Genomic DNA, 54,814 nt, shown 5'->3' with positions numbered 1-54,814 from the left:
ACCGGAAATACCGTCGCCGAAACGCAACACTTCGTGGCGAAGTACCGGCAACATAAGTTAATGATTTTCTTGACGTTTTATGGAACCCGAGGGTCGATTTCGGGTTCCATCCTGGCTGCACCAAATTTGGGCCACAATGTCACCACGATTACGTCAAGTTGCATGGAACAAAACTGGAACAATGGCGCGGCTGGTGCTATATGTGGATAACCGCGCAATGGACGGGGAATGGCTGCGCCCGACGGTGTCGGCGAGCGTATAGGGTCCGTCAGCAATGTAAGATGTGGTTAGCGAAGACTGAATGTGGCCGCCGTCTAACCGGCCGGCCCAGTGATTGAGTGGAGAGCGGCGATGGCGGGAAGCGTAAATAAGGTCATTCTGGTGGGCAATCTCGGCAAGGACCCGGAAATCCGGCGGACCCAGGACGGCCGTCCGATCGCCAATCTGAGCGTCGCGACCTCCGAGACCTGGCGCGACCGGGCCACCGGCGAGCGCAAGGAAAAGACCGAGTGGCACCGTGTCGTCATCTTCAATGAAGGGCTCGCCAAGGTCGCCGAGCAATATCTGAAGAAGGGCGCCAAGGTTTACGTCGAGGGCCAACTCCAGACCCGGAAATGGACCGATCAGAGCGGGGTCGAGAAATATTCGACCGAAGTGGTGCTGCAGGGCTTCAACTCCAACCTCACGATGCTGGACGGCAGGGGCGGCGGTGGCGGCAGCTTCTCCGACGACATGGGCGGCGGTGGCGGCGATTTCGGCGTCAGCGGCCCCTCGAGTTCCGCGCCACGCCGCGCCGCGCCGGCCGGCGCCCGCAACAACAACGACATGGACGACGATATCCCGTTCTAGGACTCAGGTTCACATATTTTGTAAACTACGGCGGGATTTTCGATAACCCTCAAAGGGTTACTGGAAGTCCCGCCGTTTTATTTTGTAAAGATTCCTGCGCGCAGGAGCTCAGGATTGGCGGTTTGTAAAGTTTCACCGAAAATCACCCGCAAAATCAATTTGTTGCTCTTTACAAAATCCGCATTGATATCAATTGGGTTTGGTTGTTCGAGGAAAGCTGTGGAAACAGCGGGAATAACATTCCTACGCTTTTCAGTAAGGCAAGCTCAGAAGCCCAATTGAAATCGCGGGTTTTCGCAAATTGCATTCTCAGACTCCTGCGTTTCTCGGTTTGTAAAGATTCAATCAAAATCCGACGGCGGATCATCTAGTTAGCCGACGTCGGGCGCCTTTGTTTTTGCAATTAGGGAAATCGGGAGTGCCCATGAGATTCTAGGGCCACGTGATTAGTGGCCTGAGTACATCTCGCATGTGGCAAGAAATTCCACCTTTTCGAACCAAGACCATCCGCCTGCAGGAAGGTGATCTGTTCACCTTCACCGTGGATTCGCAGGAACTCCCCGGTCGATTGGCCGAACCTCTACTGTGTGGTGCATCTGCGCCCGACGTCCATGTCGCTCCGGACCATGGAAACGCACATGGAGGCGGTCTGCAGGCTCCACAATTGGGCAGCGGCGCGCGAGATCGACTTGCGACAACGCATTGAGAGCTTCGACCTCTTCAGCCGTGACGAGATCGCTGCCCTCCGGTTCGAACTGCGGGCTAATCTTCAGTATCGGGCGCGGCAGGCGCAGGGCCTGCGACCGAAGGGAAAGTCGGTCGTCTGTAGCTCAGTTTGGAAGGCGCGATGCCGAGCTGTTCGGGACTACGTCAAATTCCATGCTGAGGATGCTCTCAGTCGGATGTCGAGCCGTGACAGCCGCCTTGCTGAGGCACGGCTCCGACTTGGCGACTTTAAAATTGCCGTTGTCGGTCAGATCAAAATCCATAGACGCGCCACCCGTGAAGGGTTGAGCGAAAGCGTACGCGATGTCTTTCTCCGGGCGATTACACCTGGCGATCCGAGCAACCCCTTTGCGCCCTGGCATCAGGAGCGCAACTATGCGCTCTGGTTGCTCTACTACGATGGCGGGCTACGCAAGTCCGAGGCGCTTGTTCTGAAGGGTCAAGATCTACAACTCCACGGCGATAAGCCGATGCTCATCGTCCATCGCCGGCCAGATGATCGACAAGACAACCGGAAACGGCCGCCAAGGACCAAAACGCTCGCTCATCCCGTGCCGCTCACGCCGCGGCTGTCGCGCGCACTCTACAACTACATAATTGGCTCCCGCAGGAAGACCCCGGGTGCGAAGAAATCCCCGTACGTCTTTTTCTCCCAGGAAAACAAGCCGCTCTCTGTCTCTACGGTTACCTACATGTGCGGACAACTGCGCGAGAAGGTGCCAGGTATCCCCGCGGACTTCGTCACCCACGTTCTCCGCCACACCTGGAATGACCGATTTGGCGATGGTGCTGAAGAACTCGCCCTACCGGAAGGCCTCGAGCAGCATGCTCGCAATCAGAGTCAGGGCTGGACGCGAACGTCGGAACAGGGGACCCATTATCAGCGCGGGCGCATTCGGAAGACGGTTCAGAAGGTCATTCTGAAAATGCAGGATACGAGCACGGGTGAGGTCTCGAAATGACGATCGAGCAAATGCGGTCGGCCACGCCCGAGCAAACATTTCCCAGTCAGGGCACGATCTACGATAGGGCCGGCATCCCGGTTGATGCGACTGGCTGGGTCTGGAAGCTAAATCATCCCGGTAGCGGGAAGCAGTTACTCAACTTTCGTCGGCTTCAGATCGCCTCACACGAGCTTCTGACCAGCGTTGTACTATTTCTCGCGGAACGTATCCAGGTTGTTTCGCCTGATGACGTGCGCAACACTTTTGCGGCGCTCGCTTATTTGCGTCGATCCGAACATTTCCGATCGTGTGCCGCTAATGGCGCAGTCGTCGACGAGCGCCTGATTGGTGATCTCAGGCAAGTGCCACGGTTTCCACGTTGGCGGCTACACTACATTCGGAATTGGTACCGATGGTGCGCGCGACAGCGGCTTCCGCAATTTTCAGCCGAAGTTGCTGCGACCTTCGATGATCTCGTTTTCGGAACGAACGAGCGGGGACGTGCCGTCCGCACGCGGGACCCGCTTCAAGGTGCATTCGATGACCTCGAGTTTGTGGCACTTACGACCGCTCTGCGAGCTTCCGCGTCTTCGTCAGCGCTTGATCTGCGAGAGCGCACCTTGGTCTGGTTGGCTATCGGACTTGGCTGCAATCCGCTCGCATATTCGCTGCTTCGGGAAGAGGATTACAAGCCGATCGTCGAGCATGGCACCGGTCGCATTCATCACATGCTGTATGTGCCGCGGGTCAAGAAGGGGAGCGAAGAATTTCGCGCCGAGTTCCATCCAGAGATCTTGAACGACGAGATCGGGGCTTTGGTCGCCGCGCTCATTGCTCAAAATCGCTCCGAGCGGGAGGTTGGGGAATGGTCCGAGCACCATGCGTACCCCTTGTTCGTTCGATCTCGCCCACGGACTGACCTGTCGACGGAGCTTCGCGAGTACGCGATGCACATCCCGTCGCCGGAGATCAGCGATTTAATGGAGACGGCGGTCGGCAAGCTCGGTGTAAAATCCCATCGAACGGGTGACTATCTCAAGGCGTCTCCCAGACGATTCCGTCGGACGTTTGCGACCCGGGCGGTGGAAGAAGGGATTTTCCCAGTCGCACTGGCGATGGCACTGGACCATTCCGACCTCCAAACGGTTCAGGTCTACTATGAAAGTCGCTTGAGCAGCCAGGTCCAGCGACTGGACGTCGCCATAGCACTGAAGCTTGCTCCGCTGGCCGATGCCTTCATGGGCCGGGTGGTCGACGACGAGAGCGAAGCCATCAATGGTGGCAACCCGTCGAAGCGGATCCCGTGGCATCGCCGGCGCGCCGGCGAGGCGCCAGAGAGAAACGGCAATCTCGGGACGTGTGGGGCTGGTGCGTGCGGGCTCTATGCACCCATCTCCTGTTACACCTGCGAGAAGTTCCAGCCCTGGAAAAACGGTCCCCACCGTGAGGTCCTCGATTGGCTTTGTGCCGAGCGGGACCGGATGGAAAAGGACGGCCGCGACGCCCAGATCGTCAAGCTCAACGACAGCACCATTCTTGCCGTCGCAGAGGTCGTCCAGATTTGCGAGGAGCCAACAGCTTGACGCATTCAATCTCCAATGCTCCACGGACGCAAACCGATCCGTCCAGCGGTCGCCGCCGGGAAACAGGTGCTACGATCCTTGGCCTTCCATCACGCATCGAGATGGATTGTCGAGCGAACATGGTTGCGTTGGTCCAGCGCGCGCGGTCCCTGCAGGTGTTCGGACCCAGCGTAGATTTTGACGCACCGGTTTGGGACATCTCGGCCAGCAAGAAACTGAGGCCTACCGTCGCGCCGGTCCGAAAGCTCTACTTCACGACGCGCGGGCGAGGGCGGGCCAACCAGGACGGCCGGGAAGAAATGGCACGCGGATTTGCGGACCTCATCCGCGCAATCATCGTCATGCGCGAATTTGCGCAGCCGACCGGCTCGCATGCCAAGATCATCGATGCCAGCAGGGCGCTATATGACGCCTGCGACAACCAGGGCCATGACCCCGCCGAGTTGACGTCCCAGGATTTTGAGGGGGCAGCACAGCTTCTCCGCCGGCAGGTGAAGCAGACCACGGCCTATAGTGTGACCAATGCGCTTGTCGAGATCGCAGACTTCCTGAACAAGCACACGCTGACCAAGGTCATCATTGCGTTCCGCAATCCGCTGCCACGCGATGAACTCGGATCCCGGATCGATGACCAGACCAAAACCCGACGGACCGAGAGGATGCCGTCCGAGGATCTGGTGGATGCAATCATCGCGATGTCGTCCGCGGTGACGGCGGATGCGGATATCGTGCGGGCTCGTATCGTCGATCTGCTCTTTTGCGCGCCTTGGCGCATCAATGAGGTGCTCAATCTCGGCGTTGATTGTGTTCGGACGGAAAAGGCGACCAACCGCGGCGAGCCGGTTCTCGATGCCGCCGGCGAGCCGCTCGTGAACTTCGGCCTGGCATACGGCGGATCCAAGGGATTTCCGGACTCCATCAAGCCGGTGCCGTCTGCCATGGTCGAAGTTGCAAAAAAAGCGATTGCGGACATCGTCCGCATCACTCAGCCAACTCGTGACGTCGCAAAGTGGATGGCCGCTCATCCCGGGCGCGCCTGGCTGCCGGAGCCTTGGCGCCTGGCCGATCCAGACACCGAAGTCTTGACCCGTGACCTCGTCCCGCTGTTAGGCGTGTCGGCGCCCGCGGCCGGCATTCTGACGTTGAGCAATTGGAAGGTGAAGCCGATCGATCGACGTCAAATTCCAGGCCAGTCCGGCGTTCCGGCGAGCATCTATCGGCTGGGCGACATTGAAACGGCGATCCTCGCCTTGCAGCCCAAGCTGCCCAGCAACTCGCCATGGCCGCTCGAGGAATACCTGTTCCTGGTGCCGATGCACTTCTTCCACCCGAAGCGGGTCGGATTTCAGTCGATCGTGAGCTTTGTCACCGATCGGAACATGCGGACGTTCCTGGGCGGGGCGAGCAACATCAAATCGATCTTCGAGCGCCTCGATCTCCATGACGAGCACGGAGATCGCTACAATCTGCGGTCCCACGCCGTTCGGCACTACCTCAACACGATGGCCCAGGAAGGCGGCGCCTCACAGCTGGACATCGCACGCTGGTCCGGTCGAAAGAGCCTCCACCAGAACTCCGTCTACGAGCACATGAGCGGGATGGCGCTCGCGGAGAAGGTTCGTGAGGTCCTCAAGACCAACGCCGTGACGGGGTCCGTAGTAGAGACCGCCAAACGCCTGCCGCCGGCGGAACGGGAGGAGTTCCTGAAGGCGCGGTTCGCCACTGCTCACACGACCGACATCGGAATGTGCTTCTTGGACTGGACGATCGCACCTTGTCACAAGCACGGCGCCTGCGCCGACTGCGGCGACCACCTGGTCATCAAGGGGGATGCAAAACAGAAGGCCAGGGCCGAGCTGATGCTGAGCGAGCAAAAAGCCATGCTCGCCGACGCCGAGAAGGAAACCAGCGAGGAAACCTACGGCGCTTCGAACTTTGTCGAGCACAATCGCAAGGTGGTAACCGGGCTCGAGAAGATGCTTGAGATCCACAACGATCCGGCCATCCCGGACGGGACGTTGGTGCATCCGACTGATCAGCCGGCGGCTCTAAAATAGTGCGTTAAGTGACCTTTGATGGTGCGGCGCTCGGTTTGTCGTCGAGCCCGGAGCGGAGGCAGGCTACGAATTTCGGTAGACCACATCCTGTCGCGAGCAGGGTCAAATAGTCCTCCCACGTCGAGTTGGACTTCGTGAGGTTTGCCGCCGCTTCGCGCGTTGCGGCCTCCATCACTTCCGGCTTTGACGTGGCCAACTCCGTTAGAAAATCGTCAGGTGACTGCACCTGCACCCCAAGCGCCTTCAGCGCTTCGATATCAAAGTGTTTCAGGTTGTTCGTCACCAGGACGCAGGGGCCAACTGCCGCGGCCGCCGATGCGACATGACGGTCCTTCACATCCGTCGTCCCAATGACTCGGTCCGGATCGAACCCAGTTACGATCGCGTCCGGAAAGCCCTTCCTTATGAGCGGGAGGGTATGGGCCTCAATGCGCACTCGCGTGCGCGGCTCCATATTGTGCAGCCATTCCTCTTCGATCTGCCCGCTCCACTTGACCTCGAACAAGTCGTTCTGGGCCAGTTGGAGCAGCAGATTACGCAGGTGGTTCGAATACAGGACGTTCGCGTCAAGAAGAGCTTTTACCGGGCTTTGCATAATTCGCTTCGAGATCCTCGGTGTCGGCCGAAAGGGCCGCCGCGAACGCACGTCGCTCGTCCTCGGCCTTCTTCAGTGCCACGACATCGTCTACACGGACCCGGCGATGTGTCCCGACTGCGCGGAACGGCAGCTTGCCCGTATCCATGCGCTGGTAGACGAGAGGCCGCGATATGCCGAGAATCTCAGCGGCGCTTTCCGGTGAGATCTCCTGGTCAGGCGACAGGAGCAGCGCTTCACCGGAGTCGGCCAACGTCTTCAGAAGACTTTTCAGCACGAGCATCAGGGTCGGCGGCATTTCCACCGTCACCTTCTTGCCGTTTGCGCTCGTGAGAAACAGCCCGGCGTGCTCAAGCAAAGCCGCGCGCTCAAGGAAGTTTGCTCCTTTGCGGGCTTCCTCGCGCTCGATCGCCTCGACTTTCAATCGCGTCATTGCTTCGGCCACGGCAGGCCTCCATCTGCAAGATTTGCCATAACTGTAATATGTGTAAATCGTCTCCACAAGTCCAGCCCATCCACGAGGACTGAAACGTGAATTATGCCCGGTATTGCGCAATTTCTACCAATATGCTATAAGGTCGATAATTTGGTGGAAGTGCCGGGCTATGGATATCGAGCTCCTTGAGTTGGATCGTGCCGAGCTTCGCCACATCGAGGACGCCAGGGAGTTTTGGCAGGTCTGGACGCGGGTAACCGCGCGCCGTGACGAACTTGCCGGCGCCATGAGCTGGAAGGCCGTAAAGGGCCGGGAATACCTCACTCGCTACCACTACGACGAAGACACCGGCCTGAAGCGGATGACATCCCTCGGGCCGCGCAATGAAGCGACGGAGGCAAAGAAAGCTGCCTTCGATGCTGATCGTGCCAAGGTGGATTTGGCCATGTCTAAGCTCAAGGATCGCCTGGTATCTTTGGCCAGGGTCGGTAAAGCGCTCCGGATGGGCCGTCTCGACGTGGCGGCCGCGGCTACCTTGCGTGAGTTCTCTCGCGCCGGGTTGCTCGGCGGAAAGCTCGTCGTATGCGGCAGCTCAGCCATCCAGATGTACGAATTGGCCGCTGGCGTATTCATTCCGCAGGTCTTGCTGCCAGAGGGCGATCTCGACCTGATGGCGTCCGCAGACCTTCTTGAAGACATGGAGTACCTACAGACTATCGCTCGCCGCGCCGACCGCTCTTTTCGATTGACGGGCGGCGGGTCTCGACTGGTCAACGACGACGGCTTTCGGATCGAGTTTATTGGAGCCGAGGAGTTGCGGACACGCGTGCTGGCTCTCGATCTGTCGTTGGATCAGCGCCAGTCGCTCATCGACGTCCTCCAGCTTCCCCCGGTGAGCGGAATTGCAATCGCCCGTGACGGTGTGCCGGCGCCCATGAGCGCCATCGATCCGAGAGCGTTCACGCTCATGAAGTTCTCGCGCGCCGAATACGACCTCGATCGTGTCTCGAGCGCCGCCTCAATCGATGCCGACCAGGCCGTTGCGATCGGTAAGTTGGTCCTGCGCCACTGGCGACATCCATTTGATCCCAACTGGCTCGAATCGTTCCCCACGTTGTCCAAGCGGTTGGAAAGTGAAGACCCAAGCAGCGAAGGCTTCATGCCTCGCATGTAGGGAGTTCGCTCGTGCTGAATCCTACGTCGCAAGACCCCTTCGAGACTCGGGCAGAATCAGCTTATCCATTCAATCCTCTTGCGAAGGACTTGATGGCAAAGCGAATCCTTGAAGGCTTGGGCAAGCAGCCCGGCGCCGGCAGAGCGCCCCGGACCGTCGCCCGGCGCGGCGCTCGCGGTCGGCGTGTGCATATCAGCAAGGCTGATGAACAGACTATCCGCACCGTCATCGAGGAATGGCCTGCCGGCAAAGCAATGCGCTGGGAAGACGTCGTCAAGGCAGTTGGAAATCGCTGGACACGCCAGGGATTGGCCTCGCACGACAAGATCAAGCTGGCCTTCCAGCATAGGAAGGAAGAGCTGAGGAGCATCAAACTCGGGAAGAAGCGCAGGCGCCGGCAGGTCAGCGCGGACTACCAGGCCATGGCAAAATACGTCCAGGGCGTTGATGAAGTCCTCGAAAACTTGCAGAAGCGGGTCGAACTGCTCGAGGAACGCTTCGCTCGATGGCGGCACAATGCCTATCTGCACAGGATGTCCGTGGAGCAGCTTGATGCGCCCCTTCAGGAGAATGATCGGGGCCGTAGCGACCGATAGGGGCGTCCGATGCCACTGCCGAAGTCTGGAAGCGAGATCGGCACGGAGAATGTAGAGCGCCTGCGGCGCTACCTGGCTGATCTCGAGAAAGAGGGCCGCAAACTCCCCGAGCGTGGGGGCGGGGTGAACGTCTCCGCGATCGCGCTGGCCTGTGGGTTTGATCGCCAGGTCCTTTACAAGAACCCGGCTGCGAAACGCCTCCTGGATGGCGCTGTCCGGCGGCTCGGCCTGGCGGAGTCCGGGGGCGATGACAAGCCAATCGTGCGATCCGATCGGCGTGACCAGCGCATTCTCACCCTCGAGCAGCAGAATGCGGCCTTGCGCGCCGAAAACGCCGGCCTTCGCGAAAAGCTGCGGCGCCTCGAGCAAGTCGAGGAAATCATGGTCGAGACCGGGCGTCGCGTGTCTCGATGAAGTCCCGTCCCTTGGAGAGACCGAAGTCTGACCGTCCCTCGGAGCCGACCTGCGTTCAGCAGCACCGCCGCGGCGCAGCGGAAGGCAAGAGGCTACACGGGCCCGCGAAGCGGGCGTGGCGCGGGCCGCCTCTTGCCGGAGCGAGCACGGCGGTATGCTGTGGCGCAGTCGGTTCTCACGGGCATGACTAAGCCAGCCGTCAGAACGAGCCCTGTTGCCGCGCCCGCCGGCGCGACCATCGTACGGCACCTTGCAGAGGATCCGGCTTTCGAAGGCATCGGATACGCCACGGCCGCGAAATTGTGGAAGGCGTTCGGTCAGGGACTGTATTCGGTCCTCGGCAACGGCGACGTCAGGCGCCTGACACCGGTGCTCGGCGCCGAGCGCGCGGAGGCGCTCGCACAGGCCTGGAAGGAAAAGCTCGCTGAAGGCGACGTCGTGGTGTGGCTTGACGAGCACGGGTTTGAGGCTCGGCTCGCCAAAAAGATCGTCCGGCTGTGGGGCGAGAGTGCCGCGGCAAAGCTCCGGGCGTCACCGTACATCATGATGGCGCTCGCCGACTGGTCTGTCGTTGACGCAGCGGGTCGCCTGATGGGGGTCAGCGCAGATTCCCCGCAACGGCTCGTGGCGGCGGTCGAGGCCGCTCTCTACGCCCGCCTGGAGCGACACCACACCTGGACGGCGCGCACCGAGCTCGTCCAAGACGTCCGCCGGCGACTGAAATGCACCACCGGTGAGGCGGTGCGAGCGGTCGAACTGGCCGCCGCGGATCGGGCCGCGATCGCTGTCGACGATGGCTTCCAGGCCGCCGGTGCGCACATGATGGAGCGTTACGTCGCCGACCGGATCCGCGCGATGCTCGAGCCGCCGGCCGTGGGCGACCTGATCGCCCGCGACGTTTCAACAGATGAACTGGACGCCTGGCTCGATCGGTCTGGTCATGACCTTGGCGTCCCGCTCGATGCCGAGCAGCGGGAGGCGGTTCGGATCGCTGTTCAGGAACGATGTGGCATCGTGCGCGGTGGCGCCGGCGTCGGGAAGACTACCGTTTTGAGGGCGGTTGCGCGCGCCGCCGCGGCGTTTGGCCGGTCCGTGCACATGATGGCTCTGGCGGGCCGGGCTGCGGTCAGGATACGCGAGGCCACCGGTCGGCCAGCCACCACGATCGCCGCCTTCCTGAAGGCCGTAGAGGCCAGTTCCGTGGCCCTGGGGCCGGAATCGCTGGTTGTGGTTGACGAAGCCTCCATGCTCGACCTTCCGACCGCTTATCGGGTTCTGCGGCGCCTTCCAGACGGATGCCGACTGCTGCTGGTCGGCGACCCAGGCCAGCTCCCCCCAATCGGTTTCGGGCTGGTGCTCCATGCGCTGATTGACCGACGAGAGATTCCGGCGGTGGAGCTGACCAAGGTCTATCGCCAAACCGAGGCGACCGGCATACCGGTCGTCGCCCGGGCGATCCGATCGGGACAATTGCCGTCTCTGCCCGCGATCGCTGGACAATCACGCCACGGGGTTGCACTTGTCCATATCGAGAAGGCTGCCACCGAGGACATCGTCGACATTGTCGCCGGCCTCGGCGGCTTTGCCGAGGACCTCCGGATCCTATGTGCGGTCAAGGCCGGTCCCGTCGGCACCGAAGCCCTCAACAGGCGCTTTCACGACATCTTCGCCGTGGGCAAGCCCCGGCATCCGACCAGACATTTTGCGGAAGGCGAGCCTGTGATGTTCCTCCGGAACGATTACCGGCTGGATCTCCGCAACGGCAGCCTCGGCCGCGTCGTCGGCATCGACGGAGCGGCTCTTCAAGTCGATTTCGACGGGGTTACCCACGAGCTGGGCGGCCGTGCGCTCGAGGACCTCACGCTCGCGTACGCCATCACAGTCCACAAAGCCCAAGGGTCCAGCTTCCGGCGTGTGGTCATTCCGATTCAGGCCTCCCGACTGCTTGACCGGTCGCTGGTCTACACCGCGATTACGCGAGCCACGGATCTCGCCTTTCTGGCTGGCAATCGCGAGATGCTCCGAGACTGTCTCGAACGCAGTGCGCACGCCGAACGGCGGGAAACCGCGCTTTGCCGGCTATTTGACCCGGCATGACCGAATCGCAGTATTGTCCATCGTTCTGAGCCGGCTGAAACTCAGGCCAACTTGACGGTTCGAATCCTTGTCAGCCCAGATTTGATTGTGGACTCAATGCGCTAACACACACAGTTGACGGACGTGCCTGCACTCTTCCGTTCTGATCGAGCGGTACGCTGCCGGAAAGATCGCGCGAGGATGAAAATCTCCCTCGCGCGATACAGCTTGCGTCGAACTTATCCTCTTCAATGACTGCAGGATATCAGCGTCAAGCGATTGATATGACTTGATGTGCCGCGGCCGGGTTGCTTGTGGCTCCGGTTGATGTGAACTGTGAGGAAATCGATCTAACCGACAGGGCGGGACGATGCGGGCGCCGCCAGCGGCCCGCGGGCGGTCTCCTGAGCTCGGAGGGCGCCCTTGCCGCACCCCGCTAGGGTGTTCCCGCGGCGCGCCGGTCGACCCCGTAAGTCTATGAAAAAACGAAGGGAAAAACCGGTCGCCGAGGCCGTTCCGGGGTGGTGGTCGGGCCCCCGATACGCTATATGATTCTGCAGTAGAACCGACCCGGATTCCCCCTTTGTCAGAACCTGAAGACGACAAGCCCGGCGAGCCGTCGGGGCCCTCCGACATTCGTCCCGTTTCCATCCTCGACGAGATGAAGAAGTCCTACCTCGACTACGCCATGAGCGTGATCGTGGCGCGGGCGCTCCCCGATGCGCGTGACGGGCTCAAGCCGGTCCACCGCCGCATCCTGTATTCGATGTACGACCAGGGGCACACGCCGGACAAGAAGTACGTCAAGTCCGCGCGCGTGGTCGGCGACGTCATCGGTAAGTATCATCCGCACGGCGACCAGTCGATTTACGACGCCATGGTACGCATGGCGCAGGATTTCTCGATGCGCGTGCCGCTCATCGACGGCCAGGGCAATTTCGGTTCGGTCGACGGTGATCCGCCGGCAGCCTATCGATACACCGAAGCACGCCTGACGCGGGCGGCAGAGGCTGTGCTGGCGGACATCGAGAAGGACACGGTCGACTTCCAGCCCAACTACGACAACAGCGAGCAAGAGCCGTCGGTATTGCCGACGCGGTTTCCGAACCTTCTGGTCAATGGCGCGGGCGGCATCGCCGTCGGTATGGCCACCAACATCCCGCCGCACAATCTCGGCGAGGTCGTCGACGCCTGTGTGGCGCTGATCGACAACCCGGCGCTCACCATCGACGACCTCATCAACATCATTCCGGGGCCGGATTTCCCCACCGGCGGCATCATCCTCGGTCGAGCGGGCATCCGGGCGTCCTATCATCTCGGCCGCGGCTCGATCGTGATGCGCGGCAAGGTCACGATCGATACCCTGCGAAAGGATCGCGAGGCGATCATCATCACGGAGATCCCGTACCAGGTTAACAAGGCGAACATGGTCGAGCGGATCGGCGAGCTGATCCGCGAGAAGAAGATCGAAGGGATTTCCGACCTGCGCGACGAATCCGACCGCGAAGGCTTCCGCGTCGTGATCGAACTGAAGCGCGAGGCGATGCCGGACGTCGTGCTGAATCAGCTCTACCGCTTCACGCCGCTGCAGACCAACTTCCCGGCCAACATCCTGGCACTCGATTCCGGCCGCCCGCAGCAGATGAACCTGAAGGACCTGCTGACGATCTTCGTCGCCTTCCGCGAACAGGTGGTGACCCGGCGCACCAAATACCTGCTCGGCAAGGCGCGCGATCGCGCGCACCTCCAGGTGGGCCTGGCCATCGCGGTTGCCAATATCGACGAGGTCATCCGCGTGATTCGTTCGTCGCCGAATCCGGCGGCCGCGCGCGAAACCCTGATGTCGCGCGATTGGCCGGCGCGGGACGTCGAAGACATGATCACGCTGATCGACGATCCGCGTCACCGTATCAATCCGGACGGCACTATCCGCCTTTCGCTGGAGCAGGCGAGGGAAATCCTCGACCTCCGGCTGCAGCGCCTGACCGCGCTCGGCCGCGACGAGATCGGCGAGGAGCTCACCAAGCTCGCCGCCGAGATCTCCGACTATCTCGACATCCTGCGCTCGCGCGCCCGGGTGCAGGCGATCGTCAAGACCGAGCTCGCCGAGGTGAAGGCCGAGTTCGCCACCCCGCGCAGAACTGTTATCGTCGAGCAGGAAGGCGAGGTCGAGGACGAGGATCTGATCCAGCGCGAAGACATGGTCGTGACCGTGTCGCACGCCGGTTATGTCAAGCGCGTGCCGCTGTCGACCTATCGCGCCCAGCGCCGCGGCGGTAAGGGCCGGGCCGGCATGCAGACCCGCGACGAGGATTTCGTCAGCCGCGTGTTCGTGGCCTCGACCCATACGCCGGTCCTGTTCTTCTCCTCGCGCGGCCAGGTCTACAAGGAAAAGGTGTGGCGATTGCCGATGGCCGCGCCGAATGCGCGCGGCAAGGCGCTGATCAACATCCTGCCGCTGGAGCAGGGCGAGCGCATCACCACCATCATGCCGCTGCCGGAGGATGAATCCTCCTGGAAGAATCTCGACGTGATGTTCGCCACCACCGGCGGCAACGTCCGTCGCAACAAGCTGTCCGACTTCGTCGACGTCCGCCGTTCCGGCATCATCGCCATGAAGCTGGAGGAGGGCGAGGCGATCGTCGACGTGCAGATCTGCACCGAGCATGACGACGTGCTGCTGACCGCCGCCGGCGGCCAGTGCATCCGTTTCCCCGTCACCGATGTGCGCGTCTTCACCGGCCGCACCTCGATGGGCGTGCGCGGCATTTCCCTCGCCGAAGGCGACAAGCTGATCTCGCTCGCGATCCTGCGCCATGTCGAGACGACCTCGGACGAGCGCTCGGCCTACTTGAAGATGCGCCGCGCGGTCGCAGGCGAAGCGACCACCGAGGAGCCGGTCGAGACCGAGGCCGAGGAGGCCACAGGCGCGATCCAGCTCTCGCAGGAGCGCTATGTCGATATGTCGGCGCAGGAGCAGGTGGTGCTGACCGTGTCCGAAAACGGCTACGGCAAGCGGACCTCGTCCTACGAGTACCGCACCACAGGCCGCGGCGGCAAAGGCATCGTCGCCATGAGCGTCAACAGCCGCAACGGCAAGCTGGTGGCCTCGTTCCCGGTGGAGGAGGCCGACCAGATCATGCTGGTGACCGACAAGGGTCAGCTCATCCGCTGCCCCGTCGGCGACATCCGCATCGCCGGCCGCTCGACCCAGGGCGTCATCGTGTTCGACACCGCCGACGACGAGCATGTCGTCTCGGTCGAGCATATCGGCGACGACAGCGAGAATGGCGAGAACGGCAACGGCGGCTAATTTAGGAGGAGCGAATCGCATCCTCTCCAACGTCGCGATTCACGCAGCGGAGGGGAAACGCATCAGCCGGGTCCCGACTAGACGCCACATCCGAGACGGGCTCGTAGGAACCGTCCAGGCCTGTCCAAACCGAACCGCAAGCTCGCAGATCACACCGTCATCCAGGAGGTGCCCACCAGCGCTTACGAGAGCCTGTTCGCTTGAGCGAAGAATGTTCACTATACAAATCAAAGAATGCGAAGCCCGCAAAAGCACATCATCCAAGTGCGTCAGATAGCCGAGCAACTGGCGATATTGCGCGAGCGTACGCGAGGACGGGCAAAGGAACGGAGATGACGTGAACGGCAACGGACTGGCTTTTTTGCTGACGGAAAGTAGGTTGGGTGGAGGTTGATGACGGCAGACAATTCTACAGCAATTAACTGTACCACTGTAAGAAGGGGCTTATGCGTCGCGTGGCAAAGCGAGGCAACCCGGACACCTTAAAAGCGTCCCCATCCTCTTTGGGAAGGTATATTGGCGCGCGCACTCTGATGAGTTCTGAGGGCCGAGCATGGCGGGACGTCTTTGTTGAGGTCTTTACACAGGATCACGTTCAGCATCCGATCCTGGTCCCCGCGATAAGCGAGCCAGTCCTCTCGTGGACCGTATCTGGCGATGCAATAGTCGAAGAGCGCGAGTTAGATGGTGAATGGATTGCGCATTCGATCCACGCGGGTGACTTCTATCTGACGCATTCCAACACCCCCTATGAAATTCGCTGGCAGGCAGACCACAGTAAGCCGTTTCACGCAATGCATCTTTATCTGTCGATCTCATTGCTGGAGCGGGTTGCCGAGGTGGTGCTCGGCAAGACAAACGTTAGGGTGACCCTACGTGACGTATCAGGAGGCCGAGACGAGACAATCTCACAGCTTCTTGATCTCATTTATCGTGAACTGGCGTCAAAGGCCGCCGCGAGCCCCATGTATGTCGAAGGGCTCCTGCAGAGCCTTGCCATTCATCTTGTCCGTAACTATGCGAGCGACGGTTCGCATGTCCGCATGCGTAACGCCTTACCCGGATTCAAGCTTCGTCACGCCATCGCCTTCATGGCAAGTCGCCTTGAACAACCGTTTGATCTGGGCGCGCTCGCAAAAGAGACCGCCATGAGTAAGTTTCACTTCAGCAGACTATTCAAGAAAGCAACCGGCCTTACGCCGTCTCAGTACTTCATTAGGCAACGGATTCAGAGAGCGCAGCAGCTGTTGCGTGAGACAGATCTCAACGTCACCGAGATCGGTCTGTCCGTCGGATACTCCAATCCAAGCCATTTCTCCCAGGTCTTTCGTCGTGCAGTTGGTGTGTCGCCCGGCGACTACAGGCTCGCCTGAAACAGACGTACAATTGAAACGCAATATCGCGATAGGGTTCGCAAAAGTCCGACTGATTTCAGGGCTCGGGGTATTCATATCATCTTGCATAGGCGGCCTCGCGTTGCGGAACTGTTCGTCCTTCCGACTTCGCAGGCTTAAGGAACTAAAAGGAGGAGCCATGTCCATTCAATCTGGCGGCATTCCCGTAGACGCATCGCGGCGGGACTTTATCGGAGCCACTTCGTCGCTCGTGGTTGGTGCGGCCGTAGCAGGCATTTCAGCCGCAAGGGCGGATGAACGCCCCGCGATCGCACCCCCGCATGTTGGCCCCGTTAAACTGCTGCAACTTGCGCATCCTCGTGCCGGCGTCAGCATGCAGGAGTTCGACGACCATTGGCGGCACCCGCATGCCACGCTTGTCCGTGACATGCGAGGGAATAGAAAATACATCCAGCATCATCGGCTCGCGAGCTCGGTCTTCAAAGACTCTGATTCGACTTACCTGGCCATCGCAGAAGTCTGGCACGACAGTCTTCCAGCCGCGGACCTCAGCTTAGACCCCCAATTCGTGAAGTTTGTGCGTCCGGACGAACCAAATTTCGTGGACCAGTCCAAACACATCATCACACTGACGTCTGAGGACGTTGTACAGGCAAGCAGGGGCACGATTGCGCCGGACGCTCCCTTCGCTGATCTCTATTGGTCGGACAAGGATGCCAATGTCTACGTTACGCTGACGCAGTTCATTCGTGAACGATCCGTCGATTGGACCCGAGATCAATCACTGGAGCTATCCCGTCGGCTCGGTACGTTTCGGCAAGTGATCAATCGTAGTGTCATGCCACACTCCGAGATGGCTGTTATCCGGCAATTCATCTGGCCAACTCAGTTTATATTCGAGGCCGCTGTATCCGCCGATCGAGACGCCTTTGAAGATCTCAGATCAGTGCCTTCGTCGTTTCTTTATCTGGCCCGTTCGGAGCGAGTGTTCTAGGAAAAGCGCATCGCACCCTCTCCAACGTAGCGATTCGCGCACGTGAGATGGGGGACTCTACCCGAGTGACAGTGGGGACCGGCCAACACGGTCCTCCGTGGTTGGATGTCGATGACGCGAAGAAAGCTGCGAGGCGGCGAGCGGGTTAAGGGGGCGGCAGAGCGTTATCGCTTTTCCTTGTTGCTTCGCCTTGGTAATCTGCGCCTAGGCGGCCTTCGCTAAAGTCGCTACGGTTGCGCTGCGGAGCTATCTGGCGCGCGATGAGGTCCACACTCATTCGAGCGCAGCTTTTGATCGTTCAGGCTTGATACAATGTCGCCACAGCAGGAGCGAACTTCTCGAAATAAATGTTTGCAGGCGGTGAGCCACAGTTCGCTGCGTGCTGTCGAGCGCTTTCGACCATTTCGGGCGGTCCACACAAGTAAACGTCAACATCACCATGATTCAGCGCTTCAGCGCTCAGATGGTCTGTAACGCGCCCGGATAGCTGATGTTGGCTTGCAGGATTCGAGCAGGTCGTGACATAGCTGAGGTTTGGAAGGAGCGCTCGAAGCGCCTCGATCCGCTCGAGCTCGACAAGATCAGCGGGGTCGCGCACGCCGTAAATGAGTCGCACTGGCTGATCGCAGTTTCCCGTCCTGGCAAGGTATTCAAGCATTGACAAGAATGGTCCAACGCCGGTCCCAGCAGCGATGAACAACATTGGCCGTGTGGGTACGCGAAGATAGAAATTGCCAAACGGGCCGTCGAGAACGAGCCGTTCTCCTCGTTTGGCCTTTGCTTTAAGATACACGCTCATCCTGCCGTTCGGCAGATTGCGGATCAGAAACGTTGCCACGTCGCTACCCGGCGCGGAGGTGAATGAATACGGCCGACTTATCCCTTCATCCGGAGTGGTAATGTTGACGTACTGTCCCGGCAAGAACATCGGGAGCTCGCCCTCGAGCGATTTGACCGAAAGCCTAATGCGATGGTCCGATAAAGGCTCGAGATTGACGACTTCGCAAATGGTCCTCTTGGGTTTCACTTTGCAGGCGTCGGACGAAGCCAAGATGTCGATTACCATGTCGCTCCTGGCCTTAGTCTGGCAACAGAGGATATAACCTTCGCTTGCCTCTGCGTCGCTCAACACATCCTTGGACGGCGATCCCAGATCACACTGTCCGGATTGCCGGAAGGCCTTACAGGTGCCGCAAACGCCGTTGGTACAGTCGAGCGGCACATTGACGCTCTGCCGATAAGCCGCGTCGGCGATGCTCTCATTTTCGCCTGCATCGATGAACCTTGTGATTCCGTTTTCGAAGTTAAGAGCTATCCTGGGCATGCATCCGCTCTAATGCCGGTCATCGTTAGACGTGATAGACGTCGATCACGTGGTGGATGTAGTCGTTCTTCAGAATTACCTTCTTCGCTTTGATCATTGGACGTTCACCGGCAATCTCGAGCGTGTAGAAGGAAACTCCAAAATATGTGTCGACGATCTTGTACCGATAGCTGAGCGTCAACCAGTTGAACCTAAGGTCAACCTTTCCATCGCCGTGAGAAAGGATCTCGACATTCGAGATGTTGTGCGATGTCCGTGGCTCGGGGGTGCTTGCGCTCGACCGTTCAGTCTTGATGCGAAACACTCGGTCCTCCAAGCCGCTGCGGCGCGCATAGTAGACCAACGAGATCTCGCTTTGAGGATCCTCAACAAGCCCGTCGTTGTCGTCCCAAGCCGGCATCCAAAAGCTCGCATCGGGAGCATAGAAGGCGAGCCACGCGTCCCAGTTCCGATCATCAAGAGCGCGGGCTTCCGCATAAAGGAACGCCTCAACAGCGGATAGGGAAATAGTGCTCATGCTTGCTCTCCCTTAGCTACAGCCGCGCGAAGTGCCGTAGACCAATGCCTGTGCTGAACGAGAAAAAGGCCTTCGTCTTCGATCTTCACGCCGCTTCTCACCGGATGAAGGTCGATGGCCCGCGCTGCCTCGTCGGCACCTTCAATCCAGTGCGTTGCGCCGCGCGATAAGTCATTCCACCGCATCGAAGAGGCCATGTAGGCCTGTTGGCAAGCACGGAACTCCTCAAGGTCGTCGGGCGTCGCCATTCCGCTGGCATTGAAGAAATCTTCGTACTGGCGAATGCGGCGCGCCCGATGCTCGGCCGGTTCATTCTTCGGCGCGATGCAATAGATCGTCACCTCCGTCTTATCCACGGACAGGGGGCGGCTAACGCGCAGTTGGGAACTCATCTGATCCATCAGATAGAGGTTCGGATAGATGCAGAGATTGCGGAGGTTCTCGACCATCCATTCGGCTTTGGCTCTGCCATGCTTAGCGATAAGTTTCTCCCGCTGAGCATAGGCTGGCCTGCTGGTCGGATCGGCCCACCGAGACCAAAGGACCAAGTGGCCGTTGTTGAACGAATAGTATCCTCCTCTCTGCTTGGCAAATTTGCTCACGTCGGCTGCCTTAACGTCATCCGATTCCGCGCTGCGACGGCCTGTCGTCGCAACGTAATTCCAATGCACTGAGGACACATGATAACCGTCGGCACCGTTCTCGGTCTGCAACTTCCAATTGCCGTCGTAGATGTAGCTGGATGAGCCGCGTAGCACCTCCAGTCCGTCAGGCGCCTGGTCGATCATCATGTCGATGATCTTTGTTGCCTCACCGAGAAATTCGGGCAACGGCTGCACATCCGGATTGAGACTCCCAAACAGAAAGCCCCGATAGGATTCGAACCTCGCAACCGTCTTCAAATCGTGGGAGCCGTTGCTGCCGAATTGGTTCGGATAGCCGGCGCCGTCTGGATCCTTCACTCTCAGCAATTTACCGGCATTGCTGAACGTCCAGCCGTGAAACGGGCAGGTAAATGTCGACTTGTTGCCGCGCTTGTAGCGGCAAAGCATCGCACCACGATGACTGCAAGCATTGATGAAAGCGCCAAGTTCGTTGTCTTTGTTGCGTGTTACAAAGACGGGCTGCCGCCCCATCCAGGTCGTGAAATAGTCGTTCCGGTCTGGAATCTGGCTCTCATGCGCGAGATAGACCCAGTTACCCTCAAACAAATGCTCCATTTCCAATTCGAAGAGTTCCTTGTCGGTAAAGATCGTGCGGTCACAACGAAACAACCCGTTCGTGGAATCCTCAATCAATGCCGCGTCAAGACGCTCAATGATGCTCGCTGCCATGGGCCTGACCTCGTCAATTACCTGCGTCGGTTGATGATCGATGATGTATTGCAACTATCGACGATACGGCCCCGACTCTACGGCCGGATTCCCCATCCGTCGTGAGACTCTCGCGCCCGTTCCAGATGGACACACGCGCACAATGCTGATCAGCGGTCGTGAGGCGGCAAGGAGCTTCCATACAAACCGGTCGGCCTCACACCCATTTCTCGGGGAGGTGATCATCTGTGATCCAAAAAATAGTTTGGTCTTGTTATCTTTAGTATGCGGCCTGAAACGTTCTCCGTTTGAGGACGCTTTTGTTGACCTATGTTTAAGAGCGCTTTTCTACCCATCGAGAACGCTTGATAGAGGCGGCGGCGGTGCACTCAAGCAGCGAATTTCTCACAATCCCAAGTATGGACTACGAGGAGTGGCAATGTACTGTCCTATCGATATGCGGGCGGTACACGCCGAGCATGATCGAGCCCAGCGCCTTTTCGGGTCGAGTGCAGGCCCGAAGTATCTACGGCTTGAGGGCCGTTGACCTCAGTTGCAGCGCCCATCGGTTCGAGCGAACGAACCGGGACGTCCGTGCTGACGCGAAGGATCACTACTACGCGGTGTTTCAGATGAGCGGTCGCTCTGGAATAATTCAGAACGATCAAACCATAGAACTCAGCGTCGGTGATGTCGCACTCGTGGATGCAGCCCGACCCATAGCGTATGTGTCTGAGGAAGAAGGTAACCACTGGGCCTCCGTGCAACTGCCGCGCGGTACCCTCTTGTCTTACCTTGGTTTGGAGCCGCGGTGCCCGCTTCAATCCGGCGAAATCGCTGCCGCACGACAACTCCGTCGACTGCTGCAAGATAGCGCTGAAGACGAGCAATCAATGTCCCATTCGACCAAGGATTATATGCGTCTAGCGCTCTTGGACTTATTGGGCGCGTTATTCGCCCCCTCCGAGCCAGGACATAGTTCAGTTCACACGGAGAGGCTGTTTGGACATATCTGCGACATCATTAGGGAGCGTTTTGCCGATCCTGATTTTGGCCCCGGCGACGTCGCCCGCGAGGCCCGAATCTCCCTACGCTATGTTCAGAAGCTCTTTACAACGAGAAATTCGACCTGCAGCCGATACATAAACTCGGTCCGCCTCGAGCGTGCGGCATTTCTGTTGAAACGACGATCGTTTCTGAAAACCGGCCAGCCCATTCGCGAGATCGCGTACGCGAGCGGATTCGGCGACTATGCTTATTTCAATCGATCGTTTCGCAGACAGTTCGGACAACATCCGAGTTCTCTCTTGCGAGATCCCAGTTAGCTCGATCCACACGGCAACAATCTGACAAGCGTCTTCAACACGACATTTGGGAGGCTAAGGCGACTGGTCCGATGGCGTCCAACAAGCGACGTGCGGAAATAGAGTCATTGTTTATCTGTCGCGTGATCGGCCTCCCGCTAACCGTCCGAGCGGTGGCAGACTCGCGCTCAGGTCGCTGTTTTGTGTCCAGTAATCTGGCTACCGATGCTACGAGGTTTCAAGCCACTATCAAACGTCATCAGCGATGAAAGCAAATACCTGCGAAATTGCGATTTAGGCGACCGGCAATGTCGCGGCCGTTAAGTTTATAGTCGTTTGATCTTCCGCCGAATATGCCCGGTCTTGAATCCGGAAACGACTTGATCGTCTTACAGTCGTAACCACACTAGGGCGCGTTTGCAATCATCCACTAACCGCCGCGCCATAGTGTTGCGCACTGTTCAGTCGAACATCGCATAGGATCATGGTCTTGAACCGCCGCAATCATCCTTTCCCCATCGGGCTCGCGCTGGGCGGACCAGCGAGCCTCATCAGGGTCAGTGCCGAAGGCGCAACACAGCCGGCTCGCACACGACTGTCGCTCAATGAAAACCCGTTCGGTCCCTCGCCGCTGGCTCTTGCGGTGGTTCGCGACGAGCTTAGCGAACTCTGCCGCTACGGTCGGGAACTCGGTGACATCCTTACGCAAAGGATCGCCGCGCGCGAAGGTTTATCAATGGACGAGGTTATGATCGGGGATATCCTTGAGCCACTCGGATTTCGTCTCGCTCAGGACGGCCCAAGCGGAGGAGAGTTCATCTACTCTGAGCCGGGTTACACCGCGCTGGTGGATGCAGTGCTCCCCAGCGGCGGCGTCGTGATCGGTGTGCCGCTCAATCATGAGCTCGAGAATGATCTTCCAGCCATCGCCTCCAAGGTGAACGAGCGGACTCGGGCAATCTATCTGGTTAACCCTCATAACCCTTCCGGCACGGTCAGTGATACCGTGAACTTTATCGCTTTTGTTCGCGAGATGTCGAAACGAACGCTTGTCATTGTCGACGAAGCCTATCTGGAATTCGATTCCGATTTCGAAAAGCGAACGGCTATGGGCCTCGTCCGAGACGGCGAGAACGTGGTCGTGTTCCGAACTTTCGACAAGATCTTCGGATTGGCCGGTCTTGGGGTCGGTTATGGCATCGCGGCCAAAGCGCTTGCCACTTCGCTCAAGAACGCCGGGTGGGATCCGCGGACGCGGTAGATCGCCTTTCGCTTGCGGCGGCATTGGCAAGCCTCCAGGATGCCAGCTATGTGACGACAACGCGCGCAAAGGTCGCCGCGGAGCGGGGCAAATGGCATGAGCTGCTGAGCAGCATGAGGCTCCGGCATTCAGATTCGCGGGGAAATTTCGTCTTCTTCGAGACCGGACATCCACACCACGAAATCGCTGCCGCAATGCGCGCTAAAGGCATCGAGGTCGGCCGCGCTTTCCCGCCACTTGACGATTGGGTCCGAATTTCGATCGGCCTGCCGCACGAGAATGCAATGGCACGGGCCGTCATCGCCGAGCTGTTGCGGTAAGGATCCTCGGCGAGCCTCACGGACTCGCGTAGCATGTCACCTCAAAGCTGACATCGGCATTCAGTACGAGTTAATCGATAGCTGTGATTGCAGGCAATGGCTTTGCGATTGCGGCCTGCTGCCCAGCCAGTCAGATCTCGATTTCCGTCCCGAACTCCACCACCTGTCCGGTCGGCACGCCGAAGAACGCCGCGGTGCGTTCGGCGTTGCGTTGCAGGAATGCGAAGATTGATTCCCGCCAAACCCACATGCCCGGAACGTCCTCGCGCGGGATGATGGTCTCGCGGCCGATATAGTAGGTGACGTCGGAAAGATCGATGCCGGGCAGCTTGCCCTGCCGGCAGGCGAGTTGCAGGCCCTCATAGATGGTCGGGTATTGCATGAAGCCGTAGTGCAGGATCACCCGCGTGATGCCCGGGATGATGTCGATGATCTCGGCGCGGTCGTCCTCGGAAATGCGCGGGGATTCCTCGATCTGCACGGTGACCAAAAGAACGCGTTCGTGCAGGACGTGGTTGTGCTTGACGAATTGCGTCAGTGCGAGCGGCACGCCGCTCGGCGCGGCTGCGAGGAACACGGCAGTGCCCGGCAGCCTGGCGCGGCACTTGGTGATCGCGGTCTCGATCAAATCCTCTTCCGGCTGGCGCAGTCTTGCGCGGGCGCGCTCGACCAGTTTTACACCGCCGCGCCAGGTGAGCATCAGGAACGCGATCAAGCCTGCAAGCAGCAGCGGAAACCAGCCGCCTTCGTGCAGCTTGGTCGAGTTGGCCGCGAAGAAGATGAGGTCGATGACAAGGAAGAAACCGTTGACGGCGAGCACGATCAGCGGCGAGTAGCCCCACTGGATCGCAACCAGCGCCGCCAGCAGCGTGGTGATCGCCATCAACAAGGACACCGCGATGCCATAGGCGCCGGCGAGGGCATCCGAAGTGCCAAAGCCCAGTACCGCGCCGAGCGTCGCGGCGGCGAGCAGCCAGTTCACCAGCGGCACATAGATCTGACCGATCGCGTCGCTGGTGGTGTGGAGGATGTGCATCCGCGGCAGGAAGCCGAGCTGGATCGATTGCTGGGTCAGCGAGAACACGCCCGAGATGATCGCCTGGGAAGCGATCACGGTGGCGATCGCGGAGAAAGCGACCAGCGGGTAGTGCAGCCAGTCGGGCGAGAGCTGGAAGAACGGATGGTCCAGCGCGCCCGGATCGGTGATCAACAGCGCGGCCTGCCCGAAATAATTGAGCACCAGCGCGGGCAGGCAGACGGCGAACCAGGCGAGCCGGATCGGAAACCGCCCAAAGTGCCCCATGTCGGCGTACATCGCCTCACCGCCCGTGACCGCGAGAAAAGCTGCGCCGAGCATGGCGAAGCTGATGTGGAAATTCTGGTGGATCAGGAAATTGAAGGCATAGAACGGGCTGAGTGCCGCGAGCACTGCCGGCGCCTGGACGATGCCATGGATGCCGAGCGCCGCGAGAACAAGGAACCAGCCGAGCATGACCGGTCCGAAAATCCGGCCGATGAAGCCGGTGCCCTGCTTCTGCATCGCGAACAGGCCAACCAGAATTACGATGGTGATCGGCACCACCGCCGGCGCCAGCGATGGCGCGTCCACCTTTAATCCCTCGATCGCGCTCAAGACCGAGATCGCCGGGGTGATTGCGCCGTCGCCGTAGAGCAGGGCGGCGCCGATGAGGCCGACGACCAGAAGCTGCGCACGCCAGGTGCCCGGCTGGGCATGGCGCGCGTGCAGCAGCGCCAATATCGCCACGATCCCGCCTTCGCCGCGGTTGTCCGCGCGCAGGATCAGGAGCGCGTATTTGATCGAGATGATCAGGATCAGCGCCCACAGGATCAGCGATACCACGCCCAGGACGGCGTTCGGCGCGATCGTGCCGCCATGGGCGGCCGCCCTGGCAGCCTCCTTCAATGCATACAGGGGACTGGTCCCGATATCGCCATAAACGACGCCAAGCGCGCCGATGGTTGTTGCAAGAGGAAGGGGGCTCGGCGGATGGCCTGAGGCGATGGCGGGCGTGCTTGACATCAGCGAGACCCCCGATTGCACCGCGCCGACCGGATCATCCTCAAGGGCGCGACCAAACGGCAGTCTGCGACGAGACGTCGCAAATTACCACTATGTTCCTACGGAGGGGGGGGCCGGGGTTACGGCGTGCGATCGGCGGTGACGAGGCGGGCTTCGCGAACGCCGCTCTGGGTACCGGCGTTCCGGAGGCAGGAAGCGTCAAAGTTCGGCCAGTTCTGCTGCGCACAGTGATCGTTGCCCGCGGGGCGGATGTCCAGCCGGTCAGCCTTGGCAAGAGCGCGGGGCACGCTGGCCTCGACCTGGGGCGCAAAGCCGGGAAGAACGGTGAGAGCGGCGGCAATGAAGGCGGCAACGGCGACGGCGGAAAGTGCCTTGATCATGACGGTTCCCTGTCAGTGGGCCTTGGTGGCCCGTCGTTTCGTTGGCGGGAGTGATAGAGGCCGCCCGTTTCCCGCTGTCTTCGCGGGGGGCGAAAATGATTTCGTTGCCTCGGGATTTTGTTTCGTCCGCGCCAGATGGATGAAACATTGGGGTTCAGGGCCGCCTTGGAACCCGGCTGGCTTGCCGGCCAGCCCCGGGCAGGCTAGAGGGGGATATGCCTCGCACCGCGCTTTATCCCGGCTCGTTTGACCCGGTCACCAACGGCCATCTCGACGTGGTCAAGCACGCCGTCGTCCTCTGCGACCGCCTGATCGTCGCCATCGGCGTCCATCCGGGGAAGAAGCCGCTGTTTTCGGTCGACGAGCGCCTGGTGATGCTGCAGGAGGTATTCGGCCCCGTCGCCGCCAAAGCCGGCTGCGGCTTCGATTGCATCACATTCGATGACCTGGTCGTCACCGCGGCGCAGCGCGCCGGTGGTACGATTCTGATCCGGGGCCTGCGGGACGGCACCGACCTGGACTACGAGATGCAGATGGCCGGCATGAACGAAGCCATGGCGCCCGAGGTGCATACCGTTTTCCTGCCGGCCTCGCCGGCCGTCCGGCCGATTACGGCGACCCTGGTGCGCCAGATCGCCGGCATGGGCGGCGATGTCTCCAACTTCGTGCCCAAAGCCGTTGCCGCCCGCCTCAAGGCCAAATTCGCCAGCTAGCTCTCGCGCTCTTCTCAGACATCCGTTCCGGAGTTTTCATGATCCGAATCCTCGCTGTTCTCGCCGCGCTCCTTTGTGTGGCTCCCGCGGTCGCGCAGCCCCTGCCGGCCAATCTGGACAAGGCCAATGCGATCGTGATCGACACCAGCAAGGGCCGCATCGTCATCAAGCTCAGGACGGACATCGCGCCGCAGCATGCCGAGCGCATCAAGCAGCTCGCGCGCGAGGGCTATTACAACAACGTGCCGTTCCACCGCGTGATCGACGGCTTCATGGCGCAGACCGGCGACGGCCAGAAATTCGACGGCACCGGCGGCTCGAAATACCCGAACCTGAAGCAGGAATTCTCGAACGTGCCGTTCAAGCGCGGCATCGTCGGCATGGCTCGGCGCGGCGACAGCGTCGACAGCGCCAACTCGCAGTTCTTCATCATGTTCGCGGACGGGTCGAGCCTGAATGGCCAGTACACTGTGATCGGCGAGGTCGTGTCCGGCATGGATGTGGTCGACAAGTTGAAGAAGGCCCCCGCAGGCTCCCCGAGCGGGGCGGTAACCGATCCCGACAAGATGGTGAAGGTGCAAGTCGCATCCGACGTCAAGTGAGGCTTGCCGATGCTGCGCGGCAAACCATTTCTCTGGTTTGCAGCGCCGCTGATGCTGCTTGCCTGCACGGCGCGGGCGCAGCCGGCGCCCGAGAAGCTTGATACGCTCAAGGACCTTTTCATAAAGCTGCACAGTTGCTTCAAGCCGCCGCCGCTGTCGCAGGCCAACCCGATCGACATCACCGTGATCGTCAGCTTCACCCGCCAGGGCGCGATCCTCGGCCGTCCCAGGATCACCTATGAGACGGCGGAGGCCAGCGAGAATGACCGGTTGCAATACCGCATCGCCGTGATGCAGGCCTTGGAACGTTGCACGCCGTTGCCATTTACCGATGCACTGGGCGGCGCGGTTGCCGGCCGGCCGATGGCGATCCCTTTCCGAACCCGCAAACGTCAACCCGAAGCCAAAGAGAGGCGAGCATGGCTGTTACCGAAAATACTTTGATCCTCGAGACCACCCAGGGTCCCGTCACCATCGAGATGCGCCCTGATCTCGCGCCGAACCACGTCGCCCGCATCAAGGAATTGGTGCGCGAGGGCTTTTACGACGGCATCGTGTTCCACCGCGTGATCGAGGGCTTCATGGCCCAGACCGGTTGCCCCCATGGCACCGGCACGGGCGGCTCCGGAAAGAAGCTGAAGGCCGAGTTCAACAAGGAGCCGCATGTCCGCGGCACCGCCTCGATGGCGCGCGCCGCCAACCCGGATTCCGGCGACAGCCAGTTCTTCATCTGCTTCGACGACGCCGCCTTCCTCAACGGCCAGTACACGGTCTGGGGCAAGGTCACCGAGGGCATGGAGAACGTCGACAAGATCAAGCGCGGCGAGCCGGTGCAGAACCCGGACAAGATCGTCAAGGCAAGGATGGCTGCCGACGCGACAGCCTGACACTCAATCGTCATACCCGGGCTTGACCCGGGTATCCATCGCTCTTCAGAAGAGTCTTTCCTAGGAGATGGATTGCCGGGTCAAGCCCGGCAATGACGGCTAGAAGATGCGCACCGACCTCTTTGACTTCGACCTCCCGCCTGAACGGATCGCGCTGCGGCCTGCGAGTCCGCGCGACGCCGCGCGGATGCTGGTGGTGCAGGGGGACGGCGTGCTGCGCGACCGCACCGTGGCCGAGTTGCCGCAATGGCTCGAGCCGGGCGACCAGCTCGTGGTCAACGACACCAAGGTGATCGCGGCGCAATTGAAGGGCCGCCGCATCGGCCGCGAGACCGAACCGAAGATCGAGGCGACGCTGATCAAGCGGCTCGACGGTTCGCGCTGGCAGGCGCTGGTGAAGCCGGCGAAGAAATTGGCGGAAGGCGACACTGTCCGCTTCGGCAATGAGGGCAAGGTCTGCCTGCTTGGACATCTCGATGCGCAGGTCGAAGCCAAGGGGCAGGAAGGCGAGGTGACGCTGTCATTCTCCTTCCACGGGCCCGCGCTCGACCAGGCCATCGCCGATCTCGGTAGCCCGCCGCTACCGCCTTACATCGCCTCGAAGCGCACGCCAGACGATCAGGACGCCGCCGATTACCAGACCATGTTCGCGGCCAATGAGGGCGCCGTCGCAGCCCCGACCGCGGGCCTGCATTTCACGCCGGCGCTGGAAGCTGCACTACGTGGCCACGGCGTCGATATTGTCAGACTGACCCTGCATGTCGGGGCAGGGACATTCCTGCCGGTGAAGGTGGACGACACCTCCGAGCACAGGATGCATTCCGAATGGGGCTGCGTCTCCGTAGAGACCGCCGCCGCGCTGAACGCGGCGCGCGCCAAAGGCGGGCGCATCGTCGCAGTGGGCACCACCTCGCTGCGGCTACTCGAAAGCGCGGCGAGGGAGGATGGCACGATCCAGCCATTCACCGGCGACACCGCGATCTTCATCACGCCCGGCTACCGCTTTCGCGCAGTCGATATCCTGCTGACCAATTTCCATCTGCCGCGCTCGACCCTGTTCATGCTGGTGTCGGCCTTCTCCGGCCTCGAGACGATGAAGCAGGCCTATGCGCATGCCATCGCTGCGGGCTATCGCTTCTATTCGTATGGCGACGCGTGTCTGCTGTTTCGCGCGCACGAGGGACGCGAGTTTCTGTAGGGTGCTACGCGCTCGCGCTGCCAGTTGATGTGCCCTCGCCCCTTGTGGGAGAGGGCTGCTCCGCTGCTGCTATTTGACTCATTCGGGTGAGGGGTTGCCTCCGCGGGCACGGTCGCCCGTGGAGACAACCCCTCATCCGGCGCTTCGCGCCACCTTCTCCCGCAAGGGGAGAAGGGAATGAGCGTCAACGGCTCTTGCGGCGGGGCGGTTCGAGGATCACCTGCTTCAGATCCAGTCCGCTGACGATGATGACCACGAAGCTCAGCTTGCCGCGTTCGCGTGTCAGGCCTCCGCTGATCGCCTTGCCCGAGGCGGCCCGTTCCGCCACGCGCACCGCGTCCGACAACTGCTGGTCAACACCCGACAGCGAAGCAATGTTGGTGCGGTCCTCCGCATTGAGTTCTTTCAGGGACGACACCAGCCGATCCGTCGAGATCTCGCCGGTGGCAGCATCGATGGCATGTTCCCAGAGCTGGCCGTCATGAAACGTCCGGACCCGGTACACCGGCGCACCTGACCCCCCATCGAAGCTGACATCGGAGGTCCTCGCGCCGGCGTGCGCCCGCTCGGCGATCTCGATGGCCCGGCTGAGCGACACCTGGGCGGTCCGGAACAGCTCAATTTGATGGGCGACCGCCTTGTCGTCAGACTCCGTTGCCTGCTCCTGGCCGGAGGAAGCCTCAGGAGCAGAAGGTGCGGCGACAGTGAAGGAGGGTGCGGATGCGAGCAGCGTCAGCAGACCGATCACGAGCAGGTGCCGTGTCGTTCTGGACTCTGTGCCCGTGGCGAGCGTGCGCGGATTCACCATCGATCCTCCTCCGTGGCGCGAAGCATCTGTTTCGCAGCCATGCGTCTCCCATCATTTGGGACTTCGATCCGGCATTTTTGAGTTCCGAACCGAGATCACATCGCGGCATTTTTCGCTCAACCGCCGCTTATTTGCGTGAAGGCACGAAACAATCTCTTCGGTGTTCGGGATGGAACCGGAGCAGAACCGAAAGACATCGGGCGTGCAGGCCTCGCGCTTTTCCGGCGTTCCCCGACCTTCTGCATCGGCTCGCGATGCGCATGACAGCGCCGTGATCGCAAGACCGACGGCCATGAGCTGGACGCTTCTTTGCAATAGGGCGGGGGCCAATGAGAGGATCCTTGCTGGTCCGGACGACTATCGCGCGTCGCGTTCGTGCGCCGAAAGGACACGGCCGACCCGTGTCCGGGTCGGCCGTCCGAACAGCGCAAGCCAGGCTTGGGGGCCAGGAAGACACAGGTTGCGCCGATCGAAGTCTGCGACGGCGTGAGCACTGGGTGACATCAGGTGCGGCTGACATCGCCGGCTCACTTAATTAAACTGTACTGTATCGTTTAGTTGTCGTCAACAGTGCTCCGACGCCGATAGCCGCCCAAATCGCGGGGCAGCCCGCAGCGCCGGGCATGGCTTATCGAGATGTCAGCGGGACGGGCGGGTCCGTGCGCCGGATTTCTGCGGCCGACCGCCAGATCCGCCGATGCCGGTCATCAAAAGCCGCAAGGACGCCCGCAAGCGTTTTTCCTCAGCCTTCCGGTCAATCGGAATGCCGTTGGTCGCCTGCCGGAAGGTGTGGCCGACGGTGATGTTGATATAGACCTCGGCGGCGGTCGTCGTGTCCTCGATCTGGACCGCTCGCTCGGCGACCAGGCGATCAAACAGACGGGTCATCGTCGAAACGGCTTTCAGGTAGCCTTCTTCCTCCGCGAGCCTTGCGAGCTCGGGGAAATTGGTTGCCTGCGCCGCCACGATGCGGCTCAGAGCCCCCGGCTCGGGCCCACTGATCAAATCGAGCATCTGCCGCGCGAGGTCGAGGAGAACTTGCTCGACGGAAACGCCGGAAACATCGCTGCACTGCATTTCCGCCGCTGTCGAGAGCGGAGAGAGCCAGCGCGCAATCTCGCGCCGCAGCACGGCCTCGAACAGGCTGCGCTTGTCGCGATAGCGGGCGTAGACGGTGGGCTTGCTGACCCGCGCCGTTTCAGCGACGGCGTCGATCGACGTCGCCTCGAAGCCGCGCTCCAGAAAAAGCCGGGTGGCAACCTCGATCAGCCGCAGGTCGCGCTGGATGGCGGCCCTTTTTGTCGGGCGGCCGCCGCGGGATTTCGCAGCGCTTTGCCGTGCCGCCCGTGCCATTAACCTCGTCAGTGGTTCCGTCCTCTCGGCGCTACTGTACCTCAGCTCTATATCGCGCCTCCGTGCAGCCGTCATCGCCAATCTGCCGGCGGCACCGGCCTCATGCCATCACGCGCTCGGGCAACAGCTCCGCGATCTGGACCGCGTTCAGCGCTGCGCCCTTCAGGAGCTGGTCGGCCGCCACGAAGATCGAGATCGAATGGCCGCTCGGGTCGCTCAGATCCTTGCGGATGCGGCCAACCAGCACGTCGTCCTGGCCGGAGGCATCGATCGGCATCGGGAAGTAATTTGCGGCGCGATCGTCCACGATCCGCACGCCGGGCGCGGCGGCAAGCAGCGCGCGCACCTGGTCCTCGCTGATCGGCTTCTCGCATTCGAAGGTGATGGCCTCGCAATGCGCGCGCAGCACAGGGACGCGGACGCAGGTGACGCCGACTGCGATGCGGTCGTCCTCGAAGATCTTGCGGGTCTCCTTGATGACCTTGGTTTCCTCGTCGTTGTAGCCGGTTTCGGGATCGACGGCGGTGTTGTGGTTGAACAGGTTGAATGCGTAAGGATGCGGCATCACCTTCGGCGTATAGACCTGACCGTTCAGATTGGCGCGGGTCGATTCCACCAGCTCCTCCATGGCTGCGGCGCCGGCGCCGCTCGCGGCTTGATAGGTCGAGATGATCACGCGCTTGATCCGGTTCTTCTGATGGATCGGCCACAGCGGCACGAGCGCGGTGATCGCCGCGCAGTTCGGGACGGCGATGATGCCCTTGTGCTCGCGGATGCGGGACGCGTTGATCTCCGGGATCACCAGCGGCACGTTCGGGTCCATGCGGAAGGCGGAGGAGTTGTCGACGACAACGGCGCCGGCCTTCACCGCAAGCGGTGCGAACTTCTTCGAGACGCCGCTGCCGGCCGAGAACAGGGCGATGTCGACGCCCTCGAAGGAGCGCTCGTTGAGCTCCTCGATGACGACCTTTTGGCCGCGGAAGTCGATGGCCTTGCCCGCCGAACGGCTGCTCGCCAGCGGCTTCAGCTTGCGCACGGGGAAGCCGCGCCGGTCCATGGTGGCGATGAACTCGGCACCGACGGCGCCGGTCACGCCGGCAATGGCAACTACGGGATCGTTCTTCACGGAAGTCTCCATCAGATTTGGGCAATAAAAAAGCCCCGGACCTTCATCAGGCGGGGCTTCGGTTTGAGATGATGCGGTCGGTCCGACTACACGCGCACGCCTCCCAAGGCCCCGGAGAGCTTTTTGGTCGTGGTGGTGCGTTTGGTCGCGGTCATCATGGTGTTGGAACTTATGCGGGAGAGTTTTTGCGCCGTCAACGGCTTTGCGGCAGAAAAACGACGTCGGCGCGGTTGAACGAGCCACGCTGGCGCGCCATAAGCGGCCGCATGAGCCTTCCCAATCATTTCGAATTGCTCGCAATTGACGGCAATGCCCGTACTGGCCGGCTGACCACGCCGCATGGCGTGGTGCGCACGCCGGCATTCATGCCGGTCGGCACGGCCGGCGCGATGAAGGGCATGCACTGGCGCGAGGTGCGCGACGCCGGCGCCGACATCGTGCTCGGGAACACCTATCATTTGATGCTGCGGCCGGGTGCCGAGCGCATCGCAGCCCTCGGCGGGCTGCAGACGTTCACCGGCTGGAACGGGCCGATGCTGACGGACTCCGGCGGCTTCCAGGTGATGTCGCTGTCGGAGCTGCGCAAGGTCAGCGAGAACGCGGTGACCTTCCGCTCGCATATCGATGGCGCCAAGGTCGAGCTGTCGCCGGAGCGCTCGATCGAGGTGCAGCGATTGCTCGGCTCTGACATCGCGATGCAGATGGATGAATGTGAGCGATTGCCGGCGGAGCGCGACGATATCGAGCGCGCGATGCGGTTGTCGCTGCGCTGGGCCGAGCGCAGCAAGCGCGCGTTCGAGACTGCACCCGCCGGCTACATGCTGTTCGGCATCGTGCAGGGCGGTGATGTGCCGGAGCTGCGCCGGCAGAGCGCCGAGGCGCTGGTCGAGATCGGCTTTCACGGTTACGCGATCGGCGGGCTCGCGGTCGGCGAGCCGCAGGCGGTGATGCTGGCGATGATCGAGGAGACTGCGCCGGCGCTGTCAGCGGATCGTCCGCGCTATCTGATGGGCGTCGGCACGCCCGACGACATCCTCGAAGCGGTGGCGCGCGGCATCGACATGTTCGACTGCGTGATGCCGACGCGGAACGGACGTCATGGCGTGGCGTTCACCCGGTTCGGGCCGGTGAACCTGCGCAACGCACGACACGCCGACGATTCGCGTCCGCTGGACGAAGAGAGCGCGTGGCCTTCCGCGCGCAACTATTCGCGCGCCTATCTGCATCACCTCGTGAAATCGGGTGAGACGCTCGGTGCTATGCTGCTATCGGAAATCAACATCGCCTATTACCAGCAGCTCATGCAGGACATACGCGCCGCGATCGCGGGCGGAAGTTTTGAGGACTTCCAAAACCAAACGCGCGCCGATTGGGCGCGCGGTGACATCGCCGCCAGATAGGGCTTAGTTGCAGACGAAGCGCTTGACCGCGTGCTTGGTCACGAAACCGTAACCGCAGGTGTCGCAGGTCCAGAGATAGCTGATGATGCTGTCGTACAGATAGGCAGACGCTTCCGCGGCTATCATGGTGTCTGCACACACCGGGCAGGTCGGCAGATCGCAGCCGCGCGGATTCGGACGAACCGCAATGGTCGACGGGATTTCAGCGATTGCTGTCATCGTGACCTCCTGGCGATCTGTGGGGAGCTTAACTTAGGGGTAACTTATACACCGATTTATTTGACGTTGTCGCAACACAAATGCGTTGGTTTATCGCTATTTAGAAACATTTCGCTATTGCGATGCAGCGATTTGTTAATCGATCGTTTCCCTTCTTGCGCTGCGGTGGGCCCTGTTCCTAACTAACGAGAACCGCGATTTTCGCGGCACATTTGCACAGGAGCCCCGTGATGGATGCGCCTTCAACTACGCGTGCAGTGCAACGGCCGGGACGAGGGCTGGTCTATGACTCCATTGTGGACGCGATCGGCAACACGCCGATCGTCCGCCTGCGCCGGTTGCCGCAGGCGCATGGCGCGCACGCGACGATCCTCGCCAAACTGGAATATTTCAATCCGGCGGCGAGCGTGAAGGATCGCATCGGCGCGGCGATGATCATCGCGATGGAGAAGGCCGGCATCATCAATGCCGACACCGTGCTGATCGAGCCGACCTCGGGCAATACAGGCATCGCGCTGGCGTTCGTCGCGGCCTCGCGCGGCTATCGGCTGAAACTGGTGATGCCGGAATCGATGTCGATCGAGCGCCGCAAGATGCTGGCGTTCCTTGGCGCCGAGCTCGTGCTGACGCCGGCAGCGCAGGGCATGAAAGGCTCGATCGCGGCCGCCGAAGAGCTTGTGCGCACGACGCCGAATGCGGTGATGCCGCAGCAGTTCAAGAACCTCGCCAATCCGGAGATCCATCGCCGCACCACCGCCGAGGAGATCTGGAACGATACCGGCGGGAACATCGACTACTTCGTTGCGGGAGTCGGCACGGGCGGCACCATCACCGGCGTCGGGCAGGTCCTGAAGCCGCGCAAGCCCTCGCTGCGCATCGTCGCCGTCGAGCCCGAGGAAAGCCCGGTGCTGTCAGGCGGCCAGCATTCGCCGCACAAGATCCAGGGCATCGGCGCCGGTTTCATTCCTGATATCCTCGATCGTTCCGTGATCGACGACATCGTCAAGGTCAACAGCACCACCGCGATCGAGATGTCGCGCGCGCTGGCGCGCAACGAAGGCATTCCCGGCGGCATCTCTTCCGGGGCGGCAATCGCCGCGGCGCTTGAGATCGGCAAGCGGCCGGAAGCTGCGGGAAAGACCATCCTGGCCGTGGTGCCGTCGTTCGCCGAGCGCTATCTGTCGACGGCGCTGTTTGAGGGGATTTAGCAATGGCCGATCAACCGAGGCGACCGCGCACGCTGAACGACGCCCGCAGCGAGGCGGAAGCGGCGTTCAAGCGCGCCACCACGAAGGTGGCCGAAGCGCCGCCCAAGAAGAATGCCGCTCCCGGCGTGCGCGAGCAAGTTACGCTGCGCATCGACCAGGACGTGCTGGAGTGGTTCCAGGAGGGCGGCCCGGGCTGGCAGGACCGCATCAACGAGGCGCTGCGCAAGGCGGCGGGGAAGTAGCTCCGACGAGGAGCCGCCAGAAATTGAAAAGCCCGGCGTGAGCCGGGCTTTTCGTTGAACGTTTCAAGGGCGTTAGCGACGGAACGCACCGCCCAGCATGCCACCCACGACGCCGCCGACGAAGGCGGCTCCCGGATCGATGCCACCGCCGTGATGGCGGGGGGGAGGGGGAGCGCTGCTGCCACCACCGCTGCTGGCGCGACGGCGCGGACGCTCTTCATCGCTCGAGCTCGTCGACGTGGTCGCCACGACCTCGGTCAGCAGCGCCAACTCGAGCTCGACGTCCGAGCTCGGCGCGGCCGCAACCGCGGTCGATGCCGCAGGCGTGCCCGCCGCGGTGGCCGGGTTGTTCGCCGGCGCGCCGTTGAGATAGACCGAGCCGATCAGGTTGGTGTGGCCCCAGGGCAACTGGCCCTTGCTGGTCTCCTCGTTGACCTGGGCGCGGACCTTGGTCATCGCCTGCTGGATCTCGACGCCGGGCTGGGTGATGTTGGCGATCAGCGCGCGCGTGAACGGGCTGTTGGTGCCTTCCTGGCCGTCGAGCGCGGTCTGGCCCGGGCCGGTTGCGAACGCGATCAGCGTGCCTTCGCCGGATTTCATTTCGGCAAGGCCGGTCTGCACGTTGACGCTGCGGGTCGCCGAGTTCGACTTGATCTTGGCGGCGAACGGATTGTCGCGGCAGGCATCGAGGAACACCAGCTTGACCTTGGCGTCGCTCATGGTCTGGTCGAGCGTGAGGTCGATGTTGATGGCAGAGCCCAGCTTGACGTCCATCTCCGACTTGATGTCGGCATCGACGGGCAGAAGATAGTTGGTGCCACTGATCGCGATGCCGTGGCCGGCATAGTAGAACACCGCGATGTCGGCTCCTTGCGCCTTCTTGCCGAAGTCGAGCAGCTTCTCGGTCATCTTGTCGCGGGTGAGGTTGGTGCCCTCGACCACCTCGAATCCGACGTTGCGCAATGCGCTGGCCATCGACTTGGCGTCCATGGTCGGATTGGGCAGCGGCGTCACGTTCTTGTAGGCGCCGTTGCCGACGACGAAGGCGACGCGTCTGTCGGCTCGGGCGTCAGTTGCGGTCAGCGCCACGCAGATCAGCGAGGCGAGGAGGGTAAGGGTGCGCATTGAAATCCCCCAGCAGAATCGAAAAGGCTTTGGCTCTATCGCGTTGTGTCAGACTACACGATAACACCACCGTTCGCGCAGCATAAAAATACCGCTGCGGTCGACGAGAGAATCGCGTTGCCATAAGGCATGCCATGAAACGCGCGGCGGCTACGTGATCTACGTCACAACCGCGTCGATCGTCAGGTCCCTGCGCGGGCGTGAGCCGGCGCGTTCGGTTTCAAGTTCAGGAGATTGCCGGTCAGGATCAGCACCGCGCCGAGCACGGTGAACAGATCGAGCTGCTCCGAATAGATCAGCCAGCCCGCGGTCGCGGTCAGGGGCACCCGGAGGAAGTCCATCGGAATCACGACGGTCGCGTCCGCGTACAGCAGCGCGCGCGCCATGCAGTAGTGCGAGAAAGTGCCGCAGAAGGCGATCAGGACGACCCAAACCCAGACATATGCCGGCGGCCATGTCCAGACATAGAGCGACGGCAACAGGCCTGCGGCCGACTGCACGACCAGCATCCAGAAGATGATCGCCAGCGTCTGCTCGGTGCGGGTCAGCGACTTCACCATCGCAACCGAGATGCCGAAACCTACGGCAGCCACAAGCGCGATCAGTTGGCCCGGATTGATCTCGCCCGTGGCGGGGCGGACGATGATGATTACGCCGATCAGGCCGAGCACAATCGCTGTGATCTTCCACATCGTCATGCGCTCGCCGAGGAAGGCTGCCGCGAGGAGCGCTGTCCAGATCGGCATGGTGAATTCGATCGCCACCACCTGGCCGATCGGGATCAGCGTCAGCGCGAAGAACCAGCCGAGCTGCGCGCCGTAATGGATCAGATTGCGCGCGATGTGCATGTGCACGCGCGCGGTCTTCAGGATCGAAAATCCGCCACTCGCGTGGATCAGCGGATACAGCATGAAGAAGCCGAGGATCGAGCGCGCTTCCATGAGCTGAAACACGTTCATGTCCCGCATGGCTTCGCGGCCGGCAATCGCGATCACCAGCATCAGCGTGAGCCAGCCCGCCATCCACAGCGCGGCCTTGATCTTGGAAGGGGTGCGATCCATCGGTGATGCGGAGAAGGAGGGGGACGGGCGGGAACGTCGGTATCGGCGAGGCCCACACGATTTGCAACTCGCAATTCCGAGAAGGCAGCGATGCAGGCCCTCAGCTTTGCCGTGATGGCCCCTTAGGTGCTAATCATCGTCCCGCTTCTGGGAGGATAAATTCATGCATGTCTTGCAACCGGCCGAATGGTCGAAACCCCGCGGCTTCTCGCACGGCGTCAGCTTCGACGGATCAGGCAAATGGATCGTGCTGGCGGGCCAGACCGGCGGCGATGAGAAGGGCAATTACGCGCCGGACATGGCAGCGCAGGTCGCCACCGCACTGAAGCGGATCATCAAGCTCTTGAGTGAAGCCGGCGCCGGGCCTGAGCACATCGTGCGCCTGACCTGGTATCTGACCAATCGTGCTGAATACGAGGCCGCGGGCGCCGGAATCGGCGCGGCCTGGAAGGAGACGCTGGGGCACAACTTCCCGCCGTCTACTCTGCTTTATATCGACGGCCTGGTCGATCAACGCGCCAAGGTCGAGATCGAAGTCACCGCCTTCGTTCCCGCGGCATAGGTGGCGCTGATGGCAAACCGTAAGACGTCGGCGGATTTCGTGACCGGCTTCGCCACCGGCTGGCCCGAACATCAGCCCGACATCATGGTACTGTCGCTGACGACGCACAAAGGCGTGCAGGATTTTGCGTTCAACAAGGAGCAGGCTCTGCTGATCGCCAAGACCATCAAGGACACCGCCGAGCGGCTGGCGAAGCCGAAGACGAGCTGAACGGGTTTCCTGAATTATCGCCCGCTTCCGTGGGCGAGCGGCGTGCGCGAGCTATCTCGATAGCGAGATGTCCGCTTCGCGGAACCCGTTATCGGCCCTGATGCTGACAGATTGCTTGTTGCCGCTCGTCCGCATGCTGAGGTTCGCATTGAACCCGCCGGCATTAACGGCAACCTGGAAATTACCGCCGCCGCCGCGGCCCTGCAGGCTCCCGCTGATCCCGCGGCTACCCTCGGTCCAGTTACCGGAGATCGCGCTGCCCTGGGCAACGACATCGGCTTGCAGGTTGAACTTGTAGGCATCGCTGGCGCAGGTCAGCAACATCGCCATGTTGACGCCGCCGACGCGGTAGGTCGCGCGGCAGCGGATGCGCTCCCTGGAGCCGTCGTCCAAGGTCACGCTGCCACCGCCAGACCAAGTGCCGGCCATCCCGGCAAACGGGCCGGACTGAGCATGGCTGGGGGAGACCAGAAATGTTGCCGCAGCAAATGCCGCCGCGAAGGTCAGCCGCCGAGCGGAGGGGAACAGCTTCGAGGTCCGGTGGATCTTACTGACGGGAAGCTTCCCATCGACCGCTGCACGGTACGCCTGCTGATGCCCCATTCCACTTCCCCGATCCGGAGTTGCCACTGAGCTGTCCGTTGGCATATGCACCATTGATCGAGACTCGCACAAGGCCCTCACGGCCGACCCTGCCCGAGATGCCAGCGCCCGGCGCGGAGATTTGACCGTCCGTGACCGTAACCGTGGAAGAGGTCGAAGGCTCGCAGGTTCCAGTTTTGGTGACCACGGTGACCTGCCAGAGGCCGTCATAGGGCTGCTGGGCCGAAACAGGGGCAGAAATCAGGGCAGCAGAACCGAGAAAGGACGCAAACAAGAGCGCGCGAATGCGGTCAGGACGCATGGATCAGATTTCCTTGAAATGTGTGTGATCAGTCCGGCTTATCCGGACACAATGTGTTCAAAATGGGCCGTCCTGTGGAAGGCAAAAAGTTCCTGCGAGATCAAACACATCATGGTGAACTTGCATGGTGAATCCGCAGCGTGAATCCGCACACCGAAACACAGGCGCGTTCGATTCTTGCGGCAGACTTTGGGCGTTCAGTGCCTGGCGTCAGGGAGACTGGGTGCCTTGGTCGCGAATTGCTCATCCTGCGGCTTGGCAGGAAGGCTGCCATGAGCTCTGGCATAGTCGATCACCTCGGCGAGCAGCCGGAGCCCCAGCGGCGCCAGCGCCCGCTCCCAGAGCTCGCGCGCGGTTTCGCCTTTCTTGACGAACACCCAGTCCTGCGCCGCGATGGCGCCGGCATCCATGCGATCGGCGAGATGATAGATGCTGCCGCCCGCGATCGGATCGCCTTCCTTGATGGTCCATTCCACGGCAGCCATGCCGCGATGTCGGGGCAGTAGCGAGGGATGGTAGCCGATCCCGCCGAGTTTCGCGGCGGCCAGCGCTTCCTTGCCGACGCGGGCGTGGCTGTGGGCCGTTACGATCAGATCGGTGTCGGGGGCGATCTCGGAGGCTACAACGAGCTTCGGATTGGCCTGCACCACCACATCGATCCCTGTGGCCCGCGCAGCCGCCGCCAGCCGGTCTTCGCCATCGTGCACCACGACCCTGACGACATCGACTTCGCGTTGGCGCAGCATATTCAAGGTCGCCACGCCGAAATGGCGGGAACCGACGAGGGTAATCCGCATATCTGTGTTCCGTACCTGATCTTGCCGTTATGCCGATAGCACAGGGCGGCCGACGATCCCGCCGCCGGGGATGGACAAGTTCCTGGTTATCAACAGAACGGCGCTGCAGCGAGCCGGTCTGGCGCATGGGACGCGTGCGCAACAGCCGTCGCGGCGGGGCCGGGAACCTGTGAGATGTCCAGGCTGCAGGAGATAGGTCACGGCTCTTCCACGCGGCTGGCCAAGGCCTTGTCGATCCTCCGGCCGTCGAGATCGACGATCTCGAACTGCCAGCCATGGGCCGTGATCTTTTCGCCGACATTGGGAATCGCGCCGAACTCCTGCAGCAGGAAGCCCGCAAAGGTCTGGTAGGGCCGAGGCGAGGGCAGGGTGATGCCGAGCAGGTCGGCAAATTCGAGCGCCGGCATCCATCCAGAGATCAGGTAGGAGCCGTCATCGCGCTTGACCGAGGCGAGTTCCGCCGGCCCCTCCTCGGTGTGGAACGCGCCGACGATCGCTTCCAGGATGTCGGCGCTCGTCACCACGCCCTGGAAGGTGCCGTATTCATCGTGCACCAGCCCGATATGGACGGCGGAATCGCGCAGGATCGCGATCACGTCGCGTGCGTCCACGGTCTCCGGAATCACCGGCGCCTGACGGACCAGCGAACGGATGTCCGGCGTTCCCCCGGACAGATATGCATCGAGCAGATCCTTGGCTTGCACGATGCCGAGTGCAACGTCGCGATTGCCGTCGAACACGACCGCCCGCGAATGGGTGGTCTTGAGCAGCGTTGCATGGATCTCGGAAGGGGGATCGGCGACGTCGATCGAACTGACTTCGTGGCGCGGCGTCATCACCGCGCCGACGGGGAGATCGCCGAGCCGCATCACGCCCGCGATCATTTCTTTTTCGCCGGGCTCGAGCACGCCGGCATTTTCGGCTTCGACCACCAGCGTCCTGATTTCTTCCTCGCTGACTTTCTCTTCGGCTTCGCCGCGATGGCCGAGCAGCCAGAGCAGCGCCTTGCCGGAGCGGTCGAGCAGCCAAACCAGCGGCAGCGAGATCCTCGCCATCCACACCATGGCCGGCGCGACCCTGACCGCAATCGCTTCCGGATCGCGCAGCGCGATCTGCTTAGGCACGAGCTCGCCGACGATCAGCGAGGCATAGGTGATGACGGTGACGACAAAACCGACGCCGATGGCATCGGCGAGCGCTGGGGAGACACTGAATCCGAGCAGCCATTGCGAGACCCGCTGCCCAAGCGTTGCCCCGGAAAAAGCGCCCGAGAGCACCCCGATCAAGGTAATGCCGATCTGCACGGTGGAAAGGAATTTGCCCGGGTCGGATGAAAGCGCCAGCGCTTGCCGCGAGCCGCTCACGCCTTTTTCGACCAATCCCGCCAGCCTTGCCGGCCGGGAGGAGACGATCGCCAGTTCCGACATCGCAAGCAGGCCATTGACGACGATCAGGACAAAAACGATCGCAAGTTCCAGATAAAGCACGATTAAACCTTCTTTAATGCTCAGCCGCGACAGCACCGAACATATAGGAAGCGCAACCCGTTTGGCTGCCGCTTGCCGACGCCGTCCGGAACAGCCGCGCCGCGCGAAGGTGTTAACACAGGTTCGGCTCGGTGTGAGGGGCGTCACATCGTGAAGCCGGGGAGCGGCGGTACAAACTCGGCCACCGCAATAGCTGGCGATAGAGCGACGCAGATGGATGCTCCGGGCCTGACGGCCTGGCGCATGTTCGGTTCTGATCGAATCAGAAGTCTAGCGCCAAGCGAGAATCCGCATCTCTGGTCTTGCGAAGCTGCGCTCCGGCTGCCCGCTCTGCTTCGGCTGGGGCGCGGCAACGCGCTCGAGACGCGCGCGCAGATCGGCGTTGTATTGCTTCATCTGGTTGCGCAGTTCGCGCCGGCCGAAAGCGGTCAGCGAGGGATCAGCGAGTTGCAGCCAAGCGGCGCGAAGCCATTCCTGCAACGCGCGGATGTCTTGATCCAAGATCTCTGGTTGGGTCATGCCGCCAAACCGCGTGAGAATCGATCAAGACGCGAGTAGGTCTGATTCGTCAGACAATACCTAGGACAAAATAGCGTCAGGGTTGCATTTCCAACGGCTGATCAGTGCCATCCTCATTCGACCTCATCCGGATTCGAGCGCAACATGTCCATCGCGACCCAGATGCCGGCAAGCACCGCGGCGATCATCGCGACGTGCCGGATCTGCGTGGTGGAAAAGCCGAGATCCTCGTGAGCGACATATTCCAGTATGATTGCCGCGTACCCCGCGACAACGACGGCGGCGATGATCGTGGGCAGGTCGAACTTGTTTTCCATGGCGGCACCGCGGTCCTACGGCGCCCTGTCTAGCGCGCCGAAACGCCGACCGCTGTGACGTGGTTCACGTCAGCTATTCAAACCGTGCCGCTGTCTCGTGTCGGCCCTGGACGGGTAGAGAAAGATGACTTGGGCCTCAGGGAGTTGGAGCGGGACGTGCGGCGACGTGCTGACCACGCGCTGACTTCCGTCGGTCTCGGTGTAGCTCCTCAGAGTCTCCAGCAACAGGAAGAATTTTTCGGCAAGCACGGCAGCCTCCATCAGTGCTTTCTAATCTGTGCGAGGCGCGCCGCTAGCAATTCAATCAATTAAACGAGAGGTTGCAGGCGCAAACCGCTGCTGCAGCGCAATCGCAGGTGCCGGTGACGAAGCCAGACAGAGCTTGCTGGACCGTTCTGTCATGCTGCGCCGATCGCAAATGCTCGACGTCCCGTAGTCGCCCGGATGGATCGCGCCTCAGAATTTGCGTATGACACGATCGTTCCACCAGACATCATCGCGCTGATGGGGCGGGGGATGATGCGACGAGGCTCGGTCTCTAGGTTGACCGAGCCTCGTCCTTTTTGTTTTCGGCGGTTCACGAATATCGGCACGCCGGGCGCGTCGACCTCGCTCTAACAAGCATTCTCCTGAGCCCGCTTTTTCAACTCGCGATCGATCAGCGTTTGCGTCCGGCGTATCGCGAGCGCCTCCAATGGCGTTCGCATCAGGCCGGTCCTCGCTTGGTCGCCGATCCAGAATACCCAGCGCCAGACGTGGCGCTGCCTGGTTTTCTCGACGGTGAACTCAATCCCTTGGTGCTGCATGGCCAGCGGCTATGATGAATCTCTGCGCCCCTCATCGTGGACTTGCCTCACCAGAGTCGAATGGTCTGCTGATATTGTCGTGATATCGCGATGTGTCTGCATCGTTCGGTATGAAGAAATCCAGCGCGTTCAATCTTTGCTTCTCAAAAGTTGGGCCCCGGCTTGCTCGGGGGACAATCGCCGGGGCCCTTGGGAAGGTGGATCATGTCGTCCCAATCGACGGGACGATAACCTGGGAGGCAGCCAGGCGTTCCGAATTTTCCTAAGAATGATGCCGAACTATCCCGATTTACGTGAAGGTGATCGAGGAACGACGCCGGTTCGGACCCGTTGGAAATATCTAGTCTCGGAGTCGAAGATGCCAGAAGAGAATGATCTTGAAGGGCCGCAGGACCAAGGCGCCGAACGCAAGAGCGAAGTGATGGGCGATCCACGCGTTGGCCCGACGCGCATGAGAGCAACATGAGCCGCGCTTTTGTCAGGGAAGGCGAGGGTAAGCTCGACGATCTGCCCGATCGGCCGATTTCGGACGCGCGAAACGATGTCACCAGGGAAGGCCTTGCCCAGATCGAGGCCGCAGTCGCGGCCGCGCAAGAAGCGTTGGTGGCGGCACAGGCGGAGGGCGACCGCTCGGCGATCGCGAGCGCCTCACGTGACTTGCGTTATTGGAGCGCGAGGCGCGCTTCCGCCAATGTGGTGGCAGAGCCCGAGGACGACGGCCAGGTTCGGTTCGGACATGCCGTTACAATCCTCCGCGATGACGGTCGACAACAGACCTTTCGGATCGTCGGCGAGGACGAGGCGGATCCTGCTCACGGCACCGTCTCGCACGCCTCACCATTGGCGCGAGCGCTGTTTGGCAGGAGGGTGGGAGACGTTGTCCGCGTTGGCAGCGGTGAGGCGGAAATCCTCAACGTCTCCCGTATGAATGCGCTTGGCGAGGGGTGACCGCTGGTGCCGAGAGCGCTCGGTCTCAAACTACATCACATCGGCAAAAACGTCGTCGATCACGGCAAGAGACACCGGGATCACAGCCAGTTCGTCCTGCTCCGAAGGACCTGACGTTCCCTTGATGTCCTGGACCACCCGGCTCTTGAAGTTGCGGAGCCACTGCATCGGCTCCTCCCCACTCTGCAGTGCTTGCTCGGCCAATATGTGGCGCATGAGAACAAGCATCGCATGCTGGTAACCGACAAAATCACTATCCATAGCGCTTCCTCGAAATGAACTGGGCAATTCCTCACGGGCCCATCTTATACTTTTTCTTCGGGCCAATCCGCTTGATGAAAAACAAAACCCCCACCGACCGGGAGGAAGGCGGGGGCTCTTGCGGGTGGATGGCACGAGGCCAGGTGAAACCCTAGGTGTCGCCCCAAGGACCCACAATTCTCAGAAAAGCGCCGAGATACGGTTCCGGCAAGGCGATTTTGTAGGCAGCCATCCGACCCACGTTAGTCGGGCTCTTCGCCGGAGCCGCTCGAGCCGGCTTCATCGAGCAGATTCAGCGCGGTGTCGATCTGCTCGAGCAGCCGCTCGATCTCGGCGCGTTCGTTCGCCCCGGGATTCTCCTGCAGCCGCTCGAGCAATTGCTGCTTTTGCGCGAGGAGCTTTGCCGCGGTCGTCATTCGGATCTCCTGGCGCGTCGCCGTGGTGTCAGAGGTCTCGCTGATTGGCTGCGCGCTATCGATTTCTTCCGCCCGATCCAGAACCCTGGTTGCCGGTTCCATTGCTGGATCCCGTCGTCTGTCTCTGGTCAGACTGATCGGGAACGCGCGCGCCCTGCTTCTCCTGGCCGGCCACATAGCCTGACTCGCCGGAGTTGCGGGTCTTGACGCCCTTGTTGGCGTCGTCCTGCATCTGTTGCTTGCCGGGTGTCATCTGCTGCGCCGATGCCGGCAGCGCGATCGCGCTTCCCAGGGCGATGAGCATTGCGATAGTTGAGGTTCGCATGCGCGCTCCTCCCGTGTTGGCTCCTTGCAAAAACGCGCAAGGCGGCAAACGTTTCCGGAGGCGCTGGAATTTAGGCCGGTGCGCTCGGCGAGGGCTATCGCGGTACGGCAGCAGCGCTGTGAGACAGCGCCCGCTCAAGATTGCTGGAGCGGGAATGCATCCAAACGAAATCAGGTTCCCGCTAGCCGGTCCGATAAGCGTCCAGCGCGTGCGCGAGGAAGATACCCACGCTCACCAGCGCGAGGATTGCTGCAGAGGTCTCGATCATTGCTGCACCTCCTGTTGTGCCAGGGAGGCGAGATATCTGCTGCACGATTGTTCCCAGAACAGGTCCAATATGAACTGCATGTTCGCCATCCCTGTTTTCCTTTTGAAACGTAGATAGCTCGCACTTTGTTTCAGGACGTTTTCGTCATCGGTGGAAAATGGTTTCGTGCGATGCAAACGGTCCGGCGCCTGACACAGTCCGCCACGCGAGCGACAAGATCAGGCCACAATCCACGGAGAGCTCGGCTGCGGCGGCGAAGGCATGCAGCGCGTCCGGATCAAGCGCCGGACATCCACACATCATCGTCGCCGCGCCTTGAGCAGAGAGATACTTTCCGTGGATCAATTCTTGCCCGCGGTACCCGGGCTTGATCCTCCGTACTGCGACGATCCGGTGCCGCTCAGCGAGGTGGGACCGGCGGCTGTGCCGTTCGGATTACCCAAATTTTTCGCGTGGTGCGCGCGGTGATGACGCTTGGCGGCATCCGCCGGCACGAAGGTCAGCGAGAGCATGGCCAAAGTGGTCAAGGCAACTGCAACGAATTTCATTTCACTTCCTCCTGGAGGGATAGGTTCGTGTAGTTGGGCGCCCTGCGGAGGAAAACGAGATCAGGTTTGCATCGCCGCCAGCGAGTTTCGTGCGAAATGAAAACGTGAGCGAGTATGAAAGTCTTCTTGGAAAGAAAGCAGAGCAGGTGAAGCGGAAAGCGCGGAGATGCTCATCAACGCGATCGCCGCTCTGGGAAGGCGACACCGCCGCGACGGCGGAGCATCAGGAACGCGACGCCAGCAGCAAAACCGCGGCAAGATTTGCCACGAACAGCGTCGCATCGATGACGAAAATCCTGAGCATCGGGCCCTTCAATACGGGCCAGTATGCCACCCCGACGCGACCCCCGCGCATCAGGATCGGGAGGTTATAGGCGAACTGGCTGAAGTGGCACGCGGCGAAGAACAGGAACAGCGCAAGCTGCGCGTCAATCGCCTGAAAGAAGGCCGGCCGGGCGAGAAGATAAAGCGACAAGAGACCGATTGGCAGATTGATCCCGCCGAGAAATGCCACGCTGGCGGACAAGGTCGGTGCAATCGGATTGCCGCGCTTCCCGGGGCACCAGGATCTTCAGCGTATTGCGCTGGGCAATGCTGAACTGGATGAATGCGTGCCGCCGAACCAGAGTGCGTTGAGGAGCAGGACGAAATCCGAGAATCGCATGGGCTACTTTCCGTAGAAGGCTTCGCTGCGCACCACACGGCCGGCATCATCGAAGTCCATGAACTCGCTGGCGCGCGTGTCGCCCAGTTGCCACCACACCGTTAGGCGCGCGGTCGTTTCGTCCCAGCTCCAGTCCAGGATTTTCAGGTCTGCGTTTTCGATGCCTCCATAAGCCTTGCGCCAGTAGGCGCGAATGTTCTGGGCGCCAACGACCACGGGAGAATCCGTCAGTTTGAGCGCCAGGGGGCTGCGCATCTCGGCGTTGTCGGCCAAGTGCGAGACGACGGCGTCGATATCAACCTTGCACCAGTTGGCGCACCACGCCTCGACAAAGCGCCCGGCGGCCGCCCGGTCCATTGTCGGTCCGCTCATGCTTCCGCCCTCCTCAAGTGCAACTGCTGAAGAGTGGCACAGTGAAATACTGACGTCAATCAGGTTGACCTGAGAGCGCAGTCAGTTGTTGTCGGCGATGGCTTCCATAACGGCCATCCACGCGGCTGCGCCGGACGGCCCAGCACGATCAAATGCCTCGCGCAGGACCTTCCGCTCGTAGCCCGATGCTCGTTGTTCGATGCGTTGCCCTGCCTGCGTCAGGCGCAGCAATTTGGATCGATGCTGCTCGGGCGACCGATTCGATGTCAGGAGCTTGCGCTCGAGCAACAGGCCGAGCGGCCGGTTCAAAGCTTGCTTGGAAATGCCGAGGACCTCGATCAGCGAGCCGATCGAGATGTCGGGCCGCCGTGCGACGACATAGAGAATGCGATGGTGCGGGCGTGATAGGCCGAGCGTGGCAAGATACTGGTCGGCCGAGAGCGTCATCCCACGCCAACCATAGTACATGAGCTCCAGCGCCGCGTCCAAATCGTGGAGCTTGTTGAGGGAGGCGCGGTGCAGGCCCGCGGCGTGAGAAGCGGTTTTTTGCATTTGCCTATCGTGTCGAATTTGCCGAAGAGAATCTATCCTCGCGCGCGCAGCTCCGGTCGCAGCACCTTCCCCGTTACCATTATCGGTAGCGTCTCAGGAAGCGACTGCGCCGCCGCTAGCGTGCAAACGCGTGAGGACATATGACGCTGCCCTGGACGCGCGACGGCGCTCCTAAAAGGGGCGCTCTTACCCACACACCAACTTCCACCACCAGGCGAACACGCCAGTGAGGAGGGGGGAAGACGTCCGGGAAACCGCCGCGGCTCTCGCGTAGTTGCCGGCGATCTCGAGCATGGCGTTGCGCGACTCGTCGAGGAGGCACAGCGCAGCTTGTTCGCGGGCTACTCGCTCCAATCGACGAGGCTCTTCTGCCTCGTTCGTTGTGGTCCAATTCGGGGGAAAGAGAAGCATTTCCAAACGGTAAATGGGTAGGTCAGGCCTGCTGTCATAAATCTATCACTAAACTCCACTGGGCCCCCATCACTTTTGCTGGATCGATCCTCACCCGAGGAGGCTACGGGGCGTCATGGGTGTGAGTTAATTGAAATCATGTCGCCGCTTGCGGGCTCGAGTCCGGCGCCTGGCGGACATAAAAGCTCTGACCGCATAGCCAACCAGAGCGCCGACAAGAAAGACGCCCACCAACAAATCTGGTGCAGGCAACTCCATGGGAGGATCCCTGCTGGGGTCAATAGCTGATTAATGGCCCAAACGCGCTGAAACTCCCCACACAAACCGGTGAGATTCTGTCCATGGGTGATTAACTCACGCCACAATCACGACTGACGGGCTCAATCAGCGGCGTCTCGGCTTCCTGGAAGGCTGGCAGGTCCAGCGAGGCCGGGCCGAACTTGTTATGGGCCATCCGACAGCTGCGCGCGCAAACCGGCCGATGCTCTGAGCTGTCGCATTGAGACGGATGCGGCCGGCTAAGGTGACCTCGACCATATCGCTGATGATATCATCGCGTATGTTCGTCGTTTGAATTTTGGCGCAAGTGTTTTGGCGCGGGCTGGACATATTGTGTGTGGTGAGCGCGGAGGGACTCGAACCCTCGACCCCATGATTAAAAGTCGGATAGGGCATCTCTGAGAGTCGATGATTAGTGGTGATTGGTGGAACCAAAACCTTCAACTTCTCAAATAGTTAGGTTAAAATATGAGGGATCGCGGATGATCGTCCGGGATCGTCAAAGAGCCCTCGAAACCTAACCTCAAACCTAGTCTCGTGACCCCGTGACTGATCCGGACAATCAGCCTTCCAAGCAGAATAGGGATCGCTCCAAGGACCTCGATCGCAGCCGCCTGTTCACGGAACTCTCCGTGAGCAAGCTCAAGCGACGATCCGGCGAAAAGGGCCAGATTACTTTCCGGGACAAGAAGCAGGACGGCTTGCTCCTCCGGCTCAATGTCTCGGGCGGGAAATCGTGGTGCGTCAGTTTTTACGACAAGGCGCAGCACAAGATGCGGACGGAGAAGCTGGGCGAGTTCAATCCCGGGGCTCCTGACCACACGAGCGTCAAGGCGGCAAGGGATGCAGCCGCCAACTTCAGATCGAACCGATCGACAATACTCGCGGAACGCGCAACGAAGGCTCTCGCGAGCCGGGATAGCTTCGAGGTCGTTGCAGAGCGTTACTTGAAACGCTTCGTGGACGGGAAGCGCAGATCGGCGCCCCAAATCCGGAAGATGGTCGAGAAGCTGTATCCCAAGTGGGGGACGAAGGTGTTTGAGGACATCAGGCGTTCCGACGTTTCCGACCTCCTTGACGAGATCGAGGAGGCGCGCGGCCCCCGGGCGGCAGACGTCACGCTTGCGACGTTGCGCCGCATGATGGCGAAGCACGCTGTCAGCCACGACGATTATTCCTCACCGATCCGGGAAGGCATGGCGCGGATCGAAAATCCGTCAGAGCGTGCCCGGGACCGCATTCTGTCGGACGATGAAATCCGGATCATGTGGAAAGCCTGCGAGGGGCTAGGGACGTTCGGCAACCTTGCTAAGTTGCTGCTCCTGACGGCTCAACGCCGGACGAAGGTCGCGACCATGAAATGGGATGACCTCAATGGCGACGTCTGGACAATCGCGACGGATGACCGGGAGAAGGGCAACGCGGAACGATTGAAGCTTCCCAAGCCCGCGCTCACCGTCATCGAGGCGCAGCGGGAAATCCGGATCAATGAATTTGTGTTTCCGGCCGGCCGTGTTGGTCGACGCGATGGACCGGGCGAACACTTCGGCTCGTTCTCTGCATTCAGTCAGGGCAAGCATGCGCTCGATGTCGCGAGAGGCGCGCTGGAGGCGATCGCGGTCCCCGGGCTCGACACCAAAGAGTATGAGGAGTTCAAGTCGAAAACCGAATACAAGAAATGGAATTGGACGCTCCACGATCTCCGCAGAACGGCACGCTCGTTGATGTCCCGCGCAAAGGTCCGGCCTGACATCGCGGAGCGCGTTCTGGGGCATCGGATCGGCGGCGTTGCTGGCGTCTACGATCGGCATCAATACGATCTGGAGCGGGCACAGGCGCTCGTCGCGTTATCGACGTTGATCATGCGCATTCTGGAGCCTCGGCGCGCGGGGAACGTCGTCCCGCTCGCGCGATGATGTCCTCGACGCAGTACGAGCGCGCTCTGTGCAGGGGACGAGTCCCGGACGCATGCAGACAGGGGACGAGCGCGAAAACCGCTGTGTGCTGCTCCTACTGCGTTCTGACAACGAGTTCTCAAATCTCGGAAGATCGCTCCCGGTCATCGGCATTCGCCGATTTTCCTCTTGATCGTCTGCGATCGATCCGTCAGGATCATCGGATATTGCCGTAACAGATATTCGGCCCGCATCCACGTCCATCGATCATTGCTGATGGGCTTGGTAGTCCGGTAGGTTTGCTTATCGGACCACGCACCTCGCGCGACATCGCCATTGCTTGGCGTTGAACGGCAGAAAGAGGTGTGCAGGTGAAGAAGAACCAAAACGCTCTTATCGAGCGACTTAAGACACGTGGGCCTAACAAGCCCAAGCCAATCAGCGACGTTCGCCAGCTTGTCTCTCGCAAGGAGGCTGCGGCGATCCTTGGCTGCCATCCGGATACGATAAAGAAACTGGAAGATCGCAGAGGCGGCCCTCTCGTTGTGAGGCGGCTGCATCCGAATGGTCGCAGCGTCTTCTATAGGCTTGAAGACATAAATCGCCTCGCGGGCTCTCCCAAAGCAGACGCATCAAATGGAAACCCCACCTCCGCCAGCAACGGAGGTGGGGCCTAACGACTATCATCTGTACAGGAGTTTCCGATCAATGAGACCAAGACCACAGGACATCGATCGATGACAACAATATCAAAGACGCTCGAGCGTATCAAGCCACGCAGTTCCGGTGCTGAGCGCCCGCGCAAATCGTCAGCGACGAGCACTGGCAGCAAGCAATCCGAACAGTTTGCAATGGTGCCTCGCGATTTCTCAACGAAGCCGGGCTTGCATCGTCTGACGACGACGGAGACCGCGTTGCTCCTCGGGCTGCTTCGTGCTGCATTTGGTGAAGACTATCGGCAGCGGGACGAGATCGCTCGTAGAGCAGGACGACGAGCGTTAGTCCGACACCGACAGAAGGGCGGTAAGTATGATGAGGTCGGCAGGCAAGCCGCTCGGAATGCTCGCAACGCAAGCATGGTCCATCAAAAATCAAAATTCAGGCCTGCGGACGTGCTCAAGATCGAACTGTCCGCGACCAGGCTGTTTCAATTGTCGGGCCTATCGCCCGATACAAGGAACCTGCGCAAGCTGACCGATGCCCTTGAGCGATTGCGGAAACCATTGCTCACGTCCAAGCCAGCGCCGTTGCGGAACTATCGTCTGCTTTTGGACGGACAGGTTCGGCTCCACATCCGCGGCGATTGGATAGAGCCTCCTTTCGTCAAGGTGCCGTTGCCATTGCCGACGCGATCGAGGAATGCAACGAACCTGCTTCTGTTCCTGCGCTGCATCAGTGAGGGAGGACACGTCCCTTTGCGCAGGCTTGCGGTCGAGGTGTTGGCGCTGCACTCGAACAAGCCGTTCGAACAGCGCCGACTGATCGAGCGAGCGTTGGTTGTCGTCAATAGCACAATCGACACGATCAACAAGCGCATCACCACATGGCACGGAAAGGAGTCGATCAGGCCTAACGACGTGCCATTTGTCTACGCCATGCGGATCGATGACGAGGATCGGGTCTATTTCGGACAGGCTCGAAAGCCCAGCCGCCTGCGTGCGATCGACGCCGAGACCGAGGCTACATGGTGACCGTGTTGTCTGACATGAAATCTGAGCAGCGTACCGTGTTGCCTGACATGAATTGCAGCAGCGTACCGTGTCTGCTGACATGCGCCACCGTGTTATCTGACATGAAAATCGGGCGTGAAAATTCGAGAAACGCCTTTGTTACAGGGAGAACCGTGTTTTCAAGCCGATCCCTTATAGAACACATACAAGATCACCTTTGTAGAGAGATCAAAGAATTAAGAAAGAATGAGCGCTGCGCGCTCGCTCGATCCTCCGGATCGATAATTCAAACCGGGAGCCTTCCATGAAAAGGAAGATCAAGAGAGAGTATCTACACCCTCTGAGGAGTGCCGTTAAACGTGAACGCCTCGTCCAGTTAACGGAGGAGGACTATGACCGCGCTCGCAATAAGGTCCGGGAACGTCAGCTTGCAAATCGACTGGCCCGCGAAGAACGACGCCGCGCCAAGCTCCTCGAACCTGCTCACCCGAGGTTCATAGAAATAATGCAGGAGCTTGCTGCGTCCGAGTCACGCAAGCAGCGGCACCGCGCCGCGCGTCGACTGATGGCACATTTCACCGTCCGACTCGAAGAGTCTTAAAGGGGATGAAGCCCACCCAATTCTATCGATAGTATTTCCTTAACTCGTCGATCTCGCTAGCGTCGATATCAATATCGACACTGCAGCGTACGTCGTCGATAGTCGTGCTTTCCGGAGATTTAGCGTCGAACTGCACGGTCACCTCGGCCAAGTAGTGTCCCGGGATCACTTCAGTTGTGGCAAATTCGTCGAATACCTCGCGATCTTCGTCTCCGTTCCAGGAATAGGTCTCAACCGCTATCTCCAAGCTGACCTCAGCGCACGCTTGAAATTCGAGCTGACACACAAACTTAATACCCTGTTGCGAGATGACATTCAGGTGCGTCAACTGGATTTCGTCGACGGCTTGCACGGTCGCATTCGCGAGGCTGACACGGACGTTGGGCCGAGAGCCGCCCAAGAGATAGACATCAGCATCTATCAGATACTGGCCTAATCTCTCCTCTAGATCGCTACTGTTCTTGAGGCACCACAGCAAGCTGTCGTGGAGCGCTGTAGTCACCGTCGCCTTCGAGATGATCTCAGCAAGACTTTCTACGAGCACAAGCTCTGACGCGTGCGCGCAGCAGTGCGCCATGTCAGGGTCTCCGGAAACGATATAGATTTTCTTTCCCATCGTCGCCGCCCGCTGCCGCAATGACGAGACAACGAATGCATCCGGGAACTCCGACTTCTTCTTTCCGCTGAACGGGGGACGTCCATGAAAGTAATCGTCGAAGATTTTGTCGACCTCCGTGCTAAGCGGGACTTCAATCGCGACTACATCGTCCATAAACGTGTCAAAAAGACTTCGAAGCTTGTCTTCGGCCTCGAGGGCATGCAACGCGGTTGCTGCGTACGCACTATCCAGTTGACGGAGCACCACGTCATGCTTTTGCAAAGCGGAGCGCGCATTTTCAAGACTCTCTTTGATCTTGCTGAGCACTTCCGACCGCGTCACGCTCGTCGTCAGAATATGCACCTGACCTGATTGGGCTAGCTCCCTTATACGCGAGCAAGACCTCGACTGCCAATTGAGCCGCTCGCGGACGAACGCGTGCGTGTCGATGAATACTTGGTCCGTTTCCAACTGGTCAGTAGCAGTCTCAGACGTCATTCCGCATTCCTCAGCCTTACCCGACTCAGTAGTACGACGCGCAGCGAGTAATTGATACCGAGACTAACGAAGCAGCACAGGGCGATTTCTGTGAAAATACGGGCGAGAGACCATGCGGACGCCCGCAATCCCCCCAGGAACCGCTCCGCTGCCCGGGAAACCGCCTCCAAAACATCCCCCGAACGACGCACAGAAACAGGAGATAGACCCAATGGGCGGACGTGACGATGAGGACCAATATCGATGGGCAGGGAAGGGCACGCGACAGCGTGAAAGACTGACGCTAGCCGACATTCCACGCCGTATCGGAAAAGCGAGACCACAGCCCCGCCCAGAAATCCGCACCCCAATGAAACAGGAAATAGAGGAGGGGATCAGCGGGAGAGATATGAAGGAGTGGATACGCCGGCTGCTCCTCGATTACGACATGTCTCACGCTGACATCTGCGCCACGCTGAAACGAGATGGACATTCCGTCACACCCGTCACCGTCTCACATATTCGAGCCGAGATGCAGGAAGTGCTGCGCATGCTGACTAGGCCGGACATCGGTCTTATCGATCCAACGGCATTGGCCAGATATCGGCGTAGGCGTGCAAAATGAATGTCGGCTTGTAGTGAGTGTTGATCTGAGGGCAGGGGGCCATCAATGCCCGATTTCTTGGTGTCATGACGCACCGATATTTGGTCCCATTTTTGGTGGCAGCCACACATGCCCACCTGTCCATATTTTTCGAACGTCTCTCCTCCGCGATCACCTGATTTGCAAAATAAGATCAGTTCCTATGACTCGATATCACGTGGCAACGCGGAGAAAGCCCTATGATTAGTGGCTTTCTGCCAAGGGGCTAGTCTTGAGGCTAGGCATGAGGTTACGTTTCGCGCCCTAAACGGCGGCATTCCGCGTCGTCGGAAATGGAGCGCAGATACGTGACGGGAAAGCGCAATGCACGGCACCATCAAATCACGTCCTAGCGTTCGGCAATCTGCCGTGACCTCCGGCCGCCGGATGTTCAATCGCGTCGAAGGGCTCGACATGCGGACATCTCACGCTCTGCGTTTCAGAGACTTGATCCGGATTTACACCCACGATGCAGGCGGCGAGGAGAAGATTACCGAGTCCCAACGTGCGCTCATTCGCGACATAGCGCTGCTGCAGTGCCAGTTAGAAGACATGCAGGCCGAATATGCACACTCGGGCAAGTTCACACCGAAAGACCGCGTCGAGTATCAGCGCATTGCGAACTCGATGCGTCGCCACATGCGCGACGTCGGCCTGACGACGTTGAAATCAGAGCGTGATGATGACGACGACCTAGCAGTCTGCTGAAGAACCCCCTCGCCACCGAGGGGGCTTGATGATTCACTTGTCATCTCGAATCGGCGGAGATG

Annotated in this window: 55 protein-coding genes and 2 pseudogenes; 30 read left to right on the top strand and 27 right to left on the bottom strand. The window is 60.7% G+C overall.

The genetic code is table 11. The features are described from left to right. The first annotated feature begins 351 nt into the window (after window positions 1–351). The 4 genes from ACZXDY_RS28625 (at window position 352) to ACZXDY_RS28610 (ending at window position 6,159) form a co-directional block, all read left to right on the top strand. Entirely contained in the window at window positions 352–849 is a 498-nt protein-coding gene (locus ACZXDY_RS28625) for a single-stranded DNA-binding protein (RefSeq protein ID WP_464347793.1), read from the top strand. A 638-nt stretch (window positions 850–1,487) separates the two neighbouring features. Beyond that, the gene (locus tag ACZXDY_RS28620; protein ID WP_464347792.1) at window positions 1,488–2,537 is read left to right on the top strand and encodes a tyrosine-type recombinase/integrase; all 1,050 of its coding nucleotides are present in this window, start codon (window positions 1,488–1,490) and stop codon (window positions 2,535–2,537) included. After that, window positions 2,534–4,102: a hypothetical protein gene (locus ACZXDY_RS28615; protein ID WP_464347791.1), complete on the top strand. Its 1,569-nt coding sequence runs from the start codon at window positions 2,534–2,536 to the stop codon at window positions 4,100–4,102. The genes ACZXDY_RS28620 and ACZXDY_RS28615 overlap by 4 nt, the downstream gene beginning before the upstream one ends. A gap of 119 nt (window positions 4,103–4,221) precedes the next feature. Then, window positions 4,222–6,159, top strand: a complete 1,938-nt coding sequence (locus tag ACZXDY_RS28610) for a hypothetical protein (protein WP_464347790.1) — start codon at window positions 4,222–4,224, stop codon at window positions 6,157–6,159. Window positions 6,160–6,163: 4 nt separating this feature from the next. Here the strand turns inward: ACZXDY_RS28610 and ACZXDY_RS28605 are convergent, their stop codons facing one another. Together ACZXDY_RS28605 and ACZXDY_RS28600 are read right to left on the bottom strand one after the other, a co-directional pair. Then, window positions 6,164–6,754 (bottom strand): hypothetical protein, encoded by a 591-nt coding sequence (locus ACZXDY_RS28605; RefSeq protein WP_464347789.1) that lies wholly within the window; start codon window positions 6,752–6,754, stop codon window positions 6,164–6,166. Further along, on the bottom strand, window positions 6,726–7,199 hold the full coding sequence (locus ACZXDY_RS28600; protein ID WP_464347788.1) for a helix-turn-helix domain-containing protein: 474 nt from the start codon (window positions 7,197–7,199) through the stop codon (window positions 6,726–6,728). The genes ACZXDY_RS28605 and ACZXDY_RS28600 overlap by 29 nt, the downstream gene beginning before the upstream one ends. Window positions 7,200–7,359: 160 nt before the next feature. On the opposite strand from ACZXDY_RS28600, the gene ACZXDY_RS28595 reads away from it, so the two are divergent. From ACZXDY_RS28595 to ACZXDY_RS28565, 7 genes are all read left to right on the top strand, one after another. Then, entirely contained in the window at window positions 7,360–8,364 is a 1,005-nt protein-coding gene (locus tag ACZXDY_RS28595; RefSeq protein ID WP_464347787.1) for a GSU2403 family nucleotidyltransferase fold protein, read from the top strand. A gap of 92 nt (window positions 8,365–8,456) precedes the next feature. Next, window positions 8,457–8,960: a hypothetical protein gene (locus ACZXDY_RS28590; protein WP_464347786.1), complete on the top strand. Its 504-nt coding sequence runs from the start codon at window positions 8,457–8,459 to the stop codon at window positions 8,958–8,960. 9 nt (window positions 8,961–8,969) lie between these two features. Beyond that, window positions 8,970–9,374 carry a DUF6262 family protein gene (locus ACZXDY_RS28585; protein ID WP_464347785.1) on the top strand — a complete coding sequence of 135 codons (405 nt, stop codon included), beginning with the start codon at window positions 8,970–8,972 and terminating at the stop codon, window positions 9,372–9,374. A gap of 183 nt (window positions 9,375–9,557) precedes the next feature. After that, window positions 9,558–11,471: an AAA family ATPase gene (locus tag ACZXDY_RS28580; RefSeq protein WP_464347784.1), complete on the top strand. Its 1,914-nt coding sequence runs from the start codon at window positions 9,558–9,560 to the stop codon at window positions 11,469–11,471. A 562-nt stretch (window positions 11,472–12,033) separates the two neighbouring features. Next, window positions 12,034–14,763, top strand: a complete 2,730-nt coding sequence (gyrA, locus tag ACZXDY_RS28575) for a DNA gyrase subunit A (protein WP_464347783.1) — start codon at window positions 12,034–12,036, stop codon at window positions 14,761–14,763. Between the two features lie 446 nt (window positions 14,764–15,209). Then, complete coding sequence (locus tag ACZXDY_RS28570; RefSeq protein WP_464347782.1) at window positions 15,210–16,136, top strand: helix-turn-helix domain-containing protein; 927 nt, start codon at window positions 15,210–15,212, stop codon at window positions 16,134–16,136. A 160-nt stretch (window positions 16,137–16,296) separates the two neighbouring features. Beyond that, a complete protein-coding gene (locus ACZXDY_RS28565) occupies window positions 16,297–17,112 on the top strand; it encodes an EthD domain-containing protein (RefSeq protein ID WP_464347781.1) in 816 nt (271 codons plus the stop codon). A gap of 298 nt (window positions 17,113–17,410) precedes the next feature. Here the strand turns inward: ACZXDY_RS28565 and ACZXDY_RS28560 are convergent, their stop codons facing one another. From ACZXDY_RS28560 to ACZXDY_RS28550, 3 genes are read right to left on the bottom strand one after another with little or no spacing between them, the layout of a single operon-like run. Next, window positions 17,411–18,436, bottom strand: a complete 1,026-nt coding sequence (locus ACZXDY_RS28560) for a 2Fe-2S iron-sulfur cluster-binding protein (RefSeq protein WP_464347780.1) — start codon at window positions 18,434–18,436, stop codon at window positions 17,411–17,413. A gap of 25 nt (window positions 18,437–18,461) precedes the next feature. Further along, entirely contained in the window at window positions 18,462–18,953 is a 492-nt protein-coding gene (benB, locus tag ACZXDY_RS28555; RefSeq protein WP_028165560.1) for a benzoate 1,2-dioxygenase small subunit, read from the bottom strand. Continuing rightward, the gene (locus tag ACZXDY_RS28550; protein ID WP_464347779.1) at window positions 18,950–20,287 is read right to left on the bottom strand and encodes an SRPBCC family protein; all 1,338 of its coding nucleotides are present in this window, start codon (window positions 20,285–20,287) and stop codon (window positions 18,950–18,952) included. The genes benB and ACZXDY_RS28550 overlap by 4 nt, the downstream gene beginning before the upstream one ends. Window positions 20,288–20,745: 458 nt before the next feature. On the opposite strand from ACZXDY_RS28550, the gene ACZXDY_RS28545 reads away from it, so the two are divergent. The 3 genes from ACZXDY_RS28545 (at window position 20,746) to ACZXDY_RS28535 (ending at window position 23,151) form a co-directional block, all read left to right on the top strand. Next, window positions 20,746–21,591 carry a helix-turn-helix domain-containing protein gene (locus ACZXDY_RS28545; RefSeq protein WP_464347778.1) on the top strand — a complete coding sequence of 282 codons (846 nt, stop codon included), beginning with the start codon at window positions 20,746–20,748 and terminating at the stop codon, window positions 21,589–21,591. 469 nt (window positions 21,592–22,060) lie between these two features. After that, window positions 22,061–22,831: an aminotransferase class I/II-fold pyridoxal phosphate-dependent enzyme gene (locus tag ACZXDY_RS28540; protein ID WP_464347777.1), complete on the top strand. Its 771-nt coding sequence runs from the start codon at window positions 22,061–22,063 to the stop codon at window positions 22,829–22,831. Next, complete coding sequence (locus ACZXDY_RS28535) at window positions 22,810–23,151, top strand: aminotransferase class I/II-fold pyridoxal phosphate-dependent enzyme (RefSeq protein ID WP_464347776.1); 342 nt, start codon at window positions 22,810–22,812, stop codon at window positions 23,149–23,151. The genes ACZXDY_RS28540 and ACZXDY_RS28535 overlap by 22 nt, the downstream gene beginning before the upstream one ends. Window positions 23,152–23,281: 130 nt before the next feature. Here ACZXDY_RS28535 and ACZXDY_RS28530 read toward each other — a convergent pair whose 3' ends face one another. Both ACZXDY_RS28530 and ACZXDY_RS28525 read right to left on the bottom strand, forming a co-directional pair. Beyond that, window positions 23,282–25,192, bottom strand: coding sequence for a potassium transporter Kup (locus ACZXDY_RS28530; RefSeq protein ID WP_464347775.1), 1,911 nt, complete (start codon window positions 25,190–25,192; stop codon window positions 23,282–23,284). Window positions 25,193–25,311: 119 nt separating this feature from the next. After that, a complete protein-coding gene (locus ACZXDY_RS28525) occupies window positions 25,312–25,572 on the bottom strand; it encodes a hypothetical protein (RefSeq protein ID WP_028165555.1) in 261 nt (86 codons plus the stop codon). A 215-nt stretch (window positions 25,573–25,787) separates the two neighbouring features. On the opposite strand from ACZXDY_RS28525, the gene coaD reads away from it, so the two are divergent. From coaD to queA, 5 genes are all read left to right on the top strand, one after another. Beyond that, window positions 25,788–26,285: a pantetheine-phosphate adenylyltransferase gene (gene coaD / locus ACZXDY_RS28520; protein ID WP_464347774.1), complete on the top strand. Its 498-nt coding sequence runs from the start codon at window positions 25,788–25,790 to the stop codon at window positions 26,283–26,285. Window positions 26,286–26,323: 38 nt separating this feature from the next. Continuing rightward, window positions 26,324–26,887 (top strand): peptidylprolyl isomerase, encoded by a 564-nt coding sequence (locus tag ACZXDY_RS28515; RefSeq protein WP_464347773.1) that lies wholly within the window; start codon window positions 26,324–26,326, stop codon window positions 26,885–26,887. A gap of 9 nt (window positions 26,888–26,896) precedes the next feature. Then, window positions 26,897–27,331 carry a hypothetical protein gene (locus ACZXDY_RS28510; protein WP_130226925.1) on the top strand — a complete coding sequence of 145 codons (435 nt, stop codon included), beginning with the start codon at window positions 26,897–26,899 and terminating at the stop codon, window positions 27,329–27,331. Continuing rightward, a complete protein-coding gene (locus ACZXDY_RS28505) occupies window positions 27,307–27,774 on the top strand; it encodes a peptidylprolyl isomerase (protein ID WP_130226924.1) in 468 nt (155 codons plus the stop codon). Before ACZXDY_RS28510 ends, ACZXDY_RS28505 begins: the two co-directional genes overlap by 25 nt. A 106-nt stretch (window positions 27,775–27,880) precedes the next feature. Then, window positions 27,881–28,972 (top strand): tRNA preQ1(34) S-adenosylmethionine ribosyltransferase-isomerase QueA, encoded by a 1,092-nt coding sequence (queA, locus tag ACZXDY_RS28500; RefSeq protein ID WP_464347772.1) that lies wholly within the window; start codon window positions 27,881–27,883, stop codon window positions 28,970–28,972. 184 nt (window positions 28,973–29,156) lie between these two features. On the opposite strand, the gene ACZXDY_RS28495 is transcribed toward queA, so the two are convergent. The 3 genes from ACZXDY_RS28495 to ACZXDY_RS28485 form a co-directional block, all read right to left on the bottom strand. Next, window positions 29,157–29,780, bottom strand: a complete 624-nt coding sequence (locus ACZXDY_RS28495) for a PepSY domain-containing protein (protein ID WP_130226922.1) — start codon at window positions 29,778–29,780, stop codon at window positions 29,157–29,159. A gap of 639 nt (window positions 29,781–30,419) precedes the next feature. Beyond that, window positions 30,420–31,133, bottom strand: coding sequence for a TetR/AcrR family transcriptional regulator (locus tag ACZXDY_RS28490; RefSeq protein WP_464347771.1), 714 nt, complete (start codon window positions 31,131–31,133; stop codon window positions 30,420–30,422). 100 nt (window positions 31,134–31,233) lie between these two features. After that, window positions 31,234–32,271 (bottom strand): aspartate-semialdehyde dehydrogenase, encoded by a 1,038-nt coding sequence (locus ACZXDY_RS28485; protein WP_455997439.1) that lies wholly within the window; start codon window positions 32,269–32,271, stop codon window positions 31,234–31,236. Window positions 32,272–32,525: 254 nt separating this feature from the next. Between ACZXDY_RS28485 and tgt the strand changes: the two genes are divergently transcribed. Then, a complete protein-coding gene (gene tgt, locus ACZXDY_RS28480; RefSeq protein ID WP_464347770.1) occupies window positions 32,526–33,659 on the top strand; it encodes a tRNA guanosine(34) transglycosylase Tgt in 1,134 nt (377 codons plus the stop codon). Window positions 33,660–33,662: 3 nt separating this feature from the next. On the opposite strand, the gene ACZXDY_RS28475 is transcribed toward tgt, so the two are convergent. Next, on the bottom strand, window positions 33,663–33,878 hold the full coding sequence (locus ACZXDY_RS28475) for a hypothetical protein (RefSeq protein ID WP_028165546.1): 216 nt from the start codon (window positions 33,876–33,878) through the stop codon (window positions 33,663–33,665). Window positions 33,879–34,108: 230 nt separating this feature from the next. On the opposite strand from ACZXDY_RS28475, the gene cysK reads away from it, so the two are divergent. Continuing rightward, window positions 34,109–35,086: a cysteine synthase A gene (gene cysK / locus ACZXDY_RS28470; protein WP_464347769.1), complete on the top strand. Its 978-nt coding sequence runs from the start codon at window positions 34,109–34,111 to the stop codon at window positions 35,084–35,086. A gap of 2 nt (window positions 35,087–35,088) precedes the next feature. Further along, window positions 35,089–35,328, top strand: a complete 240-nt coding sequence (locus ACZXDY_RS28465; RefSeq protein ID WP_028165544.1) for a BrnA antitoxin family protein — start codon at window positions 35,089–35,091, stop codon at window positions 35,326–35,328. Between the two features lie 270 nt (window positions 35,329–35,598). Here the strand turns inward: ACZXDY_RS28465 and ACZXDY_RS28460 are convergent. Continuing rightward, window positions 35,599–36,453, bottom strand: a pseudogene (locus ACZXDY_RS28460) (caspase family protein); the annotation flags it as partial. A 182-nt stretch (window positions 36,454–36,635) separates the two neighbouring features. Next, window positions 36,636–37,514 carry a DMT family transporter gene (locus ACZXDY_RS28455; protein ID WP_464347768.1) on the bottom strand — a complete coding sequence of 293 codons (879 nt, stop codon included), beginning with the start codon at window positions 37,512–37,514 and terminating at the stop codon, window positions 36,636–36,638. A 163-nt stretch (window positions 37,515–37,677) separates the two neighbouring features. On the opposite strand from ACZXDY_RS28455, the gene ACZXDY_RS28450 reads away from it, so the two are divergent. Beyond that, window positions 37,678–38,076 (top strand): RidA family protein, encoded by a 399-nt coding sequence (locus ACZXDY_RS28450; protein ID WP_464347767.1) that lies wholly within the window; start codon window positions 37,678–37,680, stop codon window positions 38,074–38,076. A 9-nt stretch (window positions 38,077–38,085) separates the two neighbouring features. Next, complete coding sequence (locus ACZXDY_RS28445) at window positions 38,086–38,286, top strand: hypothetical protein (protein WP_028165540.1); 201 nt, start codon at window positions 38,086–38,088, stop codon at window positions 38,284–38,286. Between the two features lie 51 nt (window positions 38,287–38,337). On the opposite strand, the gene ACZXDY_RS28440 is transcribed toward ACZXDY_RS28445, so the two are convergent. From ACZXDY_RS28440 to ACZXDY_RS28415, 6 genes are all read right to left on the bottom strand, one after another. Continuing rightward, window positions 38,338–38,889 carry a hypothetical protein gene (locus ACZXDY_RS28440; RefSeq protein WP_464347766.1) on the bottom strand — a complete coding sequence of 184 codons (552 nt, stop codon included), beginning with the start codon at window positions 38,887–38,889 and terminating at the stop codon, window positions 38,338–38,340. Then, window positions 38,834–39,190: a hypothetical protein gene (locus tag ACZXDY_RS28435; RefSeq protein ID WP_080663820.1), complete on the bottom strand. Its 357-nt coding sequence runs from the start codon at window positions 39,188–39,190 to the stop codon at window positions 38,834–38,836. Before ACZXDY_RS28435 ends, ACZXDY_RS28440 begins: the two co-directional genes overlap by 56 nt. A gap of 197 nt (window positions 39,191–39,387) precedes the next feature. Next, window positions 39,388–39,987 carry a formyltransferase family protein gene (locus ACZXDY_RS28430; RefSeq protein WP_028165538.1) on the bottom strand — a complete coding sequence of 200 codons (600 nt, stop codon included), beginning with the start codon at window positions 39,985–39,987 and terminating at the stop codon, window positions 39,388–39,390. A gap of 197 nt (window positions 39,988–40,184) precedes the next feature. Continuing rightward, window positions 40,185–41,474, bottom strand: a complete 1,290-nt coding sequence (locus ACZXDY_RS28425; RefSeq protein WP_028165537.1) for a hemolysin family protein — start codon at window positions 41,472–41,474, stop codon at window positions 40,185–40,187. A 270-nt stretch (window positions 41,475–41,744) separates the two neighbouring features. Then, complete coding sequence (locus ACZXDY_RS28420) at window positions 41,745–41,993, bottom strand: hypothetical protein (protein ID WP_028165536.1); 249 nt, start codon at window positions 41,991–41,993, stop codon at window positions 41,745–41,747. A gap of 113 nt (window positions 41,994–42,106) precedes the next feature. Beyond that, window positions 42,107–42,310, bottom strand: a complete 204-nt coding sequence (locus ACZXDY_RS28415; RefSeq protein ID WP_028165535.1) for a hypothetical protein — start codon at window positions 42,308–42,310, stop codon at window positions 42,107–42,109. Window positions 42,311–43,578: 1,268 nt separating this feature from the next. On the opposite strand from ACZXDY_RS28415, the gene greA reads away from it, so the two are divergent. Further along, window positions 43,579–44,064, top strand: a complete 486-nt coding sequence (greA, locus tag ACZXDY_RS28410) for a transcription elongation factor GreA (RefSeq protein ID WP_028165533.1) — start codon at window positions 43,579–43,581, stop codon at window positions 44,062–44,064. 30 nt (window positions 44,065–44,094) lie between these two features. On the opposite strand, the gene ACZXDY_RS28405 is transcribed toward greA, so the two are convergent. The 7 genes and pseudogenes from ACZXDY_RS28405 to ACZXDY_RS28375 form a co-directional block, all read right to left on the bottom strand. Next, window positions 44,095–44,325 (bottom strand): hypothetical protein, encoded by a 231-nt coding sequence (locus ACZXDY_RS28405; protein ID WP_028165532.1) that lies wholly within the window; start codon window positions 44,323–44,325, stop codon window positions 44,095–44,097. A gap of 242 nt (window positions 44,326–44,567) precedes the next feature. Further along, the gene (locus tag ACZXDY_RS28400) at window positions 44,568–44,741 is read right to left on the bottom strand and encodes a hypothetical protein (RefSeq protein ID WP_196237316.1); all 174 of its coding nucleotides are present in this window, start codon (window positions 44,739–44,741) and stop codon (window positions 44,568–44,570) included. A 55-nt stretch (window positions 44,742–44,796) separates the two neighbouring features. Beyond that, a complete protein-coding gene (locus ACZXDY_RS28395; RefSeq protein WP_464347765.1) occupies window positions 44,797–45,066 on the bottom strand; it encodes a hypothetical protein in 270 nt (89 codons plus the stop codon). A 609-nt stretch (window positions 45,067–45,675) separates the two neighbouring features. Then, the gene (locus tag ACZXDY_RS28390) at window positions 45,676–45,882 is read right to left on the bottom strand and encodes a hypothetical protein (protein WP_028165531.1); all 207 of its coding nucleotides are present in this window, start codon (window positions 45,880–45,882) and stop codon (window positions 45,676–45,678) included. A 223-nt stretch (window positions 45,883–46,105) separates the two neighbouring features. Next, a pseudogene (locus tag ACZXDY_RS28385) lies at window positions 46,106–46,546 on the bottom strand (hypothetical protein). Window positions 46,547–46,549: 3 nt separating this feature from the next. Continuing rightward, complete coding sequence (locus ACZXDY_RS28380) at window positions 46,550–46,918, bottom strand: nuclear transport factor 2 family protein (protein ID WP_464347764.1); 369 nt, start codon at window positions 46,916–46,918, stop codon at window positions 46,550–46,552. Window positions 46,919–46,999: 81 nt separating this feature from the next. Continuing rightward, on the bottom strand, window positions 47,000–47,470 hold the full coding sequence (locus ACZXDY_RS28375; RefSeq protein WP_464347763.1) for a MarR family winged helix-turn-helix transcriptional regulator: 471 nt from the start codon (window positions 47,468–47,470) through the stop codon (window positions 47,000–47,002). Between the two features lie 1,235 nt (window positions 47,471–48,705). Here ACZXDY_RS28375 and ACZXDY_RS28370 point away from each other — a divergent pair. The 3 genes from ACZXDY_RS28370 to ACZXDY_RS28360 all read left to right on the top strand — a co-directional run bounded on the left by ACZXDY_RS28370 (window position 48,706) and on the right by ACZXDY_RS28360 (window position 51,746). Then, window positions 48,706–50,076, top strand: coding sequence for a tyrosine-type recombinase/integrase (locus ACZXDY_RS28370; protein ID WP_464347762.1), 1,371 nt, complete (start codon window positions 48,706–48,708; stop codon window positions 50,074–50,076). A gap of 344 nt (window positions 50,077–50,420) precedes the next feature. After that, complete coding sequence (locus ACZXDY_RS28365; protein ID WP_464347761.1) at window positions 50,421–50,732, top strand: helix-turn-helix transcriptional regulator; 312 nt, start codon at window positions 50,421–50,423, stop codon at window positions 50,730–50,732. A 207-nt stretch (window positions 50,733–50,939) separates the two neighbouring features. Further along, the gene (locus tag ACZXDY_RS28360; RefSeq protein ID WP_464347760.1) at window positions 50,940–51,746 is read left to right on the top strand and encodes a hypothetical protein; all 807 of its coding nucleotides are present in this window, start codon (window positions 50,940–50,942) and stop codon (window positions 51,744–51,746) included. A 602-nt stretch (window positions 51,747–52,348) separates the two neighbouring features. Here the strand turns inward: ACZXDY_RS28360 and ACZXDY_RS28355 are convergent. Beyond that, on the bottom strand, window positions 52,349–53,422 hold the full coding sequence (locus ACZXDY_RS28355) for a PIN domain-containing protein (protein ID WP_464347759.1): 1,074 nt from the start codon (window positions 53,420–53,422) through the stop codon (window positions 52,349–52,351). Window positions 53,423–53,633: 211 nt separating this feature from the next. On the opposite strand from ACZXDY_RS28355, the gene ACZXDY_RS28350 reads away from it, so the two are divergent. Together ACZXDY_RS28350 and ACZXDY_RS28345 are read left to right on the top strand one after the other, a co-directional pair. Next, window positions 53,634–54,026 (top strand): hypothetical protein, encoded by a 393-nt coding sequence (locus tag ACZXDY_RS28350; protein ID WP_464347758.1) that lies wholly within the window; start codon window positions 53,634–53,636, stop codon window positions 54,024–54,026. A gap of 342 nt (window positions 54,027–54,368) precedes the next feature. After that, complete coding sequence (locus tag ACZXDY_RS28345) at window positions 54,369–54,752, top strand: hypothetical protein (protein ID WP_464347757.1); 384 nt, start codon at window positions 54,369–54,371, stop codon at window positions 54,750–54,752. Window positions 54,753–54,814 lie beyond the last annotated feature (62 nt).

The organism is Bradyrhizobium sp. LeoB3 (assembly GCF_055456055.1).
This window is presented reverse-complemented; position numbering and strand designations above follow the sequence as displayed.

What these genes read in the sequence shown, in the direction of transcription:
- ACZXDY_RS28530 (WP_464347775.1), bottom strand. Translation starts at nt 25,192, where the DNA reads ATGTCAAGCACGCCCGCCATCGCCTCAGGCCATCCGCCGAGCCCCCTT.
- coaD (WP_464347774.1), top strand. Translation starts at nt 25,788, where the DNA reads ATGCCTCGCACCGCGCTTTATCCCGGCTCGTTTGACCCGGTCACCAAC.
- ACZXDY_RS28445 (WP_028165540.1), top strand. Translation starts at nt 38,086, where the DNA reads ATGGCAAACCGTAAGACGTCGGCGGATTTCGTGACCGGCTTCGCCACC.
- ACZXDY_RS28550 (WP_464347779.1), bottom strand. Translation starts at nt 20,287, where the DNA reads ATGGCAGCGAGCATCATTGAGCGTCTTGACGCGGCATTGATTGAGGAT.
- cysK (WP_464347769.1), top strand. Translation starts at nt 34,109, where the DNA reads ATGGATGCGCCTTCAACTACGCGTGCAGTGCAACGGCCGGGACGAGGG.
- ACZXDY_RS28455 (WP_464347768.1), bottom strand. Translation starts at nt 37,514, where the DNA reads ATGGATCGCACCCCTTCCAAGATCAAGGCCGCGCTGTGGATGGCGGGC.
- ACZXDY_RS28515 (WP_464347773.1), top strand. Translation starts at nt 26,324, where the DNA reads ATGATCCGAATCCTCGCTGTTCTCGCCGCGCTCCTTTGTGTGGCTCCC.
- ACZXDY_RS28495 (WP_130226922.1), bottom strand. Translation starts at nt 29,780, where the DNA reads ATGGTGAATCCGCGCACGCTCGCCACGGGCACAGAGTCCAGAACGACA.
- ACZXDY_RS28580 (WP_464347784.1), top strand. Translation starts at nt 9,558, where the DNA reads ATGACTAAGCCAGCCGTCAGAACGAGCCCTGTTGCCGCGCCCGCCGGC.
- ACZXDY_RS28590 (WP_464347786.1), top strand. Translation starts at nt 8,457, where the DNA reads ATGGCAAAGCGAATCCTTGAAGGCTTGGGCAAGCAGCCCGGCGCCGGC.
- ACZXDY_RS28595 (WP_464347787.1), top strand. Translation starts at nt 7,360, where the DNA reads ATGGATATCGAGCTCCTTGAGTTGGATCGTGCCGAGCTTCGCCACATC.
- ACZXDY_RS28450 (WP_464347767.1), top strand. Translation starts at nt 37,678, where the DNA reads ATGCATGTCTTGCAACCGGCCGAATGGTCGAAACCCCGCGGCTTCTCG.
- ACZXDY_RS28485 (WP_455997439.1), bottom strand. Translation starts at nt 32,271, where the DNA reads ATGGAGACTTCCGTGAAGAACGATCCCGTAGTTGCCATTGCCGGCGTG.
- ACZXDY_RS28395 (WP_464347765.1), bottom strand. Translation starts at nt 45,066, where the DNA reads ATGCGAACCTCAACTATCGCAATGCTCATCGCCCTGGGAAGCGCGATC.
- ACZXDY_RS28355 (WP_464347759.1), bottom strand. Translation starts at nt 53,422, where the DNA reads ATGACGTCTGAGACTGCTACTGACCAGTTGGAAACGGACCAAGTATTC.
- ACZXDY_RS28415 (WP_028165535.1), bottom strand. Translation starts at nt 42,310, where the DNA reads ATGGAAAACAAGTTCGACCTGCCCACGATCATCGCCGCCGTCGTTGTC.
- ACZXDY_RS28570 (WP_464347782.1), top strand. Translation starts at nt 15,210, where the DNA reads ATGCGTCGCGTGGCAAAGCGAGGCAACCCGGACACCTTAAAAGCGTCC.
- ACZXDY_RS28465 (WP_028165544.1), top strand. Translation starts at nt 35,089, where the DNA reads ATGGCCGATCAACCGAGGCGACCGCGCACGCTGAACGACGCCCGCAGC.
- ACZXDY_RS28505 (WP_130226924.1), top strand. Translation starts at nt 27,307, where the DNA reads ATGGCTGTTACCGAAAATACTTTGATCCTCGAGACCACCCAGGGTCCC.
- ACZXDY_RS28390 (WP_028165531.1), bottom strand. Translation starts at nt 45,882, where the DNA reads ATGAAATTCGTTGCAGTTGCCTTGACCACTTTGGCCATGCTCTCGCTG.
- ACZXDY_RS28345 (WP_464347757.1), top strand. Translation starts at nt 54,369, where the DNA reads ATGCACGGCACCATCAAATCACGTCCTAGCGTTCGGCAATCTGCCGTG.
- ACZXDY_RS28610 (WP_464347790.1), top strand. Translation starts at nt 4,222, where the DNA reads ATGGTTGCGTTGGTCCAGCGCGCGCGGTCCCTGCAGGTGTTCGGACCC.
- ACZXDY_RS28405 (WP_028165532.1), bottom strand. Translation starts at nt 44,325, where the DNA reads ATGGATAGTGATTTTGTCGGTTACCAGCATGCGATGCTTGTTCTCATG.
- queA (WP_464347772.1), top strand. Translation starts at nt 27,881, where the DNA reads ATGCGCACCGACCTCTTTGACTTCGACCTCCCGCCTGAACGGATCGCG.
- ACZXDY_RS28490 (WP_464347771.1), bottom strand. Translation starts at nt 31,133, where the DNA reads ATGGCACGGGCGGCACGGCAAAGCGCTGCGAAATCCCGCGGCGGCCGC.
- ACZXDY_RS28380 (WP_464347764.1), bottom strand. Translation starts at nt 46,918, where the DNA reads ATGAGCGGACCGACAATGGACCGGGCGGCCGCCGGGCGCTTTGTCGAG.
- ACZXDY_RS28420 (WP_028165536.1), bottom strand. Translation starts at nt 41,993, where the DNA reads ATGACCCAACCAGAGATCTTGGATCAAGACATCCGCGCGTTGCAGGAA.
- greA (WP_028165533.1), top strand. Translation starts at nt 43,579, where the DNA reads ATGAGCCGCGCTTTTGTCAGGGAAGGCGAGGGTAAGCTCGACGATCTG.
- ACZXDY_RS28435 (WP_080663820.1), bottom strand. Translation starts at nt 39,190, where the DNA reads ATGCGTCCTGACCGCATTCGCGCGCTCTTGTTTGCGTCCTTTCTCGGT.
- ACZXDY_RS28375 (WP_464347763.1), bottom strand. Translation starts at nt 47,470, where the DNA reads ATGCAAAAAACCGCTTCTCACGCCGCGGGCCTGCACCGCGCCTCCCTC.
- ACZXDY_RS28565 (WP_464347781.1), top strand. Translation starts at nt 16,297, where the DNA reads ATGTCCATTCAATCTGGCGGCATTCCCGTAGACGCATCGCGGCGGGAC.
- ACZXDY_RS28625 (WP_464347793.1), top strand. Translation starts at nt 352, where the DNA reads ATGGCGGGAAGCGTAAATAAGGTCATTCTGGTGGGCAATCTCGGCAAG.
- ACZXDY_RS28585 (WP_464347785.1), top strand. Translation starts at nt 8,970, where the DNA reads ATGCCACTGCCGAAGTCTGGAAGCGAGATCGGCACGGAGAATGTAGAG.
- ACZXDY_RS28430 (WP_028165538.1), bottom strand. Translation starts at nt 39,987, where the DNA reads ATGCGGATTACCCTCGTCGGTTCCCGCCATTTCGGCGTGGCGACCTTG.
- ACZXDY_RS28620 (WP_464347792.1), top strand. Translation starts at nt 1,488, where the DNA reads ATGGAGGCGGTCTGCAGGCTCCACAATTGGGCAGCGGCGCGCGAGATC.
- ACZXDY_RS28545 (WP_464347778.1), top strand. Translation starts at nt 20,746, where the DNA reads ATGATCGAGCCCAGCGCCTTTTCGGGTCGAGTGCAGGCCCGAAGTATC.
- ACZXDY_RS28605 (WP_464347789.1), bottom strand. Translation starts at nt 6,754, where the DNA reads ATGCAAAGCCCGGTAAAAGCTCTTCTTGACGCGAACGTCCTGTATTCG.
- ACZXDY_RS28400 (WP_196237316.1), bottom strand. Translation starts at nt 44,741, where the DNA reads ATGACGACCGCGGCAAAGCTCCTCGCGCAAAAGCAGCAATTGCTCGAG.
- ACZXDY_RS28350 (WP_464347758.1), top strand. Translation starts at nt 53,634, where the DNA reads ATGGGCGGACGTGACGATGAGGACCAATATCGATGGGCAGGGAAGGGC.
- tgt (WP_464347770.1), top strand. Translation starts at nt 32,526, where the DNA reads ATGAGCCTTCCCAATCATTTCGAATTGCTCGCAATTGACGGCAATGCC.
- ACZXDY_RS28475 (WP_028165546.1), bottom strand. Translation starts at nt 33,878, where the DNA reads ATGACAGCAATCGCTGAAATCCCGTCGACCATTGCGGTTCGTCCGAAT.
- ACZXDY_RS28615 (WP_464347791.1), top strand. Translation starts at nt 2,534, where the DNA reads ATGACGATCGAGCAAATGCGGTCGGCCACGCCCGAGCAAACATTTCCC.
- benB (WP_028165560.1), bottom strand. Translation starts at nt 18,953, where the DNA reads ATGAGCACTATTTCCCTATCCGCTGTTGAGGCGTTCCTTTATGCGGAA.
- ACZXDY_RS28560 (WP_464347780.1), bottom strand. Translation starts at nt 18,436, where the DNA reads ATGCCCAGGATAGCTCTTAACTTCGAAAACGGAATCACAAGGTTCATC.
- ACZXDY_RS28510 (WP_130226925.1), top strand. Translation starts at nt 26,897, where the DNA reads ATGCTGCGCGGCAAACCATTTCTCTGGTTTGCAGCGCCGCTGATGCTG.
- ACZXDY_RS28440 (WP_464347766.1), bottom strand. Translation starts at nt 38,889, where the DNA reads ATGGGGCATCAGCAGGCGTACCGTGCAGCGGTCGATGGGAAGCTTCCC.
- ACZXDY_RS28525 (WP_028165555.1), bottom strand. Translation starts at nt 25,572, where the DNA reads ATGATCAAGGCACTTTCCGCCGTCGCCGTTGCCGCCTTCATTGCCGCC.